The organism is Pricia sp., from assembly GCF_041745955.1.
Lineage (GTDB): Bacteria > Bacteroidota > Bacteroidia > Flavobacteriales > Flavobacteriaceae > Pricia.
This window is the reverse complement of sequence record NZ_JBGTHY010000538.1, coordinates 1-57,671: the sequence shown is the minus strand read 5'-3', so window position 1 is coordinate 57,671 and position 57,671 is coordinate 1. Positions and strand designations below refer to the sequence as shown.

Below are 57,671 nucleotides of genomic sequence, written 5' to 3'. Positions count from 1 at the left end.
TGATTTCGTTTAATATCAAAGGAGTTCATCCCTACGATATCGGCACGATTCTCGACAAATTGGGTATTGCGGTAAGAACAGGCCATCACTGTGCGCAGCCTATTATGGATTTCTATAAAATTCCCGGTACGGTAAGGGCCAGTTTTTGCTTTTACAACACCAAGAATGAGGTCGATGTTTTGGTAGAGGGTGTAAAACGGGCAGCAGCCATGCTTACATAAACTGTTACAAAGTTGAAGGTCTTCTAAAAATGGCCATCACGAATTTCAAGCCGGGAATGTCATAAATAGCTTGCCGAACTTGTTTGAAGTGGGATCTGCACAATCCTATAACTATCACAAACCTTTGATGGGAAGCGCGACTTATCGTATTTTTACATAAAGATTGGCTATCCACTCCATGGCAGAAATTTCGGACCGTTGGTTACTGGGGAATGGTTATTTAAATATATCGAATGAACATTAAGGAAATACAGCAGGAAATAGTAGAAGAATTTTCGATGTTCGATGATTGGATGGAACGATACGAGTATATGATCGAGCTGGGAAAGTCGCTTCCATTGATCGATGGAAAGTATAAGACCGACGACAATATTATAAAGGGATGCCAGAGCAGGGTTTGGGTGCATGCCGAACTTGAGGATGACAAATTGCTGTTTACGGCAGATAGCGATGCAATTATAACGAAAGGTATAATAGCGATATTAATCCGGGCTTTCAGTAACCAAAAACCTCAGGATATTATCGATTCAGATACTGAATTCATCGACGAAATCGGTTTAAAGGAGCATTTGTCCCCCAATCGGGCCAATGGGTTGGTAAGTATGATCAAACAGCTTAAATTGTATGCCGTAGCCTACCAGACACAGCTGAATTAGTCCATGAGTTTGTATCCTGCCTATAAATCCATAAACCCATAAATTTTTTAAGATGAGCGAAGAAACATCAATTGACACCAAGGAGCTCGGCGAGAAAATCGTCACCGTTCTCAAAACCATATACGATCCAGAGATTCCTGTGGATATTTATGAACTCGGACTGATTTACGACGTGTTCGTAAACGAGGATAACGAGGTGAAAATTCTCATGACCTTGACATCTCCCAACTGTCCGGTAGCCGAATCCTTACCCGCGGAAGTAGAAGAGCGGGTGAAATCTTTGGATATGGTAAAGGATGCTGAAGTTGAGATCACCTTCGATCCTCCATGGAGCCAAGACCTGATGAGCGAAGAGGCCAAGTTGGAACTCGGAATGTTATGAACGGAGAACCCATCCTTAACAGAGTAGCGCAAAGCAAACTCATCACCTTTAACCTTGAGGACTACTATCCCGAAGGCAAAAGGATTCTTTTGGACATAAAGAATTGGCTTTACGAGGGATTTATCCTTAGGGAAAAGGAATTCAGGATGCAGCTGGAGCAACATGATTGGACACAATACCAAGATGCTTTCGTCGCGATACACTGTTCTTCGGATGCCATCATACCGGGCTGGGCCTATATGCTTATGGCAACAAAGCTGGAGCCTTATGCCTCCAAAATCCTACAAGGTGACCTTGAACTGCTTGAAACTTCACTATATCAATCGCTTATAGAAAAATTGGACACTTCCGATTTTAAAGACCGCATGGTCATTATAAAGGGCTGCACGAACAAACCGGTACCACCAAACGCCTATGTGTTGATAACCCAAAAGCTTCAGCCCGTCGTTAAGGCCCTCATGTATGGAGAAGCTTGCTCTTCGGTGCCTCTTTTCAAGAAAAAATAGTTGTTGATAAGCCCCCTTTAAATAGTAACAACACCCTAAAATTTGTTGAAAAGTTTGTTGGTTTATTGTTAGCAATTCTTACTTTTGCCCCTTGGATTTAAAACAATAACCACGCTCGACTATGAAAAGAATTTTGTTGACATTTTTAGCTTTTCATACATTTATTGTAGGCTCGGCACAAACATTAGAAGAATTGAAAGCCGAAAAAGCAGCAAAGAACGATTCGTTGGCCGCCATACAGGGCAGGATAGACGGCCTTCAAGCCCAAATCGATACCTTTCCCGGTTGGAAAATTGGGGCCTTCGGAACTATTGGGGCCAACCTTTCCAATTTCAACAATTGGTATTCACAAGGCGTACCCAATAATTCATCGGGTAATATCGGCGTTACCGTAAATGCGTTCGCCAACCTAGACCGTGAAAAGTTCTTTTGGAAGAACTCGGGTAATGCCAATCTACAATGGGTAAAGCTGGACAATAAGGACATCGATACCGATAGCGAAGATTTCGAAGGTACTACGGATGTCTTTACGCTTACCTCGCTCTATGGGTATAAGTTGAGCAAAAAGTTCGCTATTTCGGCATTGGGCGAATATCGTACCTCTCTCATCAATAACTTTAATGACCCAGGTTATCTCGATTTAGGTGTAGGAGCAACGTGGACACCAATCGAAAACCTTGTTGTGGTCATCCATCCCTTGAACTATAACTTTGTATTCACTAGTACCGACAATATCTACGAATCTTCTGCCGGGGCGAAAATTGTCGCCGATTATACGCGGAAATTTGGAAAACTAAACCTTAAATCCAATTTCTCGACCTTTCAAAGCTATAAAAGCTCTAATTATTCTAATTTCACGTGGATTAACTCTTTGGGCTACACGCTATGGAAAGGCATCGGTCTCGGTTTCGAATTTGGCCTGAGAGGCAATCACCAAGAGTCGCTTGCCAATGCCTTTGCGCAGACTCCAGTCCCGACACCAACCCCTACTTTCGAGAATACCGACAACGACTTACAGACCTATTGGTTGTTCGGACTTAACTATGCTTTTTAGGCAAGGCCGCGGTATACAGTGTTGATATAGGGTACATACCATTGAAAAGCCCTCCGGTCAGGAGGGCTTTTCTTTTAAAGTAGGGTTGGTTAAGTTTGGTTACACAGTCAGTTATAAGTCAAACTTTAGGTTTCAAATACATTACAAATCTATGGCAGTATTCGATGAACGGTAAATTTTTGTTGTGAAATGGCATTAAGTTGTGGTGTAACCTGTTAAATTGTAGGTTAAGGTCGGGAAAATGTGCCTTAGACACCACCCGCAAATTAAAAGGTCCATTTTATGCAATGATGTGCTTTTTCATACCGACCGTACACCAAATATTCCCATCCACACAATTAACGAATTCAGTCAAGCGTATACCGTTATATTTGAGTAATTTAGAGTTTGTTCAACACACTTATTTTGGCTAGCCGTTTTGATAGTAATTTAGGAGTCCAAACAAATCAGTCCCTTAACCTAATAAATTAGAAGATGTTAGAAGCCGTAATTGTAGATGATGAGATAAAGGCTTTACAAAGCCTTACTTGGGAACTGACGAATTTTAGCGATGAAATACATGTCGAGGCCTCGTTCACCGATCCTTTTGAGGCACTGGATTATTTGGGAAAAAATACGCCGGATTGCCTTTTTCTGGATATCGAAATGCCCACTATGGACGGTTTTCAGTTTATCCAAAAACTGACGAACAAGAACTTTCCAGTGGTCATTACCACGGCCTACAACCAATATGCCATCAAGGCTTTAAAAAACGAGGCCATCGATTATCTGTTGAAACCTATTGATTCGGACGATCTTAAAGAGACCATAGCAAAGATCAGAAAATACAACGCAAAGAACTTCACGGCGGAGCGGTTAGAGAAAATACTGTTGAACTTCAATGCGAACGCCAAACATAAAAAAATAACCTTCAATACGGACGGTAAGTTGGTTTTTTTGGATAGTGATGATATCCTCTACGCCGAATCGGACGGTAACTATAGCACCATATTTCTCGCCGACGGCCACAAGATGGTGCTTACGAAAAAATTGAAGGAAATCAATGATCTCTTACCGGAAGATTCTTTTTTTAGGATACACAATTCGTATATTATCAACCTAAGCAAAATAAAGGAGTTTCTGAAGACCGATGGTTACGTTGTCTTGAAATCAAACCATAAAATTCCAGTATCCCGACAAAAAAAATCCGGATTTTTAGATATGCTGTAGCCCTTGATTTCATGCAATCCCACATTCCCTTTGACGCAGCTTTCCCCCGCACGTGTTTTTTGCATTCCGCGCAACTTTGTGTTCCCGTGTTTTTCTTTTTTTTATTTCTGGGGGGATATGCCCAATCCATTCCCGATACTTTTTTAGAGACCGTCGACAGTTTGGTACAGGCCAAACCGGTCGCCTTTGCCGATATCCACGGAATATTGGATCAAAACAGGAACGACACACTTCTCATGCGCCATGTTGCCAACACCTCGGCCGTCAATCGCTATGCGGCCGGACAGTCATACGCCCTTAACGAACTCGGCAGGACCTATCGCAATATCTCGCAATATGACATGGCCATAACCTTGCACGAAGAGGCGCTCGCCATTGCCGAAAAGGCCGATAATCTGGATTTTAGGGTATATAGCCTGAACAATCTGGGAGTGGTCTATCGCAGAATATCTTCCATTCGCATGGCCATGGATTATAATCAGAGGGCCCTAGAACTGGCCCAAACTGTTAAAAATCCATCGGAAAGTCTAAAAAGAAGCATCAACGTTTCGTTCAACTGCATCGGCCACCTCTATCTGATGCTTAAGCAGTACGATCAGGCCATTGACTACTTTGAGAAATCCCTGAAGCTTGAAGCTGAACTTGGCAATACCCGTGGGCTTGCTGTCAATTATCAAAATATCGGAAGATGTCTTGAAGAGCAGGGCCAACTCGATCTGGCCCTGGAGAATTACCGTACCTCGTTGGCCTATGATGAACAGATAGATAACGATATGGGCCGTGTGATCTGTAAGACCAGTATCGCACAGGTTTACCTGAAACAGAACCTGACGGATGACGCCCTAAGCTTGCTCAAAACCGCCTTGCCCGTGGCGCAAAGATTGGGAGACGGATTTTTGATCGCTCCTGTTTACATCGATATGGGTTGGGCACAAATGCGATCCGGGCAATTTGGGAAGGCGGAAGAGTATATGCTCCAAGGCCTAAAACTGGCCGATTCATTAAAATTGCAAGAGGCATCCGCACGGGCCAATCATCTTTTATCGGAGCTTTATGGTCATATCGGCGATTATAAAAAAGCGCTGGGTCATAAATTAAAAGCGGATCAAATCGATGAACAGATCTTGAACGAGGGTACCGTTCGGTATGTTAACGATATCATCTTACGATATAATTCGGTGAAGGACAGCAACAACCTGCAAGCATTGTCCCAAAAGAACGAAATGTACGAAATGAAACTTCGTACGAATGAAATGCAGCTGCGCACGACCAAAACTACCTTACTCATAAGCGGTATTGCCCTGGCATTGTTGGCGGGCATTTTTTATATTCTGTACCGACAGTACCAGCTCAAGAACGAAAAGAAATTGTTGACCTTGGAACAGAGCATGCTCCGTAGTCAGATGAATCCGCATTTTTTGTTCAATTCGCTGAATTCCATTAAACTGTACATCATCAACAACGAACAGAAAAATGCCGTGCATTACCTGAACAAATTTTCAAAGCTGGTGCGAAAAATTCTGGAATCATCCTCGGTTCGGGAAATTCCGTTGGCCGAAGAACTGGAGACCGTAGAACTTTATATGACCATCGAGAACATCCGTTTTTCCAATGAAATAAATTTTGATATCTGCGTTGATAGCGATATCGATGTCCACACGGTGCGCATTCCGTCTTTAATTTTACAGCCCTTTCTCGAAAATGCCCTTTGGCACGGATTGTCAAGCAAGGAGGGCGAAAAAAATATCAACTTGCATATTTCGAGTGATAAGAAAGGATATATTCATATCGCCATCATAGATAACGGTATTGGTAGATCTGCCTCCGAAAAGTTAAAGGCGAATAAAGTATTGAAGCGAAAATCGGTAGGTATCGATATTACCAAAGAGCGCCTGGCCAACTTTGCCAAAGAATATCAAAATTCTTTTGATTTAGAGATTGTCGACTTATATGATAAAAGCGGAGAGGCTAGCGGTACCAAGGTGGTGCTACATCTTCCAACTACTTGAAGACTCGAAGCAATAAATCCCTAATTCCAAAACCCAATCCGGTTATATATCGGCCGACCAGGGATTGGGTACTTTATCTATGTTCCGACGCAACCTGTTCTAGTTCCGCATACCAATCGGTCCCGAACTTACGGATCAAGGCTTCCTTTACGAACTTGTAAATGGGCACTTGCAGTTCTTCACCCAAGGCGCAGGCGGGGTCGCAGATTTGCCATTTGTGGTAGTTCACGGCGGTGAGTTCGGTATATTCCCGAACCCGAACGGGATAGAGGTGGCACGAGACCGGTTTCTTCCACTTTATGACACCTTGTTCATAGGCCTCTTCGATACCGCATTTTGCCGTTCCGTTCTTGGTAAAGGTCACATAGGCGCATTCACTATTATCGACCAAGGGGGTTTCCCATTCCCCATCCTCACCCTTGACAAAGGCCCCCTGTTCTTCGATGGCGTCGATGCCCTCTTGCCGTAAAAAGGGCTTCACCTTGCTGTAGATGTCGACCAGAATTTCGGTCTCGCTGTCTTCAATGGGCGCCCCGGCATTACCGTCGATGCAGCATGCGCCTCTACACGCCGTTAGATTACAGACGAAATCCTTCTCGATAATATCTTCGGATACTATGGTTTTTCCTAGCTGGAACATTTTTGGAATTTTTGATGCGCAAAGATAGCTTTTCCGTAGGGGATTTACGAAGCGTAATTAATTCGGATTTTCCTACAAGAAACCTATTCATAAGATGTAATTTTGCCGAAAATTTTCCTTGCATTACGCTCAGGAAACCTTTAGGTAAACGAAAAAGGGTAAATGAGACCAAAATTTTGTAGATGAATATGGAATTCCATTTCAATTTTCGGGAAATCGCCACGGCGACCATGGTGCTTTTTGCGGTTATCGATATTTTAGGCAGTATACCTATTATTATCGGATTGCGAAAAAAGGTGGGCCATATCCAATCGGAAAAGGCTTCCGTTGTTTCCGCGGTAATTATGGTGGCCTTCTTGTTCGTCGGGGAGGAAATTTTAAAACTTATCGGTATCGATGTTTATTCGTTCGCCGTGGCGGGAGCATTTGTAATCTTCTTTTTGGCCATCGAAATGATTTTGGGGATAAGCCTTTACCGTGAAGAAGAAGCTGAAAGTGCCTCGATAGTGCCCATTGCTTTCCCTTTGATAGCCGGGGCGGGTACGTTGACCGCCATATTATCGCTACGTGCGGAATATCACGTGGAAAACATCATCGTTGCCATTATTACAAATACGGTCTTTGTATATCTGGTTTTAAAATCATCAAAACGGATCGAAAAAGTACTGGGCAAAAACGGCCTCAGTGTCATCCGGAAGGTTTTTGGGGTGATTTTGTTGGCGATCGCAGTGAAGTTGTTCGCGACCAACATTAATCAACTGTTTTTAACCCCCCTATCCCAATAAACCTTGCGGCCACAAAGCACCGCGTATTTACCCTTAAGATAGTAACATGAACAAAACACTGAACATAATTCTAATACTTCTGGCCTTGGCGCTTATGGCCTACAACGTTACGATGGTCGATTTTCAAAACCCTTTTGAAGGGGATAGCACTGTGGCCCTAATCGGCATTTTGGCACCGCTATGCGCTATTGCGCTATTGCTCATTTTCAGAACGAGCAAAAAGATCCAACGGAAAATTGAGGGGAAGTAATGCGACCCTGGTTGCCATGCGCTTATCCCCCTGCGCAGACCGCAAGAAAGAAGCATTTGGGGTACAACGTGCGTGCTAATGGCGCAAAACCCAAAGTGTTTTAAACCCTAGGGGTATAATCCCCCTATGCTTGCATTGTATTTTCTATTTCTTGGAATTTGGAATTTGCTTTTTTTGGAATTTGATACTTCGGATGCTTTCATCGAGGGAGTTCAGTTTTTCGCCTCGATAGCCTCGGCATCCTCTTGGTTGAAAACTGGGTTGTCTAATTCCAGGACTTTTTTCAGCATCGCGTCTTCCGAACTTTTTATCTGGGCATGGACGTTGGCACCGAATATCTGCTCGGCCAGGGCCGCTTTCAGATATGTTTTTATAGGACTTTCATAATCGTAGAAATTCATCTTGAGGTTTCGTTGAAGGGAGTAATCCACGAAGTCTTCGAATAGAATATCGTCTACCGAGAAATCTTTGATAAACTCCTGTTCCGAATAATCTGCATATTGTTTTCTGTTTCCATCCAAATGTTCAAAGATAAAATAGGAAATCCAGCCATAACTGTCCATACTTTCAACGGCCTCCGCCTCATTCGTACCGATCGGTACGAAAACATCGGGAATAATACCGCCGCCGCCGTAGACTACCTTACCTTTAGGGGTTGTGAATTTTAACGAATCCGCCACTTTTATGCTATCCACCGAAATCATTTCCCCACTGTGATATCGGTCGGTAAAGGTTTGATAATAATCCTTGGTCCCGTTTTTATACGATTTTTGGATGCTGCGTCCCGTGGGCGTATAATATCTTGAAACGGTCAATCGCACGGCAGATCCATCGCCCAGTTCCATTTCGCGCTGTACGAGTCCCTTGCCGAAGGAGCGGCGGCCGACTATGGTGCCGATATCGTTATCTTGAAGTGCGCCAGCAATGATTTCGCTGGCCGAGGCGGAACGTTCATTGATCAGGACATAGACGGGCTTGTTTTCGAAACTTCCCTTTTCGGTAGCGCGGATCTTATCGATCTTTCCTTTTTTGTTCTTGGTGAGAAGAATCAATTTATCATCCTGTAAAAACTCATCGGCCAGTTGCTCGGCAACCCCCAAATAGCCCCCGGGGTTGTCCCTAAGGTCTAAAGTCAGTTTTTTGGCGCCCTGTTTGCGCAATGTGTTTAAAGCGGACTTGAATTCTTTGTAGGTAGACTCCGCAAAACGGTTTATCTTGATATAGCCCATATCGTCCGTTAACATAAAATAGGCTTCCACACTTTTTATGGGGATCAGGCCCCGTTTAACATGTACGGTAAAAGTTTTGTCGTTGCTCTTTCTATAGATTTTCAATTTTACGGAACTGCCTTTCTTTCCCTTTAGTTTGCTAACGATGGCATTGCTGGCGAAATCTTTGCCATATAGGGTATCGTTATCGGCCATCAAAATGCGATCTCCCGCCTTAATTCCGTTTAGGGAGCTAGGACCCTTAGGTATGGTGCGTATAACGGCAATGGTATCTTTATAGGGATAAAAATTGATGCCGATACCCACAAAATCCCCTTTCATGTTCTCGGATACCCTTCCCATTTCATCTTTTGGGATATATACGGAATGCGGATCCAATTTTTCCAGTATTTGATTTACCGTAACATCGACAATACTATCGGTATCGATGTCATCGACATATTCGTAGTCGATATAATCGATGAGCCGATTGAGCTTATCTTTTTTGGAATTGGTACTGAAAAGTTTTTCGGGGGAATCGTTGAAATGCAGTTTGCCACCCACGAAGATGCCCAAGGCCAGTGCCGCGGCTATGATGGTCGGCCAAATATAGCTGTGTTTTCGTTTCATAGGTGTATGGGGCTATTAAATTTTAGGCTAAAGTTTTGATTTCGGGCAGGTGAACGAGCTCGACCCCGGCCCGGCCCAAAAAAGTTAATCCCGAACCATCTTTATAGGCAACCTGGTACACTACACGTTTTATGCCAGATTGGTGTATAAGTTTACTGCATTCCCGGCAAGGGGATAGGGTTATGTACAGGGTGGCATCTTCGCACGATTGGGTGGAAGCGGCTACTTTGCTTATGGCATTGGCTTCCGCGTGCAAAACATACCATTTGGTATATCCTTCTTCATCTTCGCAGATATTTTCGAATCCTGTAGGTGTGCCGTTATACCCATCGGAAATAATCATCCTGTCCTTAACGATAATGGCACCCACCTGCCTGCGTTTACAATAGGAAAGCTTGCCCCATTCCTGTGCCATGCGCAAGTAAGCTTTATCGTATTTTTTCTGTTTACTTTCTTTCATTCCGCTTTGGGAAAGATTACTAAGGTAGCCGCTTTGTGGCATCCTAACAATAATAAGGGGTTAATTTTACGTGAAAATCGATGAGCGGTCAGGCAAAGGGAAAAGTTTCAATGAACATAGGGATGGTCAAGAGGATAATCGAAACGGATAAAATGGCGACATAATCGGGATGTTTCGCTTTTGTAAGGGATGAAACGAGAAGGGAAACGACCAATATAGAGAGTACGATAATCACCTGTGAAACTTCGATGCCTAGGGCAAAACCCAACAAAGGGGATAGGATATCATCTTCTTCCATCATCAACATCTTAAAATAGTTGCTGAAACCGAATCCGTGAATCAATCCGAAAAAAGCGGTGGCGAGCACATGCAGCCAAATATTGTTGCCCTTTGAGCCCGACTTGACATATAAAAGGTTGAGAATGGCGGTCATCACGATCGTAACGGGAATCAAAAATTCGATAAGTCCGGAATCGATAACTACCAGATCATAGGAGCTCACCGCCAGCGAGGCGCAATGGGTTATTGTAAATATCGTAGCGAGAACAACGACATTTTTCCAACTTTTGAACGTAAATGGTAACGCCAATGCCGTCGAGAACAGAATGTGGTCGTAAGCGTTGATATCGAGCACGTGGTCAAGTCCGAGTTTTATGTAGAACCAGAAGTCTTGCATGTTTGTCAGTATTCAGTGGCAGTTACGGTAGGCAATAAAAAAAATAAACCTTGAACGGAAACTGCCTACTGTGCAACTGCCCAACTACCCGATTCCCCTCTCGGATTGAATTTCTTCATAGGCTTTTTGTACCTCCTTGAATTTCTCTTCGGCACCTCGTTTGATGGCTTCGTTTTCGGTGTTGACCCGGTCGGGATGGTACTTTTTGGCCATAGTACGATAAGCTTTTTTAACTTCATCATCGGTAGACGATTTTTCGATTTCAAGAATTTTATAGGCGTTGTTGGCCGATTTGATGAACATGGCCTTGATGCTCTCGAAATCGCGTGCCCCGACCCGTAGATATCCCGCAATTTCACGAATCTTTTCAATTTCGGGATTACTGACCGAACCATCGGCCTGTGCTAATCCGAAAAGGAAGTGCAACAGTTGAAGACGGACTTCATAGCGTGTGCGCTGGTTCAAAAAAGCACATATTCGTTGGGCGGATATTTCCCGTTTCTTGACCACCTCATTAAATGTCCTAAAAATGGCATTGGCCTTTTCTTTGCCATAGGTGCTGAGGAAGTATTGGCGAACGTAGTCCATTTCGCGCTGGCTGGCCTGTCCGTCCGCTTTAATTACTAGGGAACATAGCGATAGCAGATTAAGTTCGAAATCGGCAGGGGAGACGCTCTGCCTCGTCATATCGCTAAATATCGTCTTTGCCCCGCCACCTTTTTTGCTAAGGTTGTCGATAAAACTGCCTATTAAAAACCCGATAATCGCCCCGGGAAACCGAAAAAGATAATATCCTGCGATGGCAGCGAACCATTTGATCATGTCGTTCAAAAATTTGGGCAAAGATATTAAAAGTAAACAGTAGGCCGTAGCAGTTGGCAGGGTAAAATTCAAGTAGGAGAATTGTACCTTGAACCATTTCGGTCTATATGCCGCTAATGTCAACCGATTTCCGAACGAAACGTTAAGTAATCCTATAAAACACGACTAAATCAGTATCTTTGTTTTCCAAATAAAAAATAAAAAACTATGTATCCCGCAGAATTAGTAAAACCAATGAGAGACGACTTGGCCTCGGCCGGGTTCGAAGAATTACATACGGCCGGAGCGGTCGAAAACGCAATCAACAAACCAGGTACAACCTTGGTTGTTGTCAATTCGGTGTGTGGTTGTGCCGCGGCAAACGCAAGACCTGCAGCGAAATTGAGCCTGCACAACGCCAAAAAGCCCGACCATACGGTTACGGTTTTTGCCGGTGTCGATGTCGAGGCGGTGAAGGCCGCAAGGGATTTGATGGTGCCTTTTCCCCCATCATCCCCTAGCATCGCCTTGTTCAAAGACGGCGAGTTGGTGCATATGATCGAGCGTCACCATATTGAAGGCCGGCCCGCTGAGATGATTGCCGAGAATTTGACGGGGGCGTATAACGAGTTTTGCTAGAGTAAGGTCCCCCCACAGCCTTTGCATTCCTCTCGCTATCGCCTGTCGGATGCAAGAAGGAGGGAGTCACGAAAAGCATCGAAAGACCATTCCCAAAATGAATGGTCTTTTTTTTGACTTTTTTGTTTCCTTATTTTATTTTGAACCGAGCACCGAGCACCGAGCACCCAAATTCTATTCTCTTTTTTCTTTCCGAAAATATCGCCAGTATCTTATTTTTGCAGCATGCAGAAGTTATTGGCATATCCCTTGAGCGTGCTCTACCTGATGGCATTTAGTCTTGCCTTATTGGTGTTTCATCCGGTACAATGGGTCTGTTATACCCTTTTTGGTTATGAAGCACATCGCAAAAGTGTTGCCCTGCTGAACCTTTGCCTTATGCGGACTACCCTTTTTTTGGGAACTACGTACCGATTTGAAAATCCGTACGATCTGCCGACCGACCGACCATTGATAATCGTTCCGAATCATCAGAGTATGCATGATATTCCCCCTTTGATTTGGTTTATGCGCAAGTGGCATCCCAAATTTGTGAGTAAAAGCGAATTGGGTAAGGGTATACCCAGTGTTTCCTATAATTTGCGGCACGGCGGTTCCGTTTTAATAAACCGCAAGGATGGCAGGCAATCGTTGAATGAGATTGCCAAATTGGGAAGATATATAGAAGAGCACAATCGAAGTGCGGTCATATTTCCAGAGGGTACGCGCAGTCTGACCGGACATCCTAAACCCTTTAAGGTAATCGGACTGAAAGTTTTGATGAAGAATGCACCATCGGCCTTGGTGGTGCCGATTAGTATCAATAACTCTTGGAAAATGTTGCGCTATGGCAAGTTCCCCAATGGTATTGGCAACCATATCGGATTTAAGGTGCACCAGGCCATCGAAGTCACTAATAATTTGGACGCCGTCATAGCATCCACAGAAAATGCAGTAGTCTCGGGAATAACTTCCTTTGCAACAAAATCACAAATAAATGACGCGACCGATGCCTAAGATGACCGATAGCGAGATTGTAGAACAGACTATCGCCTTTGTCAAGGAAACCTTGTTGGGGGCCGAAGGTGGGCACGATTGGTTTCATATTCAACGTGTTTTCAAAAATACCTTATTTATAGCTAAGGATGAAAAGGTAGATGTTCTGGTCGTCAGTCTGGCCGCACTTTTGCACGATATATCAGACGCCAAGTTCAATGACGGCGACGAAACCATCGGCCCTGAAATGGCGGAAAGCTTTTTAGGGGAGCTCAAGGTCAAGAAAAAAACCATCGGCCATGTGGTCAAGATCATAAAAAACATGTCGTTCAAGAACAGCCTACAAAAGAAGCGGGGTCGCAAGTTCCGGTCGAAGGAGCTAGAGGTCGTTCAAGATGCCGATCGTCTAGACGCCATGGGAGCCATAGGCATTGCTCGCACCTTCAATTACGGAGGCTTCAAAAATCGGGAAATCTATAACCCTGAAATCGCCCCGAACCTTAAAATGACCAAGGAAGAATACAAGACCGGCACCGCCCCGAGCGTCAACCACTTTTATGAAAAACTACTTTTGCTGAAGGATAAAATGAATACCGAAACCGGGAAGCAACTGGCCGAGGAACGCCATCGGTACATGATGGAGTACCTAAAACAATTCTATAGGGAATGGGATCCCCTCTAAAACAATCGCATCTGACCGCTTTTGTAGTGCTCATGCAGGTCATGGTTCAAATCAGGAAAACTTTTGTCCTTAAAATAGGTATGGCGCGCCAGACGCACTAGATCGTGTATTTGCGTCGCAATCTTGCCTTCACCGCTACGGATGCCGAACCTGCTATCGTTCAGGCTACCGCCATGGCATTCCCCGATTTGATGCAGCACTTTATCGGCCCGGTCGGGAAGGGCTTTTTTTATCCAATCGGTGAAAATACCGCCGATCGCCCCGTTTAGCCGTACGACGGTAAAGGCAAAAGAGCGCGCCCCGTTATCGGAAACCGCCTTGGCCAAGCTCATGATCTCGTGGCTGTTGATGCCCGGAATGATCGGGGCCAACATTGCGTTTACGGGAATATTGTTTTCGGATAAAATCTGGATGGTCTCCAGCCGTTTTTTGATGCTTGCCGTTCGGGGTTCCAAGATACGGCGTGTTTCTTCCGACAGGGAGGTGACCGAAACGTTGACACCGACCAGTCGGTCTTTGGCCAGTTCCTTTAGAATATCCAAATCCCGAAGAATCAGCGAGTTTTTGGTAATTATCCCCACGGGATGTCGGAATTTCTGGAAAACCTCAAGACAAGCGCGGGTAATTCCGAATTTTTTCTCCACCGGTTGGTAGCAATCCGTATTGCCGGATAGAACGATAGTTTTGGCCTCCCAACGTTTACTTTTCAGTTTGGCCTCCAACAAATCGGGAGCTGCTTTTTTGACTAAAATCTTGCGCTCGAAATCCAAGCCCGGGCCGTACCCCCAAAATTCGTGCGTGTTGCGCGCGTAGCAGTAAATACAGCCATGTTCACAACCTTGATATGGGTTCATGGAATACATCATCCCCACATCGGGACTCGTAACTTTATTGACAATGGTTTTTGGGAAAATCGGGATGTACTGCGTTTTGTGTTTGTCCGCCTCCTCGCCTTCAAGACGGCAGAATTCCAGAAAATCATCCCGTGTTTCGTGATGGTTTTCGAAGAATCGATTGGGCGTATTTTGTTGGGCGCCCCTGCCTTTTATAAAATTATCGGAATTCAATTTATGGATTTATTCCAAATTTATGGAATAAATCCTATATAATTGATTTATAAAAGTTAATTTTATTGTCCTCCCTATTTTATTTGCATCCGACGAGGGAGACACGACTGAGAGGAATACAAGACGACGTAGGCGGAAGGGTTGCTTGAAGCTGATTGAAATGTTGAATTAAAACCTCCTTCATGTCCCTACTTCATCGAAACCCGCACCAATTGCTTCCTATTCCCTCGTTTTGCATAAAACAGGAGATTATCCGCAGATTTATCGATTAAAGCCCGTGAGACCATGATGGGTAGGCGCACATCTTTATCATCCACTAATTTTTTATGGGATAGGTCGCCCTTGCCATCGACCTTGATAACAAACATATTCGGGTTACGGCTGTAGCCCTGTTTAAAAATAATACGTTCGTTGCTCATTTTCTGCGGATTTTCGCCTGAATTAATGAAGAAATACATGTCGGTACCACTGCCATAGGCGGTATAAGAGGCATAGGAAGCATCGCCTTGGGTGACTTCGGACTTATTGATGTTCCGTGCCCATTCCATTTCACCGGAGGCATCCAGTTTTGCGGTTACGATGTCGTTGTAATGATAGCGGTCGGTAATCTGGGTACCCCCTCCGGAAATATCTTCTCCCTTGGTCACATAGTACTCTTCGGCACTGAATAGGATACCGTTTTCGGGCGTGATATGAATATCCTTAAAAATCAGGTTTTTGAGTTCCGCATCGACTTCACGGCCGAATTTGTCTATCATAAACTGATCTGAAAACGGATTGTATTTTTTGTTCTTGATGTTGAGCGAATTGGCATCCAAATCGAAATAGACCAATCCGTTATAGCGGTTGTCCTTTCGGTCGGCATAGAAACCCACGACCTTAAGGCCCCCGTCGGACAGTATGGGTTTTAGCGATTCTGGAAATCTGCCGGTGTCGTTGAATTCTTGAATCTGATGTCCGGCAGCGTTGATTTTGACCAGCTCGTATTGAAACCGTCTTTCGGTGGTTTCGAAACGGCGTTTTGTAAAGAAGGCCTTTCCCGTCAAATAGAGTGTCTTTAGGTCTTTTGACACCTCGATATTCTCGAAGGCATAGTTTTTATCGGCAATTCGTGCCGTAAAATCATGGTTCAATTGCTGTTTTAAGTCCGTTCCGTAGAGGTACAAATGGTATTTTTCGTCCCTACCCTCGCGGTGGTGTACGGTAATGGCGAAGGCAGAACGGGCATCGTTGAAATGGACCGCCGTTGAAAATCCGTTGCCAAATTTCTGGTTGTATTTGCTGACGGCAAGCGGGCTGCCCACTTCTTTCGAAGGAATCGAAAGCAGCACCCGTTCCGTAAAATTAAAATCATGCAACGGGCTTTGGTGTACCACATACTGATAGGCCTCTTGCCCGACATTATAGATAAGTTCGAGCAGGTAAAGTTGTCCGTTTTTCACAAAACCGTCGACCATGTGCTCTCCGGCATATTCGTAATTATAGTCCCGAACCAAGTTGAGCTCGGCATCGTAGATTTCTATGAAATACCCTTTTGGACTCAAGGGATACCCTCCGTAATAGGTGCGTACGAAAACGGTTTCGTCTTCGGCGGAGCTATCACTGGCGAGCAAGGTGGAATATTTATACCTATCGGAATAATTTTCGCCAAGGCTATATCCTACGGGGATATCCTGGGCGGTGCAAATGTTCAGCGCGGTAAAAAGGAATAGGGGGGCAAGACCCTGGGAAGTTTTCATAAGTAGGATTTTTAATACGTCCGATTATAAAGATCCTGATTTGGGATTTAGAATCTGTCAGCTGGCGGATTTACATATTGGTTGAATTTTTCGTTCGCTATTTCCCCGGAAAATCGGCCTTGCGCTTGTTCAAAAATGCTGAAGTACCTTCCTTAAAATCGGCGGTACCAAAACATTGTCCAAAAGCTTTGATCTCAGCGGAGTATCCATCGGTATTCTTAAAACCCGCATTTACCGCTTTTATTGCATGGCTGATAGCAACAGGGGAGTTTTTCGATATCTTGCCCGCCAGATCTTCACAGAAGGGCAGCAGATTTTCTTGGGATACCACATGGTTAACCAAGCCATAATCCTGGGCACGGTCTGCATCGATCATTCCGGCGGACATGATCAGTTCCATCGCCCTTCCCTTGCCGATAAGCTGCGGTAAACGCTGGGTACCGCCGTATCCTGGGATAACGCCAAGCGATACCTCTGGGAGCCCCATTCGGGCATTGTCACTGGCTATCCGAAAATGGCAGGCCATGGCCAGTTCCAGTCCACCGCCCAAGGCAAAACCGTTGATGGCGGCGATTACCGGTTTGGATAGGTTCTCTACGAAATCGAACAATAGTTTTTGTCCTTTTGCCGCAAGTTTGCCCCCTTCTTTCTCTGTAAAATCCGCAAATTCGGAGATATCTGCCCCGGCCACAAAGGCTTTTTCGCCACTGCCGGTCAAAATGATGACGTTGATTTCTTTTTCGGATTCAAGCCGCTTGAATGCCTTGTGCAATTCTTGGATCGTATCACGGTTCAAGGCGTTGAGTTTGTTGGGGCGGTCGATGGTTATGGTGGCGATTGATTCGTTTTCTGTTACTACGATGTTGCTATAGTTCATATGATATCGGGTTATGTATTATTCACTCATTTTTTATTTGACAATCTTACTTTAGACCTAAAATTCCAAAATTTAATCTCTAAGGGTTTAATTTCCGGATGCTTGCATCGTATTTTATATTTCTTGGAAATTGCTTTTTTTGGAATTTCATACCCCGGAGGTTTGCATCAAGGTAGTTCATTCCCAGCCAGAAACAATCCTATTATTTTTTCGGTTCAAGTCGAAAAATTGTAGTCGTTTACGTCATAAAGAACATTGTAAATCGGAATCATGGGGCACATACTTTTGGAAACCGCACCGTAAACACCGTGCCTTTACCAAGTTTAGAAGTGAAATCGATACTGCCCTTATAGGTTTCTACAATGGTCTTCACCATGCCCAGGCCAAGGCCCATACCACTCGATTTGGTGGTGAACTTGGGCTCGAAGATCTTCTCCCTATACCCTTCTTCGATACCGATGCCGTTGTCCGCCACGCAGATTTTGATAAAATCGCCATCGGCGGCAACGGATACCAAAATACGCGGTGATTCTACCTCTGGCAGGGCTTGAATGGCATTTTTCACCAAATTCGTCACCACGCGGATCAGCTGGGTGCGATCTAACGTGGCGATAAGTTCTTCTTCCTCGGAGATAAAGTGGATGTATTCTTCATTGAAAATATCAAGTGCAAGCTTAACGACATGCACCACATCAAGGGTTTCGTTCTGTTGTGCGGGCATTTCGGCAAAATTTGAAAAGGCGGAGGCGATACTGCTCATGGTGTCGATTTGTTGGATCAGGGTCTTGGAATACTCGGCCACCTTTTTTTGGATATCCGGATCTTTCGGGTCGAATTTATGTTCAAAGCTCTGTACGCTCAACCGCATGGGTGTCAACGGGTTCTTGATTTCATGGGCCACCTGTTTTGCCATTTCGCGCCATGCCTGTTCGCGTTCGCTTCGGGCCAATTTGACAGCACTATGTTCAAGCTCGTCGATCATGGCATTGTATGAATCGACCAATTTTTTTATTTCTTCACTGGGGTTCTCAATCATTATCTTCTGATTGCTTTTGGTTAGATCGGTCTGATCGAGCCTGTCCGATATGGTCTGTAACGAACGGGTGATGTAGGTCGATATAAAATAGGCCAATCCGATGGCGACCAATAACATCAAAAAGTACACAGCGGCCAGGCGCATTAGCAGCTCTCGCAGTTCCATGTTGTTGAACGAATCGTCTTCGTAGTAGGGTAAATTTAATATACCGATAGGTTTAAACCTTCTGTCCTTGATGTAGGTATAGGATGCGCGATAGTTATCGCCGGCCAGGGCTTTTTCTTCCACATAACGGTTGTCAGGGCTGGCCTCCAATCTTTTGAGAATGTGATAATCCAAACAATTGGAAATCGAATCGGTTTCGAACTTGGCCCTTGAACTTTTGATTAGCTGTCCCTCAAGATCATAGATGTTCAACCGTTGGTTTTGAACGTTGGCGATCTGATAGATCTGCTCATAGAAAATCAACCCTAAATTTTCGGTTGTAACTGGGTATGTAGTGCCTTGTAGGGCATATTCGACACTTTGCCGCACCTGCTCTTCCTTACGCTCCAATCGCTCTTGGTGATAGTCCCGTACCTGTTCGCGGGACTGAAATATGGCAACCCCCGCAATCAGTACCGAAGAGATGACCACCAACAGGATCATGGACACGAATATGCGCGATCTTAGGGAAAGTTTTGTGAACAAGGGGTTGGATTTTGTTACTAAGTTAGCAAATATTGAACCAAAAAAAGTGCAAGGGTCAGGCATTCGGATTCCTCTTCCTAATCCGTTTGTAAAGCTTGATCCCAAGCACCAAAAGAATCCCCAACACTACGATACCGACCACCCCAAAAATCCAATTGAAAGCATTTTTAAGGATGACCAGAAATACAATGGCAAAGAGAATAAGGGTTGCACCTTCGTTCCAGATACGCATAAAGTTCGATGTATATTTGACTTCGTTGCGCTGCAATTGCTTGAAAATTTGATGGTTTTTAAGGTGGTAGACCATCAAAAGCACAACAAAGCCTAGTTTAACGTGCATCCACGGTTGTTGAAGCCAACCCGGCATGAGAATCAGTAGCCAGACCCCAAAGAGGGTCGCTAAAATAGCGGAAGGCCAAGTGATGATATGCCACAGGCGTTTGGCCATCAATTGCAATTGTTCGGTCAGTATTTCCTTTTCGGGGGATGTTTTTTGGGATGCCTCGATATGGTAGATAAAAAGACGTGGAATGTAGAACAGCCCTGCGAACCAGGTAATCACAAAAATCAGGTGCAGGGCTTTGACGTAGTCGTACAAAAGGCTTCGAGTTACAGGTTAAAGGTTCAAAGTTAGCCAATACCTGTTAACCGATACCGATTAACTCCCAAGGACTACTTCAAAATATCGAAAATCGCCATTATCCTCGAATCGATGGGTTGATTGGTACTTCTTTTATCGGGAAAATCCTGAAAGATAAACCGGAGCTTCCCTTTTTCGTCAAGCACTAGAAATTTGGGGGATTCGGGAATGGAAAGGTTCTCGATATACCACCCGATACACTCGTTTAAGATGGGGAAATCCGCTTTGCGTGTGATTTTCTTCGCCCCGTTCTTGGCAATAAGCGCTACGGCATTATACCGTCCGGTTTCTATGAGGTCGTTCATAGCTTTAATATAGGAATTCCGCAGCTGCCCGGGTTCTTTATAAAGGCCCAACACTGTATATTTTCCCAGAAAATCAGTATTGGTAACCGCCATTCCCCTATCATCCTCAAAACTAAATCCCGGTAACGGCTTTCCCAAAAAGTCAAAGACGCGGTATACCCGATCATCATCCTCTTCATCAAGTACCACAATAGAAATGTTCTCGATAACCGAATCTTGGGCCTGCACCCTTTCGAAGGTTTTATACGTAACGATCTGTTGGCTATACTCCTGTGCCATCAAGTCAAGTCCCTCGTTTAGGGTGCTTTCGTCGACCACATCATTTTCGATCTTGTAAAATGTTTGGGCATGTATACTTGTATCACACAGCAACATTACGAAAATGAAAATCTGTTCAGGTTTCATATAGGTATGCTCTAAGTTCAGGGAGCATCAAATATAATCAAAAGGGGGTTGTGTTTCTATTGGAGGTATCCATAAATTATCTGATCTGCAATTACTAATGGCGACTACTGAAAAAAGGTAACAGTTATAAAGCCACTTTTAGATGAAAGGTTGATTGAACTATCACATACCCAGAAATGGTAAAACATTTCGATCGAGCATATAAAACCTCGGAAAACTACTATATTTTTGTGCTATTCGATCCAACACTTCTTCAACCTCAAGATGTATTATATGACCTCAAAGAAAACCCTCGACCCCAAAGACCATTTGACCCTCCGCACCGCCAAACAAAAAATGGAAGACATCGGTTGGGCCATGGAAGGCCTGAACAAAATGGGAAGTTTTATCGATGGCCGGGTAAAACTATTGCCGGAAAAGCAGCAAAAGTGGCTTCAGCAGATCAGTTTCAAGGTATTACAAAAAGTAGTGGAAACCAATCTGCTCTCGATGAAATGGGATAAGGTTGAAACATCGCCGCTCAACAACGCATATAAGGCCATGGTAACCTCATCGGGAATTCTCGGCGGCGCTTTCGGGGCCATTGCCTTTGCCATTGATCTCGGCCTTACCACCAAATTGATGATGCGCTCGATTATGGATATCGCCCGTAGCGAGGGCGAAGATTTGAATACCCTCGACACCCAACTCGCATGTCTACAGGTGTTTGCCCTGGGCGGAAAGACCAAACACGACGACAGCTTGGATACGGGATATTTCGCTAGCCGCCTTGCCCTGAACGCCGCCGTGAAGGGTTCTACGAGCAAATTGGTGGAAGGCCTTTTGGTCGGGGCTTCCCAACCGATGCTACGACTGCTTGCCGTGGTGGCTTCCCGGTTTAGTATTCAGGTTTCCGAAAAATTCGTGGTACAGGCGGTGCCCGTGGTCGGGGCGGTAGGGGGCGGAGCGATTAACCTGGCGTTCATCCGGCATTTCCAGAATATGGCACAGGCACATTTCGGCATCCGCAGATTGGAACGACAATATGGGGCAGAACTGATTGAGGCGGCCTACAACGATATTAAGGTCCGAACATAAATATCGAACGCAATTCTACTTTTTTCTGGAATCAAATCCAAAGGGCATCATATCCACTGGTCCCATCCCTATTTTCTATCCTGTTTTCCTTATCCATGCCTAAAAATTTGTTAAGGCACGAGTTAAAGTAAGTTAAAACGATTTTCCTTCTGAAAATGAGGCGTATATTTGTCAGTGTAAGGGGTGGTTCCCTTACAACTTTAAGTATTGGTTTTTCATAATTTAAAGTTTGGTTGGTTATTTAGGAAAAGCCCTGGCAATTTTGTCAGGGCTTTTTTTTGGTCGATCCGACGTCTCGATCACGCCAACGCAGGGGAATGTCCCTTGATTAAAGTAAATCTTGAAAAGCAGACAATACTTTGGAATAAATTTTGTTTAAGTAGTAGCTACTAAACAATTGTTTGGGGAAGCATTTTGTAATTTTATTTTAAATTGAAAGCTATGAGGAATGTTCTGATGCTGTTCTTTTTATCGCTCGGATTGCTGACCAATGCGCAGCAGAGCGATTCCGGTGACCTTGCGTCAAGTTCTGGGGAAAATACATCCAATAGCAAAAACAGGAAACACCCAAAAAAGGAATCGACTTTTCAACCGGGCGAGTGGCTCAAATTCCGTATGCATTACGGGCTGTTGAATGCCAGCTACGCTACCTTACATGTAAAATCAAATACCATTAATGGTGTGCCGGTCTATCATGTGGTCGGAAAGGGCGCGACCACAGGCTTTGCAAGTATGTTCTTTAAAGTAGACGATACGTATGAAAGCTATTTTGGGATGGAAGACATGAAACCCTATAAGTTTGTCCGTAAAATTGATGAGGGCGGATACATCAAGGATTACGAAATACATTTTGACCATAAAAAGGATACTGCGGTACTGAAGGATAAAAAGAACAAAAAAACCTATAGTTTTGATCTGCAGGATAGCATTCAAGATCTTCTGTCCGCCTTTTATTATTTGAGAAACAACTATGACCCTAAAGATTTGATAGAGGGCGAGGCGGTCAAATTAAAGATGTTATTTGACGATGACGGCATTTTCGACTTTAAGCTTAAATATTTGGGAACCGAAGTATTAAGGACCAAGTTCGGTAAGGTCGAATGTTACAAATTTAGGCCTTTGGTACAGTCCGGCAGGATATTTAAAGAGCAAGAAAGCCTCGCGTTATGGGTTTCTACCGATGACAATCGCATCCCTGTAAGAATACAGGCCGATTTGGCGGTGGGTTCGATCAAGGTAGATCTTGAGGCCTACAACGGACTCAAAAACCAGTTCAAGATAATAATGGATTGAAATAATCCTATTGAAAGCCTTACATTATCCACACTTACATTGTGACATGAGGTTGAGGTTGTGAACAAAGTCATCCTATTTCCTAAACTGACCTTGGCAAAAAGTTTCGTTTCCATTAAATTTGTGCCTTGATGCTATATAATGAAGGATAAAGAGCGAATCGACGGGCAGATTCTAAGACTTGAGGACAAATACAAAGACTCGGGCCAAGATCTTAGCTCCTATCTCGATGGATTACTATACCAACGCTATCTTACCTATTGGGATTATATCAACCTCGACACCCTCTTGAGCCTACAGCAGCCGCGCACCTATTTTCCCGATGAGGAAATCTTCATCATGTACCACCAGATTACCGAGCTGTACTTTAAGCTTATCCTTCACGAAGAGAAACAACTCGTCGACGACCGTTCGCAGAATCTCGATTTTTTTATCCAAAAGGCAAAACGTATCAATAGCTATTACGAAGCCATGATATCTTCCTTTGGGATTATGATCAAAGGGATGGAGCGCGAGCAGTTTCTGCAATACCGAATGGCACTGCTTCCGGCCAGCGGCTTTCAGTCCGCCCAGTTCCGTATGATCGAAATCTATGCTACGCCGTTGGAAAACTTGGTGCACCACAGTAAACGGGACCAATTTTCCCCAAAAAATAGCATTGAAGAGCTTTACGAAGCTATTTATTGGAAAAAAGGAGCCACGGATTTGGCTACGGGAGAAAAAACCCTTACGTTAAAACAGTTCGAATACCGGTATACCCCAAGGTTGATACGTATTTCAAAACAGGTGCACAACAATACGATCTATCACAAATATTTGGGCCTTCCCCCGGAGAAAAAGGATAATAAAGCGCTCATCGAAGCGTTAAAGATATTGGATGCCAATGCGAACATCAATTGGCCCTTGATGCATATGGGCGCCGCCCACCGACATCTGGCCAACGACAAGGGCGAAATAGAGGCTACAGGGGGTACAAATTGGAAGGAATTCCTCCCGCCCGATTTCCAAAAAATCGTATTTTTTCCGGAGATATATTCTAAACAAGAGTTAAATGATTGGGGAAAGCAGTGGATAGACCATATCTTTAATCCTAATAAAAAATAAGGAGTTACAATGCAAAAATACTGGGGCATAATTTTAATACTGGCGCTATCTTTTTCCTGCAAGGAGCATAAAGAGGCCAGGCCGGGCTTGTTGGAATCAAAAAAGGAAGTCGCTGCCATTGTGCCCATAAAAAAGCCTGTAGTCAAACAATTTGGGTTCGACCTCGATGAATTCACGGTGCAGCAAGACACGGTCAGAAGAGGGGATAGCTTCGGGGAGCTGATGTTACAGCACAAAGTGGACTATCCGAAAATCTACAAAATTTCACACGAATACCGAGATACTTTCGATGTACGAAAAATACGGGTGGGCAATCCCTATCTCATCCTTAAATCAAAAGACACCACACAGGGCGCACAGATCTTTATTTATGAGAACGACGCAATAAATTATACGGTGGTAGATTTACGGGATAGTGTAAGGGCTTACAAAGAACGAAAAAAAGTAAAATTTGTAGAGAAAGAACTTTCCGGTGTTATAGAAACAAGCTTATCGGATGCATTGTTGCAGCAGGGAATAGATTATATGGTGACCCATAATTTGGCCAGTGTCTATGCTTGGACCATAGATTTTTCAAGACTTCAAAAAGGGGACAAATTTAAGGTGCTGTACAAGGAAAAATTTATTAACGATTCCATCTATGCGGGTTCCGAACCTGTAGAAGCGGCTTATTTCGAACATAACGGAAAACCGATTTATGCGTTCGCCTATGAAAATGATTCACTCAAAAGTATTGTGGATTATTTTGACGAAAATGCCAACAACCTGAGAAGGACGTTCTTAAGAATGCCCGTTGAGTTCGGAAGGTTATCTTCAAGATATAATCTAAAACGAAGGATACGTTATTACGGGAACCGCGTAAGACCGCACATGGGCACAGATTACGCTGCACCTGTAGGCACCCCGATTATGGCGACAGCTGATGGTACCGTAACCGAATCGACCCGCAAGGGAGGCAATGGTAAATATGTAAAGATCCGTCACAACGGCACCTATTCCACCCAGTACCTGCATATGAAAAAGCAGAAGGTGAAAAAAGGCGAATACGTAAGACAGGGCGACGTTATCGGATGGGTGGGTATGACAGGCAATACCAGCGGTCCCCACGTTTGTTACCGGTTTTGGAGACATGGCAGACAGGTCGATCCGTTAAAGGAAGAGCTTCCGAAGGCCGAACCTCTGGCCGAGACCTTACAGCCCGATTATCTCACCTATATAACGCCGATCAAAGACCAACTCGATTGTATGGTGTATCCTGAAAAGCCGGTCGAAGAAGCGGTGGGGGCAGAAGATTTGGCCTCGCTCGACGAATAAGACTGCTTTTTATTTTATATCCACGTTCCGAAATAGCTGATTCGTTCCCTTTTTTCATAGGACTCTGATAATTTTTTAAGGGTTGCACCAACAATTTCATACTTCTTGATAACCTGGGTATAAATTCTTGCCTTGATGTGGGAGCAATCCCTATCTTCTGTTACTTTTGTTCCGACGTTAATTAACGTTCCCTTAATATTGGAGAGCAAAAAATACGTCACTTTTGCGGCAAAATTGAAAGAACAATTAACACTCAAGAAAATGAAAAAATTCTACTTTGTAATGGCTGCGTTTTTAATGACAGCGATTGCTTTTTCGCAGGGAACGATTACGGGAAGGGTTATCGATGGTGAACTGAACGACCCTTTGCCCGGAGCAAGTGTTGTTGTTCAGGGTACCACGAACGGTACTTCTACCGATTTTGATGGGAAGTTTACTATTGAAGTTTCTTCGAATACAGGCACTTTGGTGGTTTCCTACATTGGGTTCGTGTCCAAGAGAATAGCATTTACCTCAACTGGGGAAATCGAACAAATCGTATTACAACCAGATTCTGAGGAGTTAGATGGTGTGGTCGTCATTGGCACTGGGATTATCGATCTTGCGAACGACCGACAAACACCGATAGCGGTTTCTTCGATTCCTGCAAAATTGATTCAGGAAAAAATTGGAACGCAGGATGTAACCATGACCTTAGTCAATACACCATCTGTATATGTTTCGGGCCAAGCAGGCGGTTTTGGAGACTCAAATATGAGGGTCAGGGGTTTTGATCAGGACAATACGGCATTTCTCTTGAACGGCCAACCAATCAACGGCATGGAAGATGGTTTGATGTACTGGTCGAACTGGTCTGGAATGTCGGATATAGCGAATGGCATACAAATTCAAAGAGGCTTGGGGTCATCAAAACTCGCTATTTCATCTGTTGGGGGTACGGTTAACTTTGTAACCAAGGCAACTGAGATGGAGCAGGGTGGGTTTGCCTACGCGACCATCGCGAACGATGATTATATCAAAACAACAGCCGGATATAATACTGGTATTTCCGAAAAGGGCTTTGGTCTCAGTGTCATGCTTACCCATTGGCAGGGAGATGGTTATAATGAAGGAATGTTCGGTGAGGGGCAAACATATTTCATTTCTGCCGGCTATAGACCAAACGATTCACACAACTTTAACATTTTGCTTACCGGTGCACCGCAATTTCATGACCAAAACTTCAGGAAACCCATTTCGGACTATTTGGAATATGGTAAAAGATACAATAACAACTGGGGCGTCTACAACGGAGAGTATATAACAGAACGCAGAAACTTCTATCACAAACCCGTTGCCAACCTTAACTGGGACTGGAATATTAATTCAAATACCAATCTTTCTACCGTGCTGTACGCTTCTTGGGGCCGAGGTGGGGGTACGGGCAACCTAGGTAACCGAATCCGAACCGATGAGGGGCGAATTGACTACAATGCCATTTATGCCCAAAATGCCCAAGTTACCAACGGTATCGGCGTTAATTTCGGGGATGAACCGGCGTACATCACCAGATCTTCGATGAACTTGCATAGCTGGTACGGCATGGTCACGAATTTCGAAAAGGAATTGTCGGATAATCTGACCTTGAATTTTGGTGCCGATTTAAGAACTTATTATGGGGAACATTTTAGAGTAGTTTCCGATTTTCACGGTTTGAACGGATGGAGGGAAGATATTCGTTTATTGGATCAGAATAACGATCATCAGCCTTATGGGTCTTTCGGTACGTACAAATCCTCATTGGCTACGGAAAGTTATAGACCTTCAGCTTGGGCCGCCACTTTCGAAAGTTATCCTGAAGAACAAAAAACCGATTATAGTAATGACGAGCGTATATCGTACGGTGGTCTGTTCACCCAGTTGGAGTACGCAACCAATCAATTTTCGGCGTTTTTTCAGGGTTCTATTTCCAATCAGTCGCACCAAAGGTTCGATCATTATCAATATGCCGACCAGTACCTTATCAATGGCACATCTGCGCAATGGACCGGTGAGCCTTTGCCCGCCGGAATAACCGATGGGGTAGATTCGGAAAAGGTGAATAATTTTGGATATAATGCTAAGGGTGGTTTTAGCTACAATCCATCCGAAGAGCATAGCTTTTATGTGAATACCGGATATTACTCGCGCCAACCGTACCACGATAACATCTACTTGAACTTTACGAATGCCATTAATCCTTTAACCGAGAATGAAAAGATTTTGGGTCTAGAAGCGGGGTATGGTTTTACAAGTTCCATTTTTTCGGCCAACCTAAACCTTTATCGCACGTCATGGAAGGATAGGGTAGTCACCAATTCAAATTTCGATGATAATGACGTACTGACCTACAATACCACTTTCGGTGCGGAACAATTACATTCCGGTGTTGAGGTAGATTTTAAATTAAGGCCCACGAATGACTTAAGCTTTAACGGTTTTGCCTCTTTGGGGGATTGGATTTATAAAGGTGCATCTTTAACAAGGGTTTCCGATGAAAATAGGAATATTTTGAGCGAAGAAGTAGAAGACTATGATGGTGGAAAAGTAGGAGGTGCCGCTCAATTTTCCGGTGGCCTTGGAGCTGTATATAGAATTGGCGAAATGCTATCCCTAGATGCGGATTATAGGTTCTACGATAAACTTTACGCAAACGTTGGGGCGATTAAGGACAACTTGGAGCTACCATCTTTTTCTATTTTGGATGCCGGCGTTACTTTTACGGTACCTGTAGGAGCAATGAAAACCAAATCAATAAAACTACGGGCCAATGTAAACAATCTTTTGGATACTGAATATATATCAGAATCATCTACTGCGAACTTTGTCGAAGCTGGGGATGAGACTTACGACGGATTAAACGTGTCTAACCAAGTTTATTTTGGATTTGGTACTACTTGGAATCTTACCTTACGGTATGATTTTTAAATCTCAAGTCTGATCTGATTTATCTAATAAAACTGTCTCAATACCTCTTGAACCCTCATGGAAATCGAATATTTAAAAACGGTTCTCGTATAGCGATCTAAGAAAAAAACACAAAAAAAGCCGTTCATTTAGTTATGGGACGGCTTCTTTTTTTTGTGCAATTAAAAATTCAGTACATTTAGAAGATTTTAAAACATAATTCAAATGACCGAAAGCGGATTAGGCTATCAATGGATACAATCACTTCATTCTTACTTGGCCTATGTCGTACTGGCCATACTTTTTCTGGCCGTCGCCAACGCTATCATGGGCTGGATCAACAACAAGATGTTTACCATGGAAAAAGACCTGCGCCTGAGTCTTTTTGCCCTGATATTATCCCATATTCAGCTGTTGGTCGGGCTCTTGCTTTATTTTATGTCGCCCAGCGGATTACAAGCCATACAGTCTTTCGGTATGGGCGGCCTAAATGCCCCCGCGCGATTATTGGCTGTAGAACATCCGTTTATCAATATCATTGCCATCGTGTTGATTACCATCGGCTGGTCACGCCATAAAAAGTTTATGGAGGGCAGAAAAAAGTTCAAGAGCATCACTATCTTTTATGGTCTCGGCCTGGTCTTGATCTTAAGTCGTATCCCATGGAATCAGTGGTTCACGTGAAAAAAGCATTTGTTTGTCATTCCCGGCCTTCGGCTAAGTTTATATTGGGCGGAGTCGAAATGCTCAGTATATTCTGCGGCTGGGACCTGTCGATTTTATTTGAGCAGTATTTTTCTAAAATCCTATAACTAAATCAAATCCAAAAGATATACGCCATGAAAAGCATCCTAACACTGATAACACTCCTCATAACCACCCTGACCTTCGCCCAAAAACAAGATCTTTTCAACGGGAAAAACCTTGATGGCTGGACGGTATATGGCACAGAAAAATGGTATGTCGAAGACGGTCTGCTGATTTGTGAAAGCGGCCCCGATGCCCAGTACGGCTACCTAGGTACCGATGAGCATTACAAAAACTTCGAATTGAGTTTGGAGTTCAAACAAGAGGCCGACGGCAATAGCGGGGTCTTTATCCGCTCCACGGTCGATGGTACCCAAGTGAGCGGTTGGCAAGTCGAGGTCGCCCCTCCCGGTCATGACACCGGCGGTATTTACGAATCCTACGGCCGAGGTTGGCTTATCAAGCCCGACCCTGAAAAGGACAAGGCCCTTAAAATGGGCAAATGGAACAAAATGAAAATCCGTGTCGACGGTGATACGGTGACCTCTTGGCTGAACGGCACCGAAATGGTAACACTTACCGATGAAAAGATCGGCGAGGGCGAAGGCGGCATTGCCTTACAGATCCATGATGGGGGCGGTATCAAGGTGAAGTGGCGGAATATTAAGATTGAGGAATTGAATTGATACGTCATTGCCAGGCCCTTTTTCCGCGACGCGGCAATCGGTTCTACTTTCGAGGCTGAACCGATTGCCTCACTTAGTTCGTAATGACTTTTACTTTGGCTTCTCTCCAAATGATAAGTCCGTAGCGGCTTCACGAATCAAATACACGAACACCGGAAAATGATCCGAATACCCTCCGGCATAACTCCCGCCAGCATACGTACGAAACGGATATCCTTTATATTGCCCCTTTTTTGAGACGAGGTAAGTTGCATTGAACACCCCGGCCTTCCAAAATTGATATTTCCCATCCTCTGGGTCCACCAAATTTTCCGTAAAATAAATCTGATCAAAAAGATTCCACTTATCCCGATACGCCAAAGAGCCGATTCCCCTTCGGTATAATTTTTCCATGGGGTTAAACAGGTTGATTTCTTTCGGTCGAGTTTCATTTTCGGCTACATCCGCCGGCTCTGGATTGGTTCTCAATATTTTTTTAAAGCTGTCATTGTCAGGGTCATCGTTAAAATCGCCCATCCCGATAATTTTGGCCGAAATATCCAATTTCTGTATAGAATCAATAATCCGGCGGCTCAGTTTGGCGGCTTCCATACGATTGGGTCTGCTCCGCGCTTCACCGCCGCTTCGGGAAGGCCAGTGGTTGACCAAAAAGTAATACTGCTCATCGTCTAAAAGTCCGCCTACAATCAACTGGTCGCGGGTGTAGTTCCGTTTGCCATCGTCGTTGATAAGCAATAATCTACGGCTGTCAAAGGAAGTGGGCAAGAATACCGACTTTTTATAGAGCAAAGCCACATCGATACCCCGTTCATCTGGGGAATCAAAATGAACGACGCCATAATCCTTGGCCAATAGGGTAGAATGATTGACCAAGTCCTCGATGACCTTTAGATTTTCCACTTCGCAAATACCGATGATATCGGGAGAAGTTTTTGTGACATCTAAACCGATTTCGGACAAGACCTTTGAAAGGTTGTCCAGTTTTTTATTGTAGCGCTCAAGGGTCCAGTTATCCTTTCCTTCCGGTGTTCGGTCTTCGTCAAAAATGAGAGTATCATTTTCGGTGTCGAAAAGATTTTCGAGGTTATAGAATGCGACAGTCCTTATTTTGTATTGCTTTTCTTCTTGGGCGGCTCCCAAAAAAGAGAATATCGAAAAAGCGATTATTAAGTTGATTTTCATCGGATTATTTAACTAAAAACACCAATTAACGAATAAAAAACCATTTCAAGGGATTTGTTTGTCCAAGCGTCGGACTACTCGATAACTTGCCTGACTTTGTCGATAACCAAACCTGACCCGATGCGATTTTTGACTGTTTTTGTATTGATTTTGGTTTTTCCTTCTGCTCTCTTGGCGCAGGAAAATAACACAATTTTTGGAACAGTTATAGATACGCGGACTAAAAAACCCATTTCTGGAGTTGTGGTCACCATCGAATCCACTCAGATTTCAAATACAACGGATAGCGATGGACGATTCGAGGTTGCTATGCCTCCAAATAGTGATTATATCTTGAACCTTACGGCATCCGATTTTGTCACTAAAAGAATTCCTATAATTATCGATGGCCAAAACATCGATTTGGGTATCCTCTATCTTGAAAGGGATATCGCAACAGAACAGACCGACAATCTCATCAGCCTTACCGAATCCGAACTTTTGGACGATGAAATCAACTCCAATTCCTCAGCATTGCTACAAGCGACCCGTGATGTCTTTCTGAATCGTGCGGCCTTTGATTTCGGACAGGCCTTCTTCCGGGTACGAGGATACGATTCCCAAAACGGTGAGGTACTTGTCAACGGTATCCCAATGAACAAGTTCTATGACGGTCGTCCTCAATGGAACAACTGGGGAGGCTTAAATGATGTAACGCGAAATCAACAGTTCAGCAACGGTCTGGCAGCTTCAGAGTATACCTTCGGAGGAATCTTGGGGAATACCAATATCGATACCAGACCTTCGGGGATGCGGCCCGGCACCCGTTTATCGGCATCCGCTTCGAACCGTACCTATGCCGGACGATTGATGGCGACCTACACCTCCAGCGTACAGAAAAACGGACTTGCCTACAGCGTTTCAGCTTCCCGAAGATGGGCGAAACAGGGCTATATCGACGGCACGCTGTACGATGCCTATTCCGTTTTCGGGGCTCTGGAGTATCAGCTCAATGAAAAGAACAGCCTAAATTTTACAGGCATGCTAGCCAGTAACCGCCGCGGCCGCTCCTCTGCGATTACAGAAGAAGTCTTTGAACTGGCCGGCAAACGCTACAATCCCTATTGGGGCGAACAGGATGGAAAAATCCGCAATTCAAGGGAGCGCAACATTGCCGAACCCATCTTGATGTTGAACCATTTTTACGAATCGGATAATTTCAACTTGAATACGGGCGTCTCCTATCAGTTCGGTACGAATGCGCGTAGCCGATTGGGCTATTATAACGCTCCGAATCCCGATCCTACCTATTACCGGTACCTTCCCAGTTTTTACATCAACAGTCCGATCGGCGCCAATTTTATCAGTGCCAACACGACCAAAGAAGGTTTTTTACAGAATCCACAACTCGATTGGCAAAAGGTCTATACGGCCAATGCCCGTGAAAAGGCTGCCTATGTTTTATACGATGATATTGCCGATGACACGCAGTTTACCGGGAATATTGTCGGTAACTGGATTATCAATGAGCGTTTGCAAGCGGACTTCGGATTGACCTATAAAAAATTGACCTCTGACAATTATGCGGAAATCAACGATTTGCTGGGGGCGGAGTTTTATGAGGATATCGATCCTTTTTCCGACACACTGAACGACCTTAACGGCGAGGTCCAGAAAAAGGAGGATGCTATTTTCAATTATAACTATAGGATGCAGGCCGCCCAATTCGATGGCTTCGGCCAGTTCAGGTACACCCATACAAAATGGAACGCTTTTTTCGCAGGAAATTACGCCACTACGAATTATCATCGCGAAGGGCTGTTTCAAAACGAAAGGTTTCCCGATAGTGCGCTAGGGGCAAGCAACAATGTCAAATTCGCGGATTATGGAATCAAATCCGGCTTCACCTACAACCTGACCGGCCGGCACGGGGTGAGCCTTCAAGGCGGCTATTTGACCCGCCCGCCGGTATTGCAGAACGTGTTTATCAATCCAAGGGAAAACAACCGCGTCGTACCCGACATCCAAACCGAGACCGTATCGACGGTCGACCTCAGCTATTATCTCCGTCTTCCAAAATTGACCGGAAGGCTCACAGGATTTTATACCCGTTTTCAAAATACTACCGATATCAATTTCTTTTTCGTCGATACCGGCGTGGGTTCCGATTTTGTCCAAGAAGTGCTTACCGATCTCGACAAGCTGCATATGGGCACCGAACTTGGGTTGGAGTTTCAAGTATCATCTTCGGTGAAGTTGACCGGAGTGGCCGCAGTAGGGAAGTATCTGTATGCCAGCAATCCCGACCTCACCATCAACTTCGATACCGCCGGGCGGGAAGAAGACCTTATCAATTTGGATGGCAATAGTGACTTAGGTATCGCAAATATAAAGGATTTGAGATTGGCCCAGGGCCCGCAACAAGCGTATGCCGTCGGCATCGAATATCGGGATCCGAAATATTGGTGGATAAGTATGACCGCCAACTATTTGGCCGACAACTACGCCGGTATATCGGCCATCACCCGAACGCGAAGTTTTTACCTCGACCCCGAAACGGGACTGGCTTTTTCTGAGGCAACGGAAGAAAATGTGAATAAGCTATTGGGACAAAAGCCCTTGGATAACTTCTACTTGCTAAATCTCGTAGGAGGTAAATCATGGCTCAAAAAAGGCAAGTACATCAGCATATTCGCCAGTGTCAACAATCTGTTCGATACCGTGTTCCGAACCGGTGGTTATGAACAGAGCAGAAACGGTAATTACGGACAATTGAAACAGGATAATCTCAGCGGAACGCCCTCTTTCGCGCCGAAATATTGGTACGGCTACGGGCGCACGTATTTTTTGAATTTTGCGTATAGCTTTTGAACCCGGCCTACAAGGTTTCCCGTCAAAGGCGGAGCCTTGCAGGTCTGGCCGATTAGGAACACGCGTGTCGCAGACCTACAAGGATCGCTCGTGCCTCGCTCATACCTTGCAGATCGTCTAGCGGTCTGGCACCTACGGGTCGATCGAAATACCGGTGTAGGATAAACAAAAAAATATGAAAAGAACAGTACAATGTATTAGATACGCCAAACTGACAAGGGTTATCCTCGCCGCATCCCTGTTAACCCTGGCCTGCACCAAATCCCGCAACTTTGACCCACCGCCCACTGAATGCCCCACAGAACTCGTCGCCAATTCAACCTACGCCGAGGTCAAAAACCTTTACGTTGACCAAACCTTCCAAATTCAGCAAGACCTGGTCATCGAAGGCTATGTAATCTCGTCCGACGAAGAAGGGAATTTCTTCAGCGTACTCCATTTTCAGGACAGTCCGGTGAATCCATCCGAAGGTTTTGAAATCGAGATCGACGTTCGCGATTCGCATTTGTTCTATCCGGTCGGCAGTAAAATGTATATCCAACTAAAAGGCCTGTATTTGGGAAAAAGCAAAGATATATTCAAGATCGGCGGAGTTTTCACATCCTTCGGAAATGCATCCGTTGGCCGATTGCCCTCCACGGTAGTGGACAACCATCTTTTTGTGGCCTGTGATGAAAAAGTAGAGATTACGCCAACTATCATATCCTTCCCCGATATCCCAAAAAACCTAACCAATACGCTTGTACGGCTTGATGGTCTTGAAGTGTCCGATGCCGTAGTTGGCCAGACTTTTGCCTTGGAACGCGAAGAGACCGAGCGAACGTTGACCGATTGCAACGATAGCGAGCTCGTCTTGCTCAATAGCGGATTTTCCGATTTTCAGGCCGAAATCCTTCCCGAAGGCAACGGAAGTATCATTGGCGTATTGCTGCGCGAAAATGACACGTACCGATTGGCCATTCGGGATCCGTCGGATATTGATTTTACCAACGAACGCTGTGCAGATCTGGTCGATGAATTTACTTCTGCCACTATTTTCATATCCGAATTGGCCGACCCAGATAATAACATAGCGGCACGTTTTGTAGAACTATATAACGCTGCAAAGGAACCGTTAAATTTGAAAGGGTGGACGTTACGTCGCTACACCAATGCGAACACCGAGATCAGCTCGACCGTAGACCTATCCGATTTTACGATCGGTGCCGAAACTACGCTAACCATCTCACCGAACCCTGCCGAGTTTGAAGCGGTATATGGCTTTGCCCCCGATTTGGCCGTCGGCAAAAATAGCCCTGCGGACTCCAACGGCGACGACAATCTTGAACTGGTCGATCCCTTCGGTACAGTCGTAGACGTATTCGGAATTATCGGTGAAGATGGTACTGGCACGAGTCACGAATTCGAGGATGGTAGGGCATCCCGAAATGCGGACATAAAGAAAGGAAATTCAAAGTATACTTTTAGCGAATGGACGATTTATAATGATACGGGCGATTTAGGTACGATAAAGTTACCTCAAAATGCACCTGAGGACTTTACACCAGGGGAGCGGGATTAGAATCAGCATTTAATGCTAAGCCAAAATACACTTCGGCTTTTGTTCTCAATAATGGATACAAGGAGATAATCCTCACCCAAGAATCCCCTCCAAAACATCCGCAGAGACCGGTTTTATCAAATAATTGGTTTCAAGACCGTAGGTTTTAGCCTTATCCAAATCTCTGATGTCAATTGACGAGGTCATGATGTAAATCTCTGGCATATCTTCTTGGGCAGGTATCAACTTCGTGATTTCCCCCATAAAATCCCACCCGTCCATCACGGGCATGTTCAGGTCAATGAAAATTAAGGAAGGCAGTTCGGAATCATTCTCCAGTAGCTTCTCGAAATTTTCAAGGGCGTCAAGTCCGTTCTCGAAAATCGATAGGTCGGGTTTATAGTCAATACTTGCCATGGCCCTTTTGAGGCCAAAAACAGCAATGGCGTCGTCATCGATAATACAGGTTCGGGTATGGGCTTTCATGAAAGGTTCGATATAAGCGATGATTTTAGAAAATATTTTCAAGGGCACTTTCCAAATCTTCCTTGGAAATGGGTTTAAGAATATAGTTGTTGACCACTTCATAATTTTTTATCCGTTCCAGATCCCGGGGATCGACCGAAGAGCTGATGATATAAATAAGAACTTTTTCCCGATTATGGTTGGGGATTTTAACGAAATCCTCCAAAAATTCCCATCCGTTCATTACCGGCATGTTTAGGTCTAGGAAGATTACGCAAGGAAGTTTTTCACCGCTTTCCGTAATTTTATGTAGGCCATCAATAGCGTCTTGCCCATTCTGGAATACCAAAACGGTTTCGCAAAAATCCACCTCTGCCATAAGGCGTTTCGTGCCATAGATAAAGATAGGATCGTCATCTATGATACAGGCTGTCTTAATTTTCTTCATTTCAATTTTTTTAGCAATTTTAGATCGATCCGTCAAGGGCATCCGGAATCAAAATACAGCTTGAAAGTGGTGCCGACATCGACGGTACTCTCCACTTCTATGCTGCCGTTCATGGCCTCGATCTGGTTTTTGGTGATGAACAGGCCTATTCCTTTGGCATCTTTGTTTCTGTGGAATGTCTTGTACATTCCGAAAAGCTTATCGCCATGCCGCTTTAGGTCGATACCGAGACCGTTATCGGAAAATGTAAGAACGGTCTTATCCTCGATCTGTGCCGAAACGATTGTTATGACGGGTGTTCTTTCAGGTGAACTATACTTGATGCTATTGGTAAATAGATTCAGAAAGATACTATCCAGATAGGCGGATATTCCCCGGATTTCTAGGTTTTTGTCGATATCCACATGACATACCGCATTTTTCTCCTCTAAAAGAAGTCCTAGGTTTTTTTCGACGCACATTATGGTGCTGTAAAGGTTTACCCGTTTCATCTTGTCGAGGGCATCTACCTTTACCTGTACCACTTCGTTCAAATGCAATACGGTTTCGTTAAGACTTTCTGAAGCGTCACGGAGCATATTAACCAAATTCTTTTGCTCGCTTTCGTTTTCCTCGGTACTCAAAAATCCGGACAGCATTGATAGGTTGCTGGAATGTGATCGTAGATTGTGCGAGACGATATGGGCAAAGTTCAAAAGGCTATCGTTCTGCTCTGTGGTAATGTCTACCAAACGGTTCAACTTTTTTTCAGCGTTTATCCGAGCGGAAATATCCATGATCTGGGAGATAAAATGGGATAGTTTGCCGTTGATTTTTCGCACCGCCGTAACCGCCAGAATCACATAGACAATATGTCCGTTTTTGTGGTGATACCGTTTTTCGATTTGATAGCTCTGTCTTTTTCCTTCGATAACTTCGGTAAATAGCCTTAGATCCTTATCCAAATCGTCGGTATGGGTCAGCTCTTGAAAGGTCGTCTGCATCAAATCGGCTTCACTGTAGCCCAAACTGTTGCAGAGACTTTGGTTGACCTTGATCCATTTGCCGTCAAGCCCGACCAAGGCCATTCCGATATTGGAGCTTTCGAAGGCGGCCTCAAAGGATTCCTCACTTTTTTGTAGTTTGCCCTGAACGGTCTTAAGATCGGTGATGTCCCAATTTGTACCTGTCATTTTAATGGGGTTACCATCGGCATCCCTCTGTACCACAGCCATTGCCTTTATATGCCTTTTTTTGCCGTTGGGCCATATAATACGGAATTCGGTATCGAATCCCTTTTTACCGGATAGCGCCAATTCTATGTCTTGGTAAACATGCGTTCTATCGTCCGGATGCAGCCCTGCCCGCCATGCCTGATACTCACTTTCAAAATCTTTTTTATCAATACCGTAGAGGTGGTACATATTATCGTCCCATACCAATTTTTTAGTGGTGATATCCATGTCCCAAATACCCACATTGGCCGCTTTGGTGGCAATGGCCAATCTTTCGGTGGCCTTAAGAAAATTCAGCTCGGTCTTCTTTTTTTCGTCGATATCCTGAAAAGTACCATAGATACGCACCGGTCTGCCGTCAACGATTTCTACCTCGCCCTTGGCCCTGACCCAAAGTTCATTTTCTTTCGCCGTAATTATGATAAGTTCGGTATCCCATGGAGTGCCATCACGTATGGCATCGCTTACCAATCGGGTAATATTGTCCCGATGCTCGCCTTTTTTGTAAAAATTCAATCCCGCCTCCAAGCTTGGTACGTAATTTAGGGGTACCTCGTGGATTTCCTTGGTGATTTGAGTCCAATAGACCCTGTCCGAAAAAAGATCTACCTCCCAAGCTCCTATCCGTGCTACTTTTTGGGCCTTGATCAACAGTTCCTCCCTGCGTTTGGTCTCGGTGATGTCCTCTAGTGTAGTTATCAGTCCTTTTATTTTACCATTGTCGTCTTTCCAGCTGTTTATCTTCCAACTGAGCCATGTAATTGCTCCGTTTGCGGCTATGAATTTCCTTCCTTTGTTACTATTGGATGCCCCTTTAAGGCAATCGCAATATATTTTTCGAAGGGCTTCGGGCGTGTTTGGAAGGATATTGTAATAGGATTTGCCGATAAGGGATCCGGAATCGGGTGCGAGCTGGCGTTGCCAAATTTCGGAATGGCTAATAAAACACATGTCCAAATCCAGGATGGCAACCGCTGTTGGGGAGTCCTTGATCAAAAAATTAATCGATACTGTTTCCAAGGTAGGTTTCAGTTTGGCGGGTTAAAAATACGGTTAATTCTCGGATGTAGGAAATTACTTAAAATTATCGGAATTTCCATGGGATTTTTCAACCTTTGAAACACGGGAAGTTTACATAGGAAATTCCTATCGTTTAATAATGTTTTAATATGGACTGTCTATGTATTTCATCCTAATTTTATTACTTTTAAACGAGTAAATGGGATGGCTTATTGCCCATGGGAAACTTAAAAATACAATATTATGAGTACTGACAACAAAAGCACATCGGAGAACGGCAAGGTTTGGGACGTTAACGAATCGAGCGCCAAATGCCCGTTCATGAGCGGCGAAAACCATCAAGTGGCCGGTGGGGGTACCGGCAACCGCGATTGGTGGCCGAACCAGTTGAAAATGAACATTCTTCGTCAACACGCCCCGCAGTCCAACCCCATGGACGCCGATTTTGATTATGCCGAGGCCTTCAAATCCCTCGACCTGAAGGCGGTAAAACAAGATTTATATGACCTGATGACCGATTCCCAAGACTGGTGGCCGGCGGATTATGGCCATTACGGGCCGTTTTTCATCCGTATGGCCTGGCACAGTGCCGGTACCTATCGTATCGCCGACGGTCGGGGCGGTGCCAGTTCGGGTTCGCAGCGCTTTGCGCCCCTGAATAGCTGGCCCGATAATGCCAGTCTTGACAAGGCACGTTTGCTTTTATGGCCGATAAAACAGAAATATGGGAAAAAGATTTCTTGGGCCGATTTGATGGTCTTGGCCGGTAACTGTGCCCATGAATCGATGGGACTGAAAATGTACGGTTTCGCCGGCGGTCGTGTCGATGTTTGGCAGCCCGAAGATGATGTCTATTGGGGTTCGGAAACGGAATGGATGGGCAATGACGCACGTTATTCAGGAGACCGTCAGCTCGAACAGCCTTTGGGAGCGTCGCATATGGGATTGATCTATGTAAACCCTGAGGGGCCGAACGGAATACCCGATCCCGTGGCCGCAGCGCGCGATACCCGCGAAACTTTCGGTAGAATGGCCATGAACGATTATGAAACCGTGGCATTGATCGCCGGGGGACATACTTTTGGAAAGACCCACGGTGCGGCCGATCCAGGAGAATATGTAGGTGTGGAACCTGCCGGTGCAGACATCGAGGAAATGGGCTTTGGATGGAAAAACTCCTTTGGTACCGGAAATGCCGGCGATACGATTACCAGTGGCCTTGAAGGGGCCTGGACGGACAGTCCGACCCAATGGAGCAACAAATATTTTGAGAACCTTTTCGGTTATGAGTGGGAACTTACCACGAGTCCCGCCGGGGCACAACAATGGAAACCCAAGGATGGTGCCGGTGCCGGTACGGTACCCGATGCCCACGACCCGAACAAAAAACATGCTCCGTTTATGTTGACCACCGATCTCTCCTTGAAAGTGGACCCGGAATACGAGAAGATTTCAAGGCATTTTCGTCAAAATCCCGACGAGTTCGCAGACGCTTATTCAAAGGCATGGTACAAGCTGACCCATCGTGATATGGGGCCAACCTCGCGATATTTGGGTCCGGAAGTACCTCAGGAAGAATTGATCTGGCAAGATCCGGTGCCGGCCGTTGACCACGAACTGATCAACGATGACGATATAAAGTCGCTGAAGGCCAATATTCTGGCTTCCGGCCTTTCGGTAGCCGATTTGGTATTTACCGCTTGGGCCTCTGCATCGACCTATCGCGATTCCGATAAACGCGGCGGTGCTAACGGTGCCCGTATCCGTCTTTCGCCCCAAAAGGATTGGGAAGCGAACGACCCACAGCGCTTGGCGAATGTTCTGGATACGCTCGGAAGAATCCAAAATGAATTCAACGGCAATCAATCCGGTGACAAGAAAGTGTCCATCGCTGATCTTATTGTTCTAGGGGGATGCGCAGGCGTCGAACAAGGCGCGAAGAATGCGGGTCATGATATTAAGGTGCCGTTTAGGCCAGGCCGTACCGATGCATCCCAAGAGCAGACCGACGTGGAAGCTTTCGAGGTATTGGAACCCAAAGCGGACGGCTTCCGAAATTTTGACAAAACGGAACATGATATTTCCGCAGAAGAAATGCTGATAGATCGCGCTCAATTGCTGACCTTGACCATACCTGAAATGACGGTTTTGGTTGGCGGCATTCGCGCGCTCGATGCCAATCACAAGCAATCGCAGCACGGCATCCTTACCCAAAACAAAGGGGCGTTGACCAACGATTTTTTCGTCAACCTACTTAATTTGGGTACCAAATGGGAAAAGACTTCCGATTCCGAACAGGTATTCGCCGGACGTGACCGTAAAACCAACGAAGTCGTATGGGCAGGTACGCGGGTCGATCTTATTTTCGGTTCGAACTCCGAATTAAGGGCGGTAGCCGAGGCCTATGCTACCAACGATGCCAAAGAGAAATTCGTAAGAGATTTCGTAGGCGCGTGGAACAAAGTGATGAATCTTGATCGATTTGATTAAGTCATCCTATTGACCTCAATTTAGTCTTGAAAAGAGCTTCGGTAGATACCGCGGCTCTTTTTTTTACCTTTATCCCATAAAAACCATCCCTATAAAACAATATTATCCAGTATGGATAGTTTGAGTAGTAGGATTGGGAATGACAAACAAGGTTTAATTTGAAAAAGCGACTTTGGCTATGGAATATCTTGGCGGTAGCGACCGTCATCGTTTGCCTGTTGGCGTTTGTCATGCATTACAAAAATTGGACGTCCACCGACACCAACGAAATAAAAATCCTCTCCGGGTTCTATTATAAAAAATTGAAGTATTCGGAATTGGACAGTGTCAAGTTTGTGGAAAAAATTCCCCCCATGCAACGCCTAAACGGTTTTTCGGCCCAAGAAATGGGCAAGGGCATCTATAGGGAATTCAAAGATTCGCTGACGGACAAGAAGGTTTTCGTTTTCGTCGATAATTTTTCGAATCAAAAAATTGCCGTAACGTATCAAGATTCCCTCAAACTTTACCTTAATTTTAAAGATTCTACCGACACTCAAAACATATACCAGTTCTTGGCGGACAGACTACCAAAGCCCTCCGATTGATTATGGTATGTTTTTTGAAACTTGGAAATATTCTGAACTTAAAAAAATACCATGATTATGAAATTACTTTCTCTTTTCCTTTTACTTCCCTTGTTCACAATGGCACAATTCGACCTTACAGTTACCGTTAAGAACGTTAAATCGAACGAGGGAAAGGTCAGCGTAGCCGTCTACGATACTAAAGAAAATTTCCTCAAATTCGATAAAGTATTCAAAGCAGAAAGTGCGCCCAGCCAAAAGGGAAGTACAAAGGTGGTACTCGAGGACTTGCCTAAAGGCACGTACGCCCTAGCCGTTTTTCACGACGAAAATGGCAACGACGAGCTTGATACGAACGCACTCGGTATTCCAAAGGAGCCCTTAGGATTTTCTAAGGGAAAGATGAAAACTTTTGGCCCTCCAAGTTTCGAAGAGTGTTCGTTCGAGCTTACTTCGGATCAGTCGATATCCGTACCCATTAAATAGGCTATCATCTTTCGGTCACTCAATTTACTTTCGAATAGCAACGCCCTGATTTTAAACATACGCTTTGCCATCGTTAATCCACTTTTGCGTTAAATCGCCATTAAGTTTTTTTAAGCTGTTGTTTTACAAACGGATGTGTCGTAATTTGTTGTTCTAATCAATAAAATAAAAACATCATGGAAACAAAGGAAATAGCCAAAAAACTGGTGGATTATTGTAAACAAGGTGCTTTTGAAAAGCCTTACCAAGAATTGTACAGTCCCAAAATCGTAAGTATTGAAAACGACGGCAAGGCCGAAGGCGCCTATGTCGAAGGCTTCGAAGGAATAAAGAAGAAAGGGGAGTGGTGGCAAGAGAATTTCGAGGTGCATTCTACGGAAGTCTCCGACCCGCTCGTTGCCGACAATTGGTTCTCGGTAAGGTTCGATATGGACACCACCCACAAACCTTCCGGTCAACGCTCAAAAATGTCGGAAATCGCGGTCTATCAGGTTCAAGACGGTAAAATCGTGAAGGAGCAGTTTTTTTACGATGAAAACAATTGAGGTAATAAACGGCCATTGACAATACGTCCATTAAAAGACTACACGTCTTGGCTAGCGTTCCCTTCTACCTAGCTCAGGGAAAACTATCATTGACAAAATTGACTGATTTATTGAAAATTGACAATTATGTCATTACCGCCGTTTTTCAAGTTTTGTAGAGGGTCTCGACGATGTGGTGATTTTGATTTGCGTTGCAGCTCGACCCGCCTGGACCTTTAGGCCGTCTCGAAAAGACGTTGTGGTGATTTCTATGCTTACCAGAAAAACAATCCAGAAACCCTATCTTTGATTTAAACAAAACGATATGGTTCTAGTTGCGCAGTTTTTCGGTGCACTTTACGGCCTTCTGGCCATAATCCTCGGCGCTTTCGGCGCACATGCCCTTAAGAAATCCTTTTCGGAAGAACAGCGGAAAAGTTTCGAGACCGGTGTCAAATATCAGATGTACCATGCCCTCGTATTGATTATGCTAGGCTTCAATTTTAATTTGGATACTCCCCCACAGAAATATATGGTCTACTGTTTTCTAATCGGTGCGTTCCTATTTTCGTTTAGCATTTATGGACTTGCATTAAGCGCCTCCAAAGGTAAAAAATGGAGCTTTTTGGGGCCGATAACGCCTTTAGGCGGATTACTTTTGGTAGTGGGGTGGGGTCTTTTGCTGTATCAGTTTGTAGGGCGGTATTTCTGATTTGTCCAAGAGTTTGCCTTATATCCTATTGCGGTAAAAAATAATGTATTAAGTTGGCCCTGCGATCAAAAACCTATGGTTGGGGCAGGTCGTATTTCGTCATGCAACATCCTAAACTTCATTGACATAATCATGCCCGTTCATTCTGTGAGTTCGGCCTCCGAAGTAAACGCTTTAATGGCCTGATTGGGTTCCATGATATTGTAGCCTTTCCAAAATTCAGGGTCGTAGTTAGGCATATAGGTCGGCAGTATTTCGTTGTTTTCCTTAAAGTTTTCGAATTGGTTTTCATTGATCGGTTCTTCATCGAAGACGACCAATTCGTAGCGATTGACATTGCCGAACGCAGCATCTACTTTCATAGACAATTCGTTCTGCTTTGTTCTGCCTTTTACGTTTTTGTTCTTTTCTATAATCTTTAACGGTCTTTTGACACCTGCCCGTACCCCTTTAATAATGTCATAGTACCGCAAATGGTATTTTTCGTCGGTGCCCTTGGCGAACAGAATACTGCCCTTGGCGAGATATTCATTGATTGAAACACCGAGCAGATTAAAGTCCCGCAAAGCTTCGGTGTTTTCGAAATCCATTCGGATCAGGGCAAAATCGTCGGCGTTGATGTAGAGCTGGCCCCTGTATTCAGGGGAGCCGTCGGGTACGAAATCGATGACATAGACCGCTTGGTCGCCGAGATAGGTGAAATTTTTTAAGGTGAGCTCATATCTCCCGGGCTTAAAAATGATGTTGTAATCGGTATCGCCAAAAATCGGGAGGTTTTTGATAAGGTCGCTTAGCACACGACCCTTATAACCTGAAAAGTTTTTCCGGCGTTCTTCTTTTTGCTTTTTTTCTTCGGCCAACCTTTTGTTCAGGGCGGCCACATCGGTGGAGTCAATATCCTCTTTGAAAAGGTCTCCCATCTCGTCGGCATCGACCTTAGTGCCAAAAAACCATCCGGACTTAATCTTGAAATACGAGTCGGATTTAATATTTTCCTTCACTATCTGGTTGAACTTCTCCTCCAATTTTTCCACATCCAGGTTTTTGTCCTTATCGTACATCTCGGAAGCCTTGATTAAATCCAATTTTTGATTGTCGGCATCGTCGTTGCCGTACAGGTCGCCCAGCATTTCGGTATAGTAGGTGTTTTTCTTTGGAAAACTGCGGATGACACTGTCCAGAAAACTTTCGTTAAAGGCCGCAATGGTCGATTCCTTAAGTTCGTAGTCGGCCTTTAAAACCTCGTTCTGATAGGTTTCCCGCAGGAAAACCCGCTTTTTGGTGAAATCTGTAAAGTAGTTTTTCTCGATGTTATCCTCGACCAATTCGATAATTTCCCTAGGCGTGTATTCTTTGTTTGAAACAATTACCTCTTTCAGTTCAATGGCCTTGGGCCGCAACACAATAACGCTATCGGTAAACTCACTGATCGGTTTTCCGAGGGATTCATAGCCGATACTTGAAATAAACAGCGAATCGTTTTCCCTAATATTTTGGTCAAAGGAAAATTTGAACCGCCCCTCTTCGTTCGTGATCATGCCCCTGTTGTTCAACTGCACCGTAGCATAGGGAACCGGATTTTTGGTGACAGAATCGATGATGACCGAGCTCAGGCTTTGGGCTTGTAGCGCACTTGCGGAATAAAACATACTAAGAAAAAGAAGGGGTAAACTCAGTTTTTGGGCGTTAGGCATGAAATTTCGATCTTGATTCCTCAAAAAAAGCAATAGCAATCGAACAAAGCCCCCTGTTTTTGATTTTTTTAGTACTGAATTATTTTTTTATTAACGGAAGGCGAACTCTGAGGTGGTTTTACTTTAACAAGGTTGAGAACTAATTAATGAGAGCACTACCCTTTGAATAGCAGCGGCAGGAATAGATCTTCTCAAAGTATTTCCCATACAATCGGACAGTAACAGATTAGCTCAAAAGGTGGGATGCCCCGAATTTTTTTATCTTGTGGACACTAACAACCCTACTGACCAACAATGACCGCTGTTTTCAATTTTCTACTTATTGCCGGAGCAGTTCAGGGTTTTGTGTTCGACATCGCAACCTTTTGGTCAAGAAAGAAGCTGGAAAGTGCGATACTTTTCTTGAACCTGTTCGTTTTTTTCCTGTCGATGAACAACCTGCAATCTTGGCTGATCGATAACACTTATATTTCTTCGAATTTTTAGCAAGATGTGTGGTCATACTTCTTATGCACCAGAAAGTTATAGCAATTGAAAGTATAGTGACTTATAATTTAATCGTAGATGCACTCCCCTTGGGCTCTACCATTTTGATTTATTGGATAGGATATCAGGGCTTGGCTACATCAAATATAAAAGAGCGAACGGCGAAACCGATTTTTAGGTCGTACCAATCGTGTGCCAGGCCATTCCTTGAGGATTAAATTTCTTTTTTATATGGGGAAACATTAGGGGGTAATCCCGTACTACAACAAGAATTCGATATAGCAATTGAATGTTCTTGTATCGATGTATCCAACTTACGAAAGGGCAATTATTTCCTAAAGATATTGGGAAAGAAAATTGACGAAGTGCATCAAATCATTGTCAAGTAAAATAGGCAAAACTTAAAAAGATAACAGCTGCCGATTTCGGTGGCTTTTTTATTCCAATAGGCTATCCTCTTAATGACACCCACAATCATCCTGTCCGCAGCCTTTGGCATCCCCTTTTCCCGATGCGAACAAAGATTTCGGCAACAAAAACTTCTTGACAAGATAACCAACAGCAACTGCGAGAATACTATAGACCAATATGTTTTGAAGAATATCCATTTTTTGATTTTAGTTGCCCGGTTTAAATTTATAACTACCTACCGCGACTGCCACTACCCACTTTTTAAAGTCTCATTTCTCTATTTTATCCCCTTTGCTCTCATTTCATCACCTGATACGCCACCAAGGCCACAATATAAGCAAAAGCACTCATAAAAACCAATTGCCCCATGGGCCATTTCCAGCTGTTGGTTTCCCGTTTTACGATGGCGAGGGTACTCATACACTGCATTGCGAAGGCGTAGAACAGCAATAGCGAAATACCGGAGGCCAGATTGAACAAGGGTTTTTTGGTCCTGGGGTTCACTTCCGCGGCCATTCGGTTCTGGATGGTCTGTTCCTCATCGCTGCCAACGCTGTAAATGGTGGCCAAGGTACCCACAAAAACTTCCCGGGCTGCAAAGGAGGTCAGTACGGCGATACCTATTTTCCAATCGTAGCCGAGGGGTCTTACGATCGGCTCGATGGCTTTTCCCATATATCCGATGTACGAATGCTCTAGTTTGTAACTTGCGATCTCCTGATTTTTTGCCCGCTCTTTCAAGGTTTCGGACTGTGTTTTCAGACTATCTTGAAGAGTGCTTAGGCCCATGGTGTTCGGCTGGTCGATAACACTTACCTTATTGTCCTTTTTGTAGTTCGAGAATTTTTTGGCCATATAGTTTTGGCTGTAGGTCGAAAATCCCTGCGCTTCGATACGTTGGGTAACGATACTTTCGGCGTTCCTGAAATCCTCCGAATAACCGTTCGAACCCAAAAACCAGAGTACGATCGATATGGCCAAGATGATCTTTCCGGCCCCGAAAACGAAACTTTTTGTCTTTTCCCAAACCGTGTAGGCTACGTTTTTAAAAAGAGGGAGTTTGTAGTTCGGCATTTCAACCACAAAAAACGAACGACCTTTCATCTTCAATATCTTGTTCAGCAGCATGGCGGACAGCACGGAGGTAGCGAAACCGATTAGATACAATAGCATCAGGGTCAGCGCCTTAAAGCTAAGCCCCAAAAAAGTGCCTTCGGGAATGACCAGTGCAATGATGATGAGATATATCGGCAGACGGGCAGAGCAAGTCGTAAAAGGGATGACTAAGATGGTGATCAAACGTTCCTTCCAATTTTCGATGGTACGGGTGGCCATCACGGCGGGAATGGCACAGGCGGTACCCGACATCAAGGGTACGACACTCTTACCGCTAAGCCCGAAAGGACGCATTAATCTGTCCATCAAGAACACGACCCGGCTCATATAACCTGTTTCTTCCAAAAGGGAGATAAAAAAGAACAGGAAAGCAATCTGGGGAATAAATATCACGATTCCACCGATACCGGCCAAGATACCTTCGGCAATAAGATTGGTTAATACCCCTGCTGGTAGGGTATCTTTCACCCATTCGCTGGCGGCCGCGAAAAACTCGTCGATCATGTCCATCGGAAATTCGCTCCATGCATAGATGGCCTGGAAAATGAGCAACAGGATCATTAAAAAAATCACATAGCCGAAGACTTTGTGCATCAGTATCTTGTCCGCGGATGCCCTGAGCCCTTTTGCCGCAGTCGGATCTACTTTATAGGTTTCCTTAAGAATGCCATTGATAAACTGGTAACGGAGAATGGTCTCTTTCTGCTGAAGGCGTTTCAATTCCGATTTTGGCTTGGTATACAACGATGTGGGATCCTCGACCAGCTTTTTGTCGATGCGCATAAAGTTGACATCTTGGGTGATGACCAACCATAGCTTGTAGAGGTCTTGTTTCGGAAAGGTTTTCTTTAGTTTTTCGAAATAATCGGGAGCAATCACGGTAACATCTACATTTTTTGCAGCGGAAAGCGTCCTGTAATCGGCAATTAGATTTTTTAAGGTATCGATGCCCGTACCTTTCCGAGTACTTACGAGGGCGATTTTGGTATCCAGTTTTTCCTCCAGTAGTTCGACATCCAAAGAAATACCCCGTCGCGACATACGGTCCGACATATTGATGACCAGAATGGCGGGTATATTGAGGTCTTTCACCTGTGTGAACAGTAAAAGGTTACGTTTCAGGTTCTCGACGTCCGAAATTACGACGGCTACATCGGGATGGTCTTTATCGTTTTTGTTCAGCAGTAGCTCGACGGCAACGCTTTCATCCAAAGAAGTCGTGTTCAGGCTATAGGTGCCGGGCAGATCAAGAATATGGGCCTTTACGCCTCTGGGCAATTTGCAGATTCCCTCCTTTTTTTCAACGGTAATGCCGGGGTAGTTGCCGACTTTCTGTTTCAGGCCCGTCAGTTGGTTGAAAACAGAGGTCTTTCCGGTGTTGGGGTTACCAATTAGGGCTACGTTGATCTGCTTGCTCATAGCGCACGGGTGTCGTCAATAATATCAAGTTCTATGAGCAGTGCCGTTTCGCGGCGTATGGCGATATGGCATCCGTTGACATTGATATAGATAGGGTCGTTGAAAGGGGCGATCTGTACAAGTTCGATGGCATTGCCGGGCAAGCAGCCCAGTTCCAATAATTTTATCGGAAGGTTGTCATCGGCAAACTCCCTGATGATTCCCTTTTGCCCTCTTTTCAACTGTGCTACCGTCATCGTAATCGTTTCACAATTTTTATTTAGATTTATTATAAGGAAGGGCAAATTTAAGGCAAAAATCTTGAATTAATGGGATGTTTGACGGGGAAAAGGAAAAATTCGGTTATATAGGGGAAAGTGGCAGTTGGCAGTAAGGAATATCAGAGTTTGTCCGGCCGCATGATATAGGGTTCAAAATAATTGTCAGCACTGTAATATGGGATGGGGGCTGACAAAAAAGTGCAATTAGTGTCGCTTCGAGCCATTTGACCGCACCCAAGATTACCTAAAGCTGAGAGTTTAATTTGAATGACTACCGTTCAGGTCTCGACTGCGACATGACAAGGAAGCTATTTTACCTTTAGGCGTCATGCGGCCAACCGCTACCGCTTACTCCTTCCCATCCAAGTACGAGTTTTCCAAAATCTTTAGGTCTCCAATCAACTTCTCGACATCCTCCTTTTTAGTGCCGTCATAAAACCCACGAATTCGTCGTTGCTTGTCGACCAAAATAAAGTTTTCCGTATGGATCATGTCGTAAGGGCCTCCATCGCCATCCTCCTTAACCGCCAAATACGATTTTCTGGCCAGTTCGTAAATCTGCTTTTTATCCCCGGTAACCAAATTCCATTTCAAATCATCCACCCCCTTTTCCAGCGCATACCTCTTGAGTTGGGCAACGGAATCGATTTGCGGCGTAACGGTATGGGACAATAGCAAAATATCGTCGTCATTCATGATGCGTTCTTGAATATCGACCATGTTCTTGGTCATGATCGGGCAAATGGTAGGGCAGGTGGTAAAGAAAAAATCCGCAATGTAAATTTTGTCCTTGTAATCTTTCTGGGTTACGGTTTCCCCGTTCTGGTTGGTCAAGGAAAAGTCGGCAACGGTATGGTATTTTCTCTTGTACTGCAAGGTACTATCCACCAATTCTGGATTCACCATGGAAGGCTGGTAGATGGTCAGCAATTTCTGGGGCTGTAAGGCCTCGTAGAAAAGATACACGATTACCCCACAAAGGCAGAAGAACACAATCCCGAAAAGACGGTATTTCGCGAAAAACGTGCGCATATTCTTTTTGGCAAAGATACGTTAGTAAAGGGTGGCGTTCAAGAGTGATGAAAACCGTTGCTGCCAAATGTTTCTTAAAAACGGATGGCCGTAATCTACTTTTTTTTCTAAGCGGTGCTAAAAGCGTACTTTTGTGCGCTGAATTCAAAAAACGGGACTATTGGTGAAAAACCTCTGTGTTCGCTTTAAACCTAGATAATTTAGATGGATCCCATACTGATCAAGACCACACAATTTTTTTTAAGCCTATCGTTGCTTATCGTGCTCCATGAATTGGGGCATTTTATTCCCGCAAAACTTTTCAAGACCCGGGTCGAGAAATTCTATCTTTTCTTTGATATCAAATTTTCCCTGTTCAAAAAGAAAATAGGGGAGACCGTTTATGGCATCGGCTGGCTTCCATTGGGCGGCTACGTAAAGATCGCCGGAATGATCGACGAGAGTATGGATACCGATGCGATGAAGTCAGCCCCCAAGGAATGGGAGTTCCGCAGCAAACCGACCTGGCAGCGTTTGATCATTATGATAGGTGGTGTCAGCGTAAACTTTATTTTAGCCTTCATTATTTATGTCGGACTAGCCTATGCCTATGGTGAACAATATATTCGTGCGGATAGTTTAAAGGATGGCGTAGCTGTTACGGAAAAGGAACTTGGCGATAAGATCGGAATCCGGACCGGGGATAAGATACTTGCGGTAGACGGAAATCCAGTCCGGGAATTCGGAAGCATTCTGATGGAAATCGTCAATGGCAACACCATCACTATCGAAAGGGATGGGCAGACTATTGAAAACCAAATGCCGGTAGATTTTATCTCCACCCTTATCGATGATACCGATAAGATTCGGTTTATCAGTTTTAGACAGCCTTTTGTCATCGCAGAAGTACCTGAGGACTCTCCGAACCGTGATACGGGATTCGAAGAACTTGACGAAGTTGTTGCCGTGAACGGCCAAAAGGTCGAGTATAGAGACCAAATCATGCCGATACTTGAAAACAACAAAGGCGGCACCATAGATTTGACCATCAAACGCGCCGACGGTTCATCCAAAGAACTGGAAGCAAAGGTCGATGAAGATGGAATGCTCGGGCTGGCTATCGGAGGCCTGACCTTGGAAGACTATGCTAAAAGGGGATTGTTCAAGATCGAGACAAAAAAGTATACTTTTTTGGAATCCATACCTGCCGGTGTGAATAAAGGGGTCAGTACGGTTTCCGGCTATTTAAAGCAACTCAAGAAAATTTTCAATCCCGATACGGGGGCATACAAAGGTGTCGGTGGCTTCGCTGCGATTGGAGGTCTGTTCCCCGATGTGTGGGATTGGCAGGTGTTTTGGAACACCACGGCATTTTTATCCATAATGTTGGCCGTACTGAACCTTTTGCCAATACCTGCGCTCGATGGCGGTCATGTTATGTTTCTGCTCTATGAAATGGTTACCGGCAGAACGCCCAGTGACAAATTTTTGGAATATGCCCAAATGATCGGTTTCTTTTTATTGCTGGCCTTGGTGCTCTTCGCCAATGGCAATGACCTTTATCGGTGGCTAACGGATAAATAGGAAGTGAAAATTATTTGGGACAATTAAAAAAACGATTATATTTGCACCCTCTTGCGCCACTTTTGGCAGTTTTAAAGGGCAGAAGCCCAAGAGGGAAAACTTAAATTCCTCCTTAGCTCAGTTGGTTAGAGCATCTGACTGTTAATCAGAGGGTCCTTGGTTCGAGCCCAAGAGGAGGAGCCCCCGCCAGTAAAGGCCTCGCAGAAATGCGGGGCCTTTCTTTTTTGGCTGGGTACAACATAGGTACAACATTTTATTTTTCCATTTTACTCTATTTAATCCTATCTTAAATTAATGGAAAAGTTGAGCGAAATATTGGCTAAGTGGCTGTATCAAAGCAGAAGGGAGCTAAAATTGCTTTCGCTAAAATACGGCTCCCTGACTACGAACAGACTTTCCTTTTTCCTTATACTGCTATTTGCAATAGTACCGTTGACCCTTTATTTTCTGTTTTCCGGTATCACGTATTCGATTGTTCAGATTGTAGCTAGCTACATTTTTGTAACACTATTGTTTGGTGTTTCGATAGTGCTGGTGATTACGTGGTTCGAATCCGAGAAGCTATTTCAAAATAATGTTCAGGGTTTTTCATTTGTCCCGCTATCTAAATCCAGAATCGATATCGGTTTTTTTGATTTTGATGATGGGGATGTAGAGAACCTTCTCAGATTGATCAACGGACTACCGGCAGAGCAAAGGATTGTCGTAAGGGAAACTCCAAAGAGCAAACAACCGGGGAATGTCCGATTTATATTTACTTTTTTGGATCTCATTGTACGCAAAGGGATTTCCGATATGGATATGACACCCAAGGAGTCTTTGAACATGCTCATTTTGGAGCGGTTTACGTTCGAAGAATCCGAAATCAATCCAAGTACACTTCCCTCCAGTTACTCCAAATGGCGCACGGCTACGAAGGATGGTCGTTACGACGAAGCGCGTAAGGACATCGCAAAAGCATTGGGTATTTCATAAAAATTTGCACCACTTCAATTTTATAAAGAAAATATACAGCAATCCACCAGCAATCGTCATTTCCCTATTGCTTTTACGGCATCTGCCGTCATATGTTTGCTGCGTACAATCAATGTAAAAGGCCTTTTACTCATAATTAATTTTAAATCCAAAGATTATGAATGAGCAAGAAAATGTTGTGGACTTACTACAGGATATTAAAGGCCTGCTTTCCCACACCAAAAAAGTATTTAATATCGATGACCTTGTTAAGTATACCGGGTTGTCCAAGAGCAAAATCTACAAGCTCTCCCAATTAAAGCTGATTCCGACAGGGAATAACAAACACATTCGTCAACTTTTCTTCAACAAAGAGGAAATCGACTCATGGCTCCTGGGGGAACCCAATCTATCCGACGAATTTCTGGAACGACAGTTCAATGAACAGCTCGCTAAAAACAAAAGATAAACAGCAGCGCTATGACAAATACTATTCCGGGACTCTACGATGTAGCGGATCCCAAGAAAAAGACGGTATACGACTATACCATGGAATATCTGGAGGCCAAGTATGACATTACGTACAACGAGATCTCCCATGACTTTCAGATTGCCCTTAAAGACTCCAAGAAATGGCAATACCTGAACCTGAACTCCCTGATCATCGAACTGGCAAAGGCAGGGGTCGATATCCCGACAGGGAAACTGGAGATCCTTATCCGTTCGGAATGGATACCCAAACACAATCCCATCAGGGAATACTTTGAAAACTTGGCCAAATGGGACGGGAAAGATTATATCCTCGAACTGGCATCCTATGTACCGACCTATGAGAAAGAGGCGTTCAATTACCACTTCAAAAAATGGTTGGTGCGGACGATCAAATGCGCTCTGGAACACAACTATTTCAACAAACAGGCCTTTGTACTGTCCCATCAAGGCCAGAACTCCGGAAAATCCACTTGGTGCCGATTTCTCTGTCCGCCCCAACTGGCGGAGTACATGGCCGAGGATATAAGTAACGACAAGGACGCACGGATACAGCTCTGCCGGAACTTTCTGTACAATCTTGACGAGCTGGCCGTACTTTCCAAAAAGGATGTTAATGCCTTGAAATCCTTTTTCTCCAAGACCTTTATAAACGAAAGGTTGCCCTATGACCGAAAGAACACGACCCTGACAAGGATATGCTCCTTTATGGGAAGTACCAACATGTCCTCCTTCCTGAACGACGAGACAGGTTCGGTCCGCTGGCTTTGTTTTGAACTGAAAGGGCAGATCGATTTTGGGTATTCCAAGGAAACCGATATCAGCGGGGTATGGTCGCAGGCCTACCATCTGGCCTATTCAGACCCCAATTTCGATCCCGAGCTGTCCATCAGGGATATCCGGGAAAACGAGGAGCGCAACAAGAGATACACCAAGCTGACCTCGGAGCAAGAGGTCATTGCCAAGTACTACGAGAAGTCGACCGACATGAAGGACTTCAGGACGGCATCAGATGTGATGGTCGCAACGGGCTGCCTCAACCTGCGCTTGAACCATATAAATATCGGACGTGCGCTGGCCGGGTTCGGGTTCCAGAAAGTGAAACATCCCAAACGGCACCTGTACGGCTATCTGGCCAAACCGCTTTTTACGGACATCCCTTGGGAAATGGAACTTCCGAAAAAAAGGGAATAATACCTACCAAGTTACCTAATGGAAAAGAAAACAAATGGGAATGGGGCATCTGCTTAGGTAGGATGTAGAACTCCCATCTTACCTAAGGGTTACCTAACCTACCTAACAGGTAGGATAGGTAACATTGAAAACTTATCTAACCTAAGCCAAAAGCCCTATAATCATTGGGCCGGTCGGGAAGGTAGGAGGAATTACAAAAATTAAGCTGATGAAAAGAAAAAGAACTAACAAACTATCGTGCGAAAGAGCCCGAGCTTTTCCCATCGAAAGGGCGCTGGCAAAACTCGGGCACTTTCCTACCAAGTCAACGGAGAAAGAAGCTTGGTTCCTCAGTCCTTTCCGGCCCGAGGCCCAAGCCTCTTTCAAGGTGTCCAAGGAACTTAATAGGTGGTACGACCACGGGGCGGGAAAGGGCGGGAACGTCATCGACCTGGTATGCCTGATCACCAAATGCTCGGTAAGGGAAGTTTTGAGAATAATTGCAGAACATCAAATCTCTTTTTCTTTTCAACAGCAACCTATTTTTGAGAAGGAAGAAAAGGATACCAAAATCGAAATCATAGCTGTCAAAGAGCTGGCTCATCCAGCATTGAAAAGTTATTTGAAATCGCGAAATATTGAACCGAGAACCGCCTTAAAATATATAAGGGAAGTCCATTACAGGTTCAATGAAAAAAACTATTTCGCCATTGGATTGAAGAACGATTCAGGGGGATGGGAACTACGTAACAAGTACATGAAGAATTCCAGCTCGCCAAAAGATGTTACCCATATCAAAAAGGACTATACCAAACTCATTGTAACGGAAGGCATGTTCGACCTATTATCGATTCTGGAAAGCAATGAAAAATTAGGAACCGAATATGACTTCTTTGTACTGAACTCCACGGCATTCTTTCAAAAAGCAAAGAACATAATTGAGGGCTATTCCAGTATCGAACTCTACCTGGACAATGACAGAACCGGTAAACGAATCACCCAGAAATTGATAGGGCATTCCGAGTACTGTAAGGATAGATCAACCCTTTACGAGGATTTTAAGGATATGAACGAATGGCTCATGGGCAGTACAATAGATTTAATCGGGCAGGGAATTCAAGATGTGTTTTTGTTACCACAAAAACGATCTTGCTTTGCTCCCGATGGTCGCAAAATCAAAAGGAAATGAAAAGGACCTACATCAAGTTCAGATGTTCCATCTACGAAAAGAAGCTGCTCAAAAAAAAGGCGAAGCGGGCAGGTATTAGTCTTTCGGAATACTGCCGCAGCTCCGCTTTTGGCAACTCGGTCATCGAACGACTTACCAAAGAGCAACTGGAATGTTACAGAACCTTGGTCAAGTACAAGAACAACTTTACCAGTATCGGCAATATGTTCAAAAAGCGGAACCCTAGACTGGCCAACGAGGTAGCACAACTGGCGGAACAGATTAGGAAACATTTGTACAACTTCAAAAAATAAAGGGATGATAGGCAAGGGAAGATCCATAGCGCACACCGGTGCATCCATAGGCTACGGCTGGAACCAGGAGAAAGATGCAGAGGTGGTCTACAGCCAACATCTGGCGGGCAACGATGCCAAACAGATAACCGAGGAGTTCAAGATCATCCAAGAGCAGAATGCGCGCTGCCAAAAGAACACCCTGAGCTTCGTACTCAGCCCCACACGGGAGGATGGCAGGAACCTGACCAAGGAAAAACTAAAGGAACTGACCCAAAAATTCATTAAAGAAATGCAACTGAAGGAACGGCAGGCCATCGCCTTTGTGCATAGGGACAAGGCCCACACCCATGTGCACCTTTATGTCAACCGGATAGGCTTTGACGGGAAGGCCTATAACGACAGTTTTATAGGGAAGCGGAGCCAACTGGCCGCCGAAAACGTGGCCAAGGAAATGGGACTGACCACGGCCAGGGAGGTGCAATTGGAAAAGGAACTGGATTCAATACATATACGTCTCGAAATAAAGAACATTCACCAGAGGGTGATGGAGAACCAAAGGCCGAAAACCCTAGACGGTTATATGAAGGCAATGAAAGCGCGGAACGTAGAAGTAATCCCAAGCATCAACAGGGCAAACAGGTTACAGGGATTCCGGTTCGGATACCAAGGCCACAATTTCAAGGCCAGCGAGGTGCACCGCTCCATATCGGGAGGAAAAATAATGGGACAACTTTCTCAGAATTGGGGGATGGCAAAACCAAAAGAGGTGGGCAAATCGGTCCGGCTACTGGAAAAAACCGTGGAAATGAGCACCAACCTTGCTACCAGTATAGCTAAAAACTTGATCAAGAAAACGATCAAAAAATCAATCGATACGGGAATTGGATATTAAGAAAAGAAGCTATGGGATACAAGAAATTGGACGAGGTAATGGAACTGCTCAGTGATGAGCTGGACGGGTTCAACAAGGCCGTGGAAAGGTTGGAGCGGCTGACGGAAAACGTGGAAAATATCAATATAAAGCCGGACACCAGAGAAATGGAGTCCATGCTCCGGGAACATCTTACCTCGGAAAAGGTCAGAATCTCCCAACTTAACGGCTTGATCCAAAAAATGGGGGAACGTATTTCCAAAGCCAGCTTGATTCCGAAAGCAAAGCTATGGTTGCACTATTCGATTTGGATCGTTTCCCTGATCATTTTAGGCTATCTGTCCTTCAAGGTATCACGAATCGATGATATCCGGGAAAAGGCCTTTGGAGAAGGGGAGCAACAGGTAATATCCAGTTTGCGAGGATATTTTGATCAGTACCCAGAACATTATAAAACATATCAAAAATGGTTACAGGAAAAAGATAGTGTTCCAAATCAAAAATAGGGTGCGCCCTATCCGGTTTTTGCTTCACGCTTATCTGCCGGAACGCTACAAAAACCGGACAGGATCCGTGCGCAGGTAAGTAATTATGGTAAGATTTGGGATAAAATCATTTAACTCTCCCAAAAGCATTAGAAATGAATTTGCGAACAACTACAATTTTAAAAACGTTCTGCAGACTGAACTGATCTTAAACTTTAAGTTTACAAAAATAAAATCAATCCAAAACTCAATCTACCTAAATAAGAATGTGAACTTAGAAAAAAGAAGTGGCAAGCAATCTAATATACCTAGGAAATATTTAATTCCCAGATTAATAATAAAATTCTGAATTCCCCTATGTACTTAATTGCTAAACTGAACGGCTTTGCCTATTTTGGTCGTTTAATGAGTTCCAAATTATTTAATTCTGGACCTCACCGAATGTGTACCCTATACCAAATTAATAACCGACTAGATAAAACAAATAAATGCCACTTGACTTTTCAAAAATATTAGTGGTTGGAGTTTCCTCAAGAGCTCTTTTCAATTTGGAAAAAGAGGAACAGATATTTAGAGAAAAAAATATCCGGGGCTTTCGAGAATATCAGTTGGCAAATGAGAACAAACTATTAGAAAAAGGAACTGCTTTCCCATTGGTTGAAGCATTACTTAAACTTAACAAACATGTAGACAAAAAAGAGCCAATTGTGGAGGTTGTAGTTATGTCAAGAAACAGTCCCGAAACTGGTGTAAGAGTTTTAAAGGCTATTGAACATTTCAAACTACCAATAACAAGATGTGCTTTTTCAGGAGGAGAACCACTTGCCCCTTTTATTGACGCTTTTGATGTAGACCTTTTTCTATCAAGAGACGAAAGTGATGTTCAGAAAATCATTGACACTGCCAATTGTGCCACTGCTTTGATTTATGATCCGCCTGAGAATTTTGAACCCGAAATGGACAGGGTGAAATTTGCTTTTGATGCAGGCGCAGTTGTTTTTTCTGAGGAATCAGAAATCATATATAAGTCTAAAGACATCGGTGCATTTCATAAACATGAAAAAGAAAA

The 57,671-nt window shown here is 44.3% G+C and carries 54 protein-coding genes and 1 tRNA gene (1 of these 55 running past the window's edge); 36 read left to right on the top strand and 19 right to left on the bottom strand.

Annotation, left to right across the window (positions count from 1 at the left end; genetic code table 11):
• From ACEW8S_RS19355 to ACEW8S_RS19325, 7 genes are all read left to right on the top strand, one after another.
• Positions 1 to 221: the 3' portion of an aminotransferase class V-fold PLP-dependent enzyme gene (locus ACEW8S_RS19355; protein ID WP_373519755.1), read on the top strand. The gene continues 994 nt to the left of window position 1, outside the view; 221 of the gene's 1,215 nt are visible here — the last part of the coding sequence; the start codon falls outside the window, past its left edge; the stop codon is at positions 219 to 221.
• Positions 222 to 454: 233 nt separating this feature from the next.
• Positions 455 to 877, top strand: coding sequence for a SufE family protein (locus tag ACEW8S_RS19350; RefSeq protein WP_373519746.1), 423 nt, complete (start codon positions 455 to 457; stop codon positions 875 to 877).
• 52 nt (positions 878 to 929) lie between these two features.
• On the top strand, positions 930 to 1,259 hold the full coding sequence (locus ACEW8S_RS19345; protein WP_373519745.1) for an SUF system Fe-S cluster assembly protein: 330 nt from the start codon (positions 930 to 932) through the stop codon (positions 1,257 to 1,259).
• Entirely contained in the window at positions 1,256 to 1,765 is a 510-nt protein-coding gene (locus ACEW8S_RS19340; protein WP_373519744.1) for a DUF2480 family protein, read from the top strand. Before ACEW8S_RS19345 ends, ACEW8S_RS19340 begins: the two co-directional genes overlap by 4 nt.
• A 121-nt stretch (positions 1,766 to 1,886) precedes the next feature.
• A complete protein-coding gene (locus ACEW8S_RS19335; RefSeq protein ID WP_373519743.1) occupies positions 1,887 to 2,819 on the top strand; it encodes a DUF3078 domain-containing protein in 933 nt (310 codons plus the stop codon).
• Positions 2,820 to 3,293: 474 nt separating this feature from the next.
• The gene (locus tag ACEW8S_RS19330) at positions 3,294 to 4,028 is read left to right on the top strand and encodes a LytR/AlgR family response regulator transcription factor (RefSeq protein WP_373519742.1); all 735 of its coding nucleotides are present in this window, start codon (positions 3,294 to 3,296) and stop codon (positions 4,026 to 4,028) included.
• A gap of 86 nt (positions 4,029 to 4,114) precedes the next feature.
• Positions 4,115 to 6,037 (top strand): tetratricopeptide repeat protein, encoded by a 1,923-nt coding sequence (locus ACEW8S_RS19325; protein ID WP_373519741.1) that lies wholly within the window; start codon positions 4,115 to 4,117, stop codon positions 6,035 to 6,037.
• A gap of 73 nt (positions 6,038 to 6,110) precedes the next feature.
• On the opposite strand, the gene ACEW8S_RS19320 is transcribed toward ACEW8S_RS19325, so the two are convergent.
• Positions 6,111 to 6,677 (bottom strand): DUF3109 family protein, encoded by a 567-nt coding sequence (locus ACEW8S_RS19320; protein ID WP_373519740.1) that lies wholly within the window; start codon positions 6,675 to 6,677, stop codon positions 6,111 to 6,113.
• Between the two features lie 188 nt (positions 6,678 to 6,865).
• Here ACEW8S_RS19320 and ACEW8S_RS19315 point away from each other — a divergent pair, with 188 nt between their 5' ends.
• Entirely contained in the window at positions 6,866 to 7,462 is a 597-nt protein-coding gene (locus tag ACEW8S_RS19315) for a MarC family protein (protein ID WP_373519754.1), read from the top strand.
• A gap of 46 nt (positions 7,463 to 7,508) precedes the next feature.
• The gene (locus ACEW8S_RS19310; RefSeq protein WP_373519739.1) at positions 7,509 to 7,712 is read left to right on the top strand and encodes a hypothetical protein; all 204 of its coding nucleotides are present in this window, start codon (positions 7,509 to 7,511) and stop codon (positions 7,710 to 7,712) included.
• Positions 7,713 to 7,924: 212 nt separating this feature from the next.
• On the opposite strand, the gene ACEW8S_RS19305 is transcribed toward ACEW8S_RS19310, so the two are convergent.
• From ACEW8S_RS19305 to ACEW8S_RS19290, 4 genes are all read right to left on the bottom strand, one after another.
• Positions 7,925 to 9,550, bottom strand: coding sequence for a S41 family peptidase (locus ACEW8S_RS19305; RefSeq protein ID WP_373519738.1), 1,626 nt, complete (start codon positions 9,548 to 9,550; stop codon positions 7,925 to 7,927).
• 22 nt (positions 9,551 to 9,572) lie between these two features.
• On the bottom strand, positions 9,573 to 10,010 hold the full coding sequence (locus ACEW8S_RS19300; RefSeq protein ID WP_373519737.1) for a cytidine/deoxycytidylate deaminase family protein: 438 nt from the start codon (positions 10,008 to 10,010) through the stop codon (positions 9,573 to 9,575).
• A gap of 88 nt (positions 10,011 to 10,098) precedes the next feature.
• Entirely contained in the window at positions 10,099 to 10,686 is a 588-nt protein-coding gene (locus tag ACEW8S_RS19295) for a HupE/UreJ family protein (RefSeq protein ID WP_373519736.1), read from the bottom strand.
• An 84-nt stretch (positions 10,687 to 10,770) separates the two neighbouring features.
• On the bottom strand, positions 10,771 to 11,508 hold the full coding sequence (locus ACEW8S_RS19290) for a TerB family tellurite resistance protein (RefSeq protein ID WP_373519735.1): 738 nt from the start codon (positions 11,506 to 11,508) through the stop codon (positions 10,771 to 10,773).
• Positions 11,509 to 11,715: 207 nt separating this feature from the next.
• Between ACEW8S_RS19290 and ACEW8S_RS19285 the strand changes: the two genes are divergently transcribed.
• The 3 genes from ACEW8S_RS19285 (at position 11,716) to ACEW8S_RS19275 (ending at position 13,783) form a co-directional block, all read left to right on the top strand.
• Positions 11,716 to 12,126: a BrxA/BrxB family bacilliredoxin gene (locus ACEW8S_RS19285; RefSeq protein WP_373519734.1), complete on the top strand. Its 411-nt coding sequence runs from the start codon at positions 11,716 to 11,718 to the stop codon at positions 12,124 to 12,126.
• Positions 12,127 to 12,351: 225 nt separating this feature from the next.
• Positions 12,352 to 13,122 carry a lysophospholipid acyltransferase family protein gene (locus ACEW8S_RS19280; RefSeq protein WP_373519733.1) on the top strand — a complete coding sequence of 257 codons (771 nt, stop codon included), beginning with the start codon at positions 12,352 to 12,354 and terminating at the stop codon, positions 13,120 to 13,122.
• A 1-nt stretch (position 13,123) separates the two neighbouring features.
• A complete protein-coding gene (locus ACEW8S_RS19275) occupies positions 13,124 to 13,783 on the top strand; it encodes an HD domain-containing protein (RefSeq protein ID WP_373519753.1) in 660 nt (219 codons plus the stop codon).
• On the opposite strand, the gene ACEW8S_RS19270 is transcribed toward ACEW8S_RS19275, so the two are convergent.
• The 6 genes from ACEW8S_RS19270 to ACEW8S_RS19245 form a co-directional block, all read right to left on the bottom strand.
• A complete protein-coding gene (locus ACEW8S_RS19270) occupies positions 13,780 to 14,850 on the bottom strand; it encodes a PA0069 family radical SAM protein (protein ID WP_373519732.1) in 1,071 nt (356 codons plus the stop codon). The genes ACEW8S_RS19275 and ACEW8S_RS19270 overlap by 4 nt on opposite strands.
• A gap of 188 nt (positions 14,851 to 15,038) precedes the next feature.
• Positions 15,039 to 16,589 (bottom strand): hypothetical protein, encoded by a 1,551-nt coding sequence (locus ACEW8S_RS19265; protein WP_373519731.1) that lies wholly within the window; start codon positions 16,587 to 16,589, stop codon positions 15,039 to 15,041.
• 97 nt (positions 16,590 to 16,686) lie between these two features.
• Positions 16,687 to 17,466, bottom strand: coding sequence for an enoyl-CoA hydratase/isomerase family protein (locus tag ACEW8S_RS19260; RefSeq protein WP_373519730.1), 780 nt, complete (start codon positions 17,464 to 17,466; stop codon positions 16,687 to 16,689).
• Between the two features lie 268 nt (positions 17,467 to 17,734).
• The gene (locus ACEW8S_RS19255) at positions 17,735 to 19,150 is read right to left on the bottom strand and encodes an ATP-binding protein (protein WP_373519752.1); all 1,416 of its coding nucleotides are present in this window, start codon (positions 19,148 to 19,150) and stop codon (positions 17,735 to 17,737) included.
• 97 nt (positions 19,151 to 19,247) lie between these two features.
• Complete coding sequence (locus ACEW8S_RS19250) at positions 19,248 to 19,790, bottom strand: CopD family protein (protein WP_373519729.1); 543 nt, start codon at positions 19,788 to 19,790, stop codon at positions 19,248 to 19,250.
• 74 nt (positions 19,791 to 19,864) lie between these two features.
• The gene (locus ACEW8S_RS19245) at positions 19,865 to 20,542 is read right to left on the bottom strand and encodes a hypothetical protein (RefSeq protein ID WP_373519728.1); all 678 of its coding nucleotides are present in this window, start codon (positions 20,540 to 20,542) and stop codon (positions 19,865 to 19,867) included.
• 273 nt (positions 20,543 to 20,815) lie between these two features.
• Here ACEW8S_RS19245 and ACEW8S_RS19240 point away from each other — a divergent pair, with 273 nt between their 5' ends.
• The 7 genes from ACEW8S_RS19240 (at position 20,816) to ACEW8S_RS19210 (ending at position 29,688) form a co-directional block, all read left to right on the top strand.
• Positions 20,816 to 21,619 carry an EcsC family protein gene (locus ACEW8S_RS19240; RefSeq protein ID WP_373519727.1) on the top strand — a complete coding sequence of 268 codons (804 nt, stop codon included), beginning with the start codon at positions 20,816 to 20,818 and terminating at the stop codon, positions 21,617 to 21,619.
• Between the two features lie 441 nt (positions 21,620 to 22,060).
• On the top strand, positions 22,061 to 22,912 hold the full coding sequence (locus tag ACEW8S_RS19235) for a DUF3108 domain-containing protein (protein ID WP_373519726.1): 852 nt from the start codon (positions 22,061 to 22,063) through the stop codon (positions 22,910 to 22,912).
• A 141-nt stretch (positions 22,913 to 23,053) separates the two neighbouring features.
• Entirely contained in the window at positions 23,054 to 24,016 is a 963-nt protein-coding gene (locus ACEW8S_RS19230) for a tryptophan 2,3-dioxygenase family protein (protein WP_373519725.1), read from the top strand.
• 9 nt (positions 24,017 to 24,025) lie between these two features.
• Positions 24,026 to 25,330: a peptidoglycan DD-metalloendopeptidase family protein gene (locus ACEW8S_RS19225; RefSeq protein WP_373519724.1), complete on the top strand. Its 1,305-nt coding sequence runs from the start codon at positions 24,026 to 24,028 to the stop codon at positions 25,328 to 25,330.
• A 261-nt stretch (positions 25,331 to 25,591) separates the two neighbouring features.
• Complete coding sequence (locus ACEW8S_RS19220; protein WP_373519723.1) at positions 25,592 to 28,276, top strand: TonB-dependent receptor; 2,685 nt, start codon at positions 25,592 to 25,594, stop codon at positions 28,274 to 28,276.
• A 204-nt stretch (positions 28,277 to 28,480) separates the two neighbouring features.
• The gene (locus ACEW8S_RS19215) at positions 28,481 to 28,939 is read left to right on the top strand and encodes a hypothetical protein (protein WP_373519722.1); all 459 of its coding nucleotides are present in this window, start codon (positions 28,481 to 28,483) and stop codon (positions 28,937 to 28,939) included.
• A 155-nt stretch (positions 28,940 to 29,094) separates the two neighbouring features.
• Positions 29,095 to 29,688, top strand: a complete 594-nt coding sequence (locus tag ACEW8S_RS19210) for a DUF1080 domain-containing protein (protein ID WP_373519721.1) — start codon at positions 29,095 to 29,097, stop codon at positions 29,686 to 29,688.
• 90 nt (positions 29,689 to 29,778) lie between these two features.
• Here ACEW8S_RS19210 and ACEW8S_RS19205 read toward each other — a convergent pair whose 3' ends face one another.
• Positions 29,779 to 30,870: an endonuclease/exonuclease/phosphatase family protein gene (locus ACEW8S_RS19205; protein ID WP_373519720.1), complete on the bottom strand. Its 1,092-nt coding sequence runs from the start codon at positions 30,868 to 30,870 to the stop codon at positions 29,779 to 29,781.
• Positions 30,871 to 30,990: 120 nt separating this feature from the next.
• On the opposite strand from ACEW8S_RS19205, the gene ACEW8S_RS19200 reads away from it, so the two are divergent.
• Both ACEW8S_RS19200 and ACEW8S_RS19195 read left to right on the top strand, forming a co-directional pair.
• Complete coding sequence (locus ACEW8S_RS19200; RefSeq protein ID WP_373519719.1) at positions 30,991 to 33,720, top strand: carboxypeptidase-like regulatory domain-containing protein; 2,730 nt, start codon at positions 30,991 to 30,993, stop codon at positions 33,718 to 33,720.
• Between the two features lie 175 nt (positions 33,721 to 33,895).
• Entirely contained in the window at positions 33,896 to 35,281 is a 1,386-nt protein-coding gene (locus ACEW8S_RS19195; RefSeq protein ID WP_373519718.1) for a DUF5689 domain-containing protein, read from the top strand.
• 72 nt (positions 35,282 to 35,353) lie between these two features.
• Here the strand turns inward: ACEW8S_RS19195 and ACEW8S_RS19190 are convergent, their stop codons facing one another.
• From ACEW8S_RS19190 to ACEW8S_RS19180, 3 genes are read right to left on the bottom strand one after another with little or no spacing between them, the layout of a single operon-like run.
• Positions 35,354 to 35,746: a response regulator gene (locus ACEW8S_RS19190; RefSeq protein ID WP_373519717.1), complete on the bottom strand. Its 393-nt coding sequence runs from the start codon at positions 35,744 to 35,746 to the stop codon at positions 35,354 to 35,356.
• A 25-nt stretch (positions 35,747 to 35,771) separates the two neighbouring features.
• Positions 35,772 to 36,173 (bottom strand): response regulator, encoded by a 402-nt coding sequence (locus ACEW8S_RS19185; protein WP_373519716.1) that lies wholly within the window; start codon positions 36,171 to 36,173, stop codon positions 35,772 to 35,774.
• A gap of 32 nt (positions 36,174 to 36,205) precedes the next feature.
• Positions 36,206 to 38,407 carry a PAS domain S-box protein gene (locus ACEW8S_RS19180; RefSeq protein WP_373519715.1) on the bottom strand — a complete coding sequence of 734 codons (2,202 nt, stop codon included), beginning with the start codon at positions 38,405 to 38,407 and terminating at the stop codon, positions 36,206 to 36,208.
• A 243-nt stretch (positions 38,408 to 38,650) separates the two neighbouring features.
• On the opposite strand from ACEW8S_RS19180, the gene katG reads away from it, so the two are divergent.
• From katG to ACEW8S_RS19155, 5 genes are all read left to right on the top strand, one after another.
• A complete protein-coding gene (gene katG / locus ACEW8S_RS19175; RefSeq protein WP_373519714.1) occupies positions 38,651 to 40,897 on the top strand; it encodes a catalase/peroxidase HPI in 2,247 nt (748 codons plus the stop codon).
• A 158-nt stretch (positions 40,898 to 41,055) separates the two neighbouring features.
• A complete protein-coding gene (locus tag ACEW8S_RS19170) occupies positions 41,056 to 41,484 on the top strand; it encodes a hypothetical protein (protein WP_373519713.1) in 429 nt (142 codons plus the stop codon).
• Between the two features lie 57 nt (positions 41,485 to 41,541).
• Positions 41,542 to 41,949: a DUF2141 domain-containing protein gene (locus tag ACEW8S_RS19165; RefSeq protein WP_373519712.1), complete on the top strand. Its 408-nt coding sequence runs from the start codon at positions 41,542 to 41,544 to the stop codon at positions 41,947 to 41,949.
• Positions 41,950 to 42,125: 176 nt separating this feature from the next.
• Positions 42,126 to 42,494: a SnoaL-like domain-containing protein gene (locus ACEW8S_RS19160; RefSeq protein WP_373519711.1), complete on the top strand. Its 369-nt coding sequence runs from the start codon at positions 42,126 to 42,128 to the stop codon at positions 42,492 to 42,494.
• Positions 42,495 to 42,798: 304 nt separating this feature from the next.
• Positions 42,799 to 43,185: a DUF423 domain-containing protein gene (locus ACEW8S_RS19155; RefSeq protein ID WP_373519710.1), complete on the top strand. Its 387-nt coding sequence runs from the start codon at positions 42,799 to 42,801 to the stop codon at positions 43,183 to 43,185.
• Between the two features lie 140 nt (positions 43,186 to 43,325).
• Here ACEW8S_RS19155 and ACEW8S_RS19150 read toward each other — a convergent pair whose 3' ends face one another.
• The 4 genes from ACEW8S_RS19150 to ACEW8S_RS19135 all read right to left on the bottom strand — a co-directional run bounded on the left by ACEW8S_RS19150 (position 43,326) and on the right by ACEW8S_RS19135 (position 49,603).
• Positions 43,326 to 44,879 (bottom strand): carboxypeptidase-like regulatory domain-containing protein, encoded by a 1,554-nt coding sequence (locus ACEW8S_RS19150; protein ID WP_373519709.1) that lies wholly within the window; start codon positions 44,877 to 44,879, stop codon positions 43,326 to 43,328.
• A 1,194-nt stretch (positions 44,880 to 46,073) separates the two neighbouring features.
• Positions 46,074 to 48,311, bottom strand: coding sequence for a ferrous iron transport protein B (gene feoB / locus ACEW8S_RS19145; RefSeq protein WP_373519708.1), 2,238 nt, complete (start codon positions 48,309 to 48,311; stop codon positions 46,074 to 46,076).
• Positions 48,308 to 48,553 carry a ferrous iron transport protein A gene (locus ACEW8S_RS19140; RefSeq protein ID WP_373519751.1) on the bottom strand — a complete coding sequence of 82 codons (246 nt, stop codon included), beginning with the start codon at positions 48,551 to 48,553 and terminating at the stop codon, positions 48,308 to 48,310. Before ACEW8S_RS19140 ends, feoB begins: the two co-directional genes overlap by 4 nt.
• A gap of 366 nt (positions 48,554 to 48,919) precedes the next feature.
• A complete protein-coding gene (locus tag ACEW8S_RS19135) occupies positions 48,920 to 49,603 on the bottom strand; it encodes an SCO family protein (RefSeq protein WP_373519707.1) in 684 nt (227 codons plus the stop codon).
• A gap of 204 nt (positions 49,604 to 49,807) precedes the next feature.
• On the opposite strand from ACEW8S_RS19135, the gene rseP reads away from it, so the two are divergent.
• The 10 genes from rseP to ACEW8S_RS19085 all read left to right on the top strand — a co-directional run.
• Positions 49,808 to 51,166, top strand: a complete 1,359-nt coding sequence (gene rseP, locus ACEW8S_RS19130) for an RIP metalloprotease RseP (protein WP_373519706.1) — start codon at positions 49,808 to 49,810, stop codon at positions 51,164 to 51,166.
• A gap of 106 nt (positions 51,167 to 51,272) precedes the next feature.
• A tRNA-Asn gene (locus tag ACEW8S_RS19125) sits at positions 51,273 to 51,346 on the top strand.
• A 123-nt stretch (positions 51,347 to 51,469) separates the two neighbouring features.
• Positions 51,470 to 52,141: a hypothetical protein gene (locus tag ACEW8S_RS19120; protein WP_373519705.1), complete on the top strand. Its 672-nt coding sequence runs from the start codon at positions 51,470 to 51,472 to the stop codon at positions 52,139 to 52,141.
• Between the two features lie 157 nt (positions 52,142 to 52,298).
• A complete protein-coding gene (locus ACEW8S_RS19115; protein WP_373519704.1) occupies positions 52,299 to 52,589 on the top strand; it encodes a helix-turn-helix transcriptional regulator in 291 nt (96 codons plus the stop codon).
• 11 nt (positions 52,590 to 52,600) lie between these two features.
• A complete protein-coding gene (locus ACEW8S_RS19110) occupies positions 52,601 to 53,803 on the top strand; it encodes a VapE domain-containing protein (RefSeq protein ID WP_373519703.1) in 1,203 nt (400 codons plus the stop codon).
• A 208-nt stretch (positions 53,804 to 54,011) separates the two neighbouring features.
• Positions 54,012 to 54,971 (top strand): toprim domain-containing protein, encoded by a 960-nt coding sequence (locus ACEW8S_RS19105; protein ID WP_373519702.1) that lies wholly within the window; start codon positions 54,012 to 54,014, stop codon positions 54,969 to 54,971.
• Positions 54,968 to 55,264 (top strand): mobilization protein MbpA, encoded by a 297-nt coding sequence (mbpA, locus tag ACEW8S_RS19100; protein ID WP_373519701.1) that lies wholly within the window; start codon positions 54,968 to 54,970, stop codon positions 55,262 to 55,264. Before ACEW8S_RS19105 ends, mbpA begins: the two co-directional genes overlap by 4 nt.
• Before the next feature lie 4 nt (positions 55,265 to 55,268).
• Positions 55,269 to 56,138: a relaxase/mobilization nuclease domain-containing protein gene (locus tag ACEW8S_RS19095; protein ID WP_373519700.1), complete on the top strand. Its 870-nt coding sequence runs from the start codon at positions 55,269 to 55,271 to the stop codon at positions 56,136 to 56,138.
• An 11-nt stretch (positions 56,139 to 56,149) separates the two neighbouring features.
• Entirely contained in the window at positions 56,150 to 56,623 is a 474-nt protein-coding gene (locus ACEW8S_RS19090; RefSeq protein ID WP_373519699.1) for a DUF6730 family protein, read from the top strand.
• Positions 56,624 to 57,090: 467 nt separating this feature from the next.
• Positions 57,091 to 57,671, top strand: a 581-nt coding sequence (locus tag ACEW8S_RS19085; protein ID WP_373519698.1) for a 5'-nucleotidase, incomplete at its 3' end; no start/stop codon positions are given.

What these genes read in the sequence shown, in the direction of transcription:
- ACEW8S_RS19350 (WP_373519746.1), top strand. Translation starts at nt 455, where the DNA reads ATGAACATTAAGGAAATACAGCAGGAAATAGTAGAAGAATTTTCGATG.
- ACEW8S_RS19345 (WP_373519745.1), top strand. Translation starts at nt 930, where the DNA reads ATGAGCGAAGAAACATCAATTGACACCAAGGAGCTCGGCGAGAAAATC.
- ACEW8S_RS19340 (WP_373519744.1), top strand. Translation starts at nt 1,256, where the DNA reads ATGAACGGAGAACCCATCCTTAACAGAGTAGCGCAAAGCAAACTCATC.
- ACEW8S_RS19335 (WP_373519743.1), top strand. Translation starts at nt 1,887, where the DNA reads ATGAAAAGAATTTTGTTGACATTTTTAGCTTTTCATACATTTATTGTA.
- ACEW8S_RS19330 (WP_373519742.1), top strand. Translation starts at nt 3,294, where the DNA reads ATGTTAGAAGCCGTAATTGTAGATGATGAGATAAAGGCTTTACAAAGC.
- ACEW8S_RS19320 (WP_373519740.1), bottom strand. Translation starts at nt 6,677, where the DNA reads ATGTTCCAGCTAGGAAAAACCATAGTATCCGAAGATATTATCGAGAAG.
- ACEW8S_RS19315 (WP_373519754.1), top strand. Translation starts at nt 6,866, where the DNA reads ATGGAATTCCATTTCAATTTTCGGGAAATCGCCACGGCGACCATGGTG.
- ACEW8S_RS19310 (WP_373519739.1), top strand. Translation starts at nt 7,509, where the DNA reads ATGAACAAAACACTGAACATAATTCTAATACTTCTGGCCTTGGCGCTT.
- ACEW8S_RS19305 (WP_373519738.1), bottom strand. Translation starts at nt 9,550, where the DNA reads ATGAAACGAAAACACAGCTATATTTGGCCGACCATCATAGCCGCGGCA.
- ACEW8S_RS19300 (WP_373519737.1), bottom strand. Translation starts at nt 10,010, where the DNA reads ATGAAAGAAAGTAAACAGAAAAAATACGATAAAGCTTACTTGCGCATG.
- ACEW8S_RS19295 (WP_373519736.1), bottom strand. Translation starts at nt 10,686, where the DNA reads ATGCAAGACTTCTGGTTCTACATAAAACTCGGACTTGACCACGTGCTC.
- ACEW8S_RS19290 (WP_373519735.1), bottom strand. Translation starts at nt 11,508, where the DNA reads ATGATCAAATGGTTCGCTGCCATCGCAGGATATTATCTTTTTCGGTTT.
- ACEW8S_RS19285 (WP_373519734.1), top strand. Translation starts at nt 11,716, where the DNA reads ATGTATCCCGCAGAATTAGTAAAACCAATGAGAGACGACTTGGCCTCG.
- ACEW8S_RS19280 (WP_373519733.1), top strand. Translation starts at nt 12,352, where the DNA reads ATGCAGAAGTTATTGGCATATCCCTTGAGCGTGCTCTACCTGATGGCA.
- ACEW8S_RS19275 (WP_373519753.1), top strand. Translation starts at nt 13,124, where the DNA reads ATGACCGATAGCGAGATTGTAGAACAGACTATCGCCTTTGTCAAGGAA.
- ACEW8S_RS19265 (WP_373519731.1), bottom strand. Translation starts at nt 16,589, where the DNA reads ATGAAAACTTCCCAGGGTCTTGCCCCCCTATTCCTTTTTACCGCGCTG.
- ACEW8S_RS19260 (WP_373519730.1), bottom strand. Translation starts at nt 17,466, where the DNA reads ATGAACTATAGCAACATCGTAGTAACAGAAAACGAATCAATCGCCACC.
- ACEW8S_RS19255 (WP_373519752.1), bottom strand. Translation starts at nt 19,150, where the DNA reads ATGATCCTGTTGGTGGTCATCTCTTCGGTACTGATTGCGGGGGTTGCC.
- ACEW8S_RS19245 (WP_373519728.1), bottom strand. Translation starts at nt 20,542, where the DNA reads ATGAAACCTGAACAGATTTTCATTTTCGTAATGTTGCTGTGTGATACA.
- ACEW8S_RS19240 (WP_373519727.1), top strand. Translation starts at nt 20,816, where the DNA reads ATGACCTCAAAGAAAACCCTCGACCCCAAAGACCATTTGACCCTCCGC.
- ACEW8S_RS19235 (WP_373519726.1), top strand. Translation starts at nt 22,061, where the DNA reads ATGAGGAATGTTCTGATGCTGTTCTTTTTATCGCTCGGATTGCTGACC.
- ACEW8S_RS19230 (WP_373519725.1), top strand. Translation starts at nt 23,054, where the DNA reads ATGAAGGATAAAGAGCGAATCGACGGGCAGATTCTAAGACTTGAGGAC.
- ACEW8S_RS19225 (WP_373519724.1), top strand. Translation starts at nt 24,026, where the DNA reads ATGCAAAAATACTGGGGCATAATTTTAATACTGGCGCTATCTTTTTCC.
- ACEW8S_RS19220 (WP_373519723.1), top strand. Translation starts at nt 25,592, where the DNA reads ATGAAAAAATTCTACTTTGTAATGGCTGCGTTTTTAATGACAGCGATT.
- ACEW8S_RS19215 (WP_373519722.1), top strand. Translation starts at nt 28,481, where the DNA reads ATGACCGAAAGCGGATTAGGCTATCAATGGATACAATCACTTCATTCT.
- ACEW8S_RS19210 (WP_373519721.1), top strand. Translation starts at nt 29,095, where the DNA reads ATGAAAAGCATCCTAACACTGATAACACTCCTCATAACCACCCTGACC.
- ACEW8S_RS19205 (WP_373519720.1), bottom strand. Translation starts at nt 30,870, where the DNA reads ATGAAAATCAACTTAATAATCGCTTTTTCGATATTCTCTTTTTTGGGA.
- ACEW8S_RS19200 (WP_373519719.1), top strand. Translation starts at nt 30,991, where the DNA reads ATGCGATTTTTGACTGTTTTTGTATTGATTTTGGTTTTTCCTTCTGCT.
- ACEW8S_RS19195 (WP_373519718.1), top strand. Translation starts at nt 33,896, where the DNA reads ATGAAAAGAACAGTACAATGTATTAGATACGCCAAACTGACAAGGGTT.
- ACEW8S_RS19190 (WP_373519717.1), bottom strand. Translation starts at nt 35,746, where the DNA reads ATGAAAGCCCATACCCGAACCTGTATTATCGATGACGACGCCATTGCT.
- ACEW8S_RS19185 (WP_373519716.1), bottom strand. Translation starts at nt 36,173, where the DNA reads ATGAAGAAAATTAAGACAGCCTGTATCATAGATGACGATCCTATCTTT.
- katG (WP_373519714.1), top strand. Translation starts at nt 38,651, where the DNA reads ATGAGTACTGACAACAAAAGCACATCGGAGAACGGCAAGGTTTGGGAC.
- ACEW8S_RS19165 (WP_373519712.1), top strand. Translation starts at nt 41,542, where the DNA reads ATGAAATTACTTTCTCTTTTCCTTTTACTTCCCTTGTTCACAATGGCA.
- ACEW8S_RS19160 (WP_373519711.1), top strand. Translation starts at nt 42,126, where the DNA reads ATGGAAACAAAGGAAATAGCCAAAAAACTGGTGGATTATTGTAAACAA.
- ACEW8S_RS19155 (WP_373519710.1), top strand. Translation starts at nt 42,799, where the DNA reads ATGGTTCTAGTTGCGCAGTTTTTCGGTGCACTTTACGGCCTTCTGGCC.
- ACEW8S_RS19150 (WP_373519709.1), bottom strand. Translation starts at nt 44,879, where the DNA reads ATGCCTAACGCCCAAAAACTGAGTTTACCCCTTCTTTTTCTTAGTATG.
- feoB (WP_373519708.1), bottom strand. Translation starts at nt 48,311, where the DNA reads ATGAGCAAGCAGATCAACGTAGCCCTAATTGGTAACCCCAACACCGGA.
- ACEW8S_RS19135 (WP_373519707.1), bottom strand. Translation starts at nt 49,603, where the DNA reads ATGCGCACGTTTTTCGCGAAATACCGTCTTTTCGGGATTGTGTTCTTC.
- rseP (WP_373519706.1), top strand. Translation starts at nt 49,808, where the DNA reads ATGGATCCCATACTGATCAAGACCACACAATTTTTTTTAAGCCTATCG.
- ACEW8S_RS19115 (WP_373519704.1), top strand. Translation starts at nt 52,299, where the DNA reads ATGAATGAGCAAGAAAATGTTGTGGACTTACTACAGGATATTAAAGGC.
- ACEW8S_RS19110 (WP_373519703.1), top strand. Translation starts at nt 52,601, where the DNA reads ATGACAAATACTATTCCGGGACTCTACGATGTAGCGGATCCCAAGAAA.
- ACEW8S_RS19105 (WP_373519702.1), top strand. Translation starts at nt 54,012, where the DNA reads ATGAAAAGAAAAAGAACTAACAAACTATCGTGCGAAAGAGCCCGAGCT.
- mbpA (WP_373519701.1), top strand. Translation starts at nt 54,968, where the DNA reads ATGAAAAGGACCTACATCAAGTTCAGATGTTCCATCTACGAAAAGAAG.
- ACEW8S_RS19095 (WP_373519700.1), top strand. Translation starts at nt 55,269, where the DNA reads ATGATAGGCAAGGGAAGATCCATAGCGCACACCGGTGCATCCATAGGC.
- ACEW8S_RS19090 (WP_373519699.1), top strand. Translation starts at nt 56,150, where the DNA reads ATGGGATACAAGAAATTGGACGAGGTAATGGAACTGCTCAGTGATGAG.